The organism is Cupriavidus sp. SK-4 (assembly GCF_000611125.1).
Lineage (GTDB): Bacteria > Pseudomonadota > Gammaproteobacteria > Burkholderiales > Burkholderiaceae > Cupriavidus > Cupriavidus necator.
Genome location: NZ_JFJW01000111.1, coordinates 1 through 43,180 on the forward strand (window position 1 = coordinate 1; position 43,180 = coordinate 43,180).

Here is a 43,180-nt window from a genome sequence, read left to right on the forward strand (position 1 = left end):
AGACGGTCCTACTTCCGTATAAGGGGATGCCGTTACCCGGCTCTAACCATGGTGCGCCAGGATTGCCTTTGCGATTGCGTTGCCGCTCGCACAAGCGCCGGTCAGGAGTGCTTGGGACAGGTAGTCGCCACAGTAGTAAACGGATCTACTCTCCTTAGATTGCCAAGCGAGAAAGTCGACCACCTTCTGACAATATCCCGGGTAGAAAACCGGCAGCTTGTATGGAATCCACTGGTTGACAACAGCGTGCACCCGGCTATCGAAGCGGGGAATGCGCTGCCTGATTTCCGACCGGATAAGGGTGTCGAGCGAATTGGAGAGGTCTAGGCGATGTGCTTCCTCGGCTGCCTCGGGTGTCAGCTGACAGTAGAGTTGCGCGTGCGAACGTCCCGCTTCGGGAGCTGTCGGCAACTGTTGCCAGGTCGCGATGCGAGTCGTTGATTGACGGCCCGAGAACTCCAGCGCGGCGGGAATATCCCCATCCAGCGCGTAGTGGACGACCCCCAGCTTGTTATATCGCACCGCATCGAGCATTGAGCGCTCCGCGTCCAGTGGATCGACAATAAGATTGCCCGCGTGCGCGCCTTCCGTGGCGCAGACGACAACGTTCGCTCGCAACTCATGCTCTTGTCCTAGGCGCTGATAACGTACGATGCATTCGCCATCGGCGTGTCGTGCGATGGCATAGACCTTTGCGTCGCAAAGAACGGGCACCCGCCGGGCCAATTCCTGAGTCACCTGGCCCATGCCTTTTTCAAGGGTGTAGACGGTGTCTTTGCCTAGCAGATGCGGCATGGTACTCACGTAGAATGCCGCCGAAATCTCCTCCGGATTCCAGCTGCGCGTTCCGCGGAAGATGGGTTCGATGAGCAGCTTCAGTACGGCAGGTGTGATGGTTCGGCTGATGTAGTCCGCCAGCGTTTCGGCATCGCCTGCCAAGTATGAGGCTGCAGCGTCCGGGTCGGTGCGCGAGCGCAGGCGCGCGAGACTGACACCGGCCGCGATCATGCGCATCCGGCTACGCCAATCCAGACCGGGCGTCATGAGGATGCGCGGGCCAGGCATCAGCTCGACGCGGTAACGATCGCCGCCGACGGAGGTGTTCGCGCCGAGCTTGCGTAGCGGTACAAGCGCACGCGTCAGATCCAGTTCGGCGAGCAAGGAGTGAAACGCCTGGCCAAACGGATATATCAGGCGAGCGCCAGTATTGTATGAAATGGGGCCCTCGCTCCGTTGTGCCATTCGCCCGCCCACAGCCGACTGGCTTTCTAGGACCTGAACGGTGAAGCCGGCAGCCGAGAGCCTGTAGGCTGCAGTGAGTCCGGCAATACCGGCACCGACGACGGCGATGGAGACAGGTTTGTTCATTCGGGCTTCGCTACGGTGTTGGGTACGGCAATCTCGATCAGCGCAGGGCCGGTTGCATTCAGGACGCGCTTCAGAGCCGGCAGGAATTCCGAGGTCGTCTGCACGCGTTCCGCGAGGGCGCCGAAGGCCGTTGCATATGCGACGAAATCCGGGTTTCGCAAGTCGGTGCCGACAGGACGTCCGAACTGCCGGAGCTGGGCACTCCGGATGGCGCCGTATCCCTGGTTATTGATAACGATGACGATGATGCGCAGATTTTGCTGGACTGCAGTCGCCAGCTCTTCGCCATGCATGAGAACGCAGCCGTCGCCGGCTACGGCTACCACCAGACGATCCGGTTGCGCCATCGCTGCGCCAATGGCGGCCGGCAATCCATATCCCATGGCACCGCTTTTGGGTCCAAGCATGGTGCCGGCCTGACGGAACGCAAGGTAGCGATGTAACCAGATAGCGTAGGCACCGGCGCCAACGGTAAAAACTGTGTCATCGGGGAGGCGTTCCCGCAGCGCCGAAAAGACTTTGCGCAGATCCACAGGTCCTGGACAGCCGCCCTTCCTGATGAACGCATCGCGCGCTATGCGGAAGCCTTCTGGCCATTCGGCATCAGAGGCAAACGCTGACGTCGCAGAAAGGGCTTCGGAAAGCGCGTTGAGAAAGGGCCCCGGTGCAGCTTGAGTCGCCACATCGGCGCGATAGACCCGGTTGAGCTCGTCGGCGCCGGCATGTACGTGCACCAGGCGCTGGGTCGGCTGTGGGGGATCGAGCAAACGGAATCCGCCGAAGCCACCGGTCCCGAACGTATTGATCTCGCCGAGGCGAATGTTGATGGCAAGTATCAGGTCGGCTTGCGCTATCCGTTCTGCCAGCATCGGATTGAGACCGATACCGAGTTCGCCTGCATAGTGTGGGTCGGCGTTGTCGAAAAGATCCGCACGTCTGTAGCCAGCGACAACTGGCCAGTTGTGGCTCTGTGCCAATGCATGTAGGCGTAGTCGCGCAGCGTTGTTCCAACCGCTGCCGCCTACCAGCACCACCGGGCGACGGGCTTCGCGCAGAAGGGCTGCAACCGCAGCGACTTGCTCTGGCGCCGGAGCTGGCTCTGGCATGGATGGCGCAGGCAGGGGAGCACAGGTGGCATCCTCGCGCCAAACATTCTCGGTGACAACGAGGACCACCGGGCCGGGTCGACCGTTGCCTGCCTTGCACCATGCGCGCATCATCCCTTCTTGCAGTCTCGTGGCGGTGGTAACAGTGATGACGTCCTTCACGAGCGGGCGCAACGCCTGCTGCAAATCAAATCCTGACATCGGGTCCCGCTCGGCCTCCGCAACAGCCGGCTGCCCGACGACAAGAATCATCGCCGCGCCATCCGTATCGGCGGTATGCAGCGCCAAGGCTGTGTTCAGGGCGCCCGGAGCGCGACCAGCCATGCAGACGGAAGGCCGGTCGCCGAGCCGCGCATAGGCCTGCGCGGCGTAGGTCATGCCTGCTTCGTGGCGAAAGGTGACAAGGCTGATTTCGGGGTGCCGAGTGGCGAGGGCATCCAGTGGTTCGAGGATGCCCTCACCAGGGATCTGGAAGACGTGCCGGTGCCCATATTCCTGGATCAGGTCGGCAAGGATAGCGGCCCCGGAGCGGGCCGACTTGGCTTCATGGTTCATCACAATGGGTGCAACAGGTGGGCGGGGCTGCCGTAAGGCGGGGGGCCATCTACCCGCCTTGCCGTTGTGCCCTGGGCCCGGTTAGAAGACGTGGAAAATACCCGCCAGCAACATGAGCTGCCCGCTTGTGCTCGACGCGCCGCCGCTGCCGAACAGCAAGTAGGCGTTCTGTGCGTCCCCCGCTGCGCGTTGGTACGCAACGGCGGCCTGGAGAATCGTTCGCTTGGAGAGGAAATAATTGCTTACGGCGTTGACTTGGTGATATTTCGGCGCGAACCCGGTCGGTTGTACCTTCCCGGCCGTGTATGTGTACCCCAGGCCTAATTGCCAGGCAGGCGTCAAGCTGTAGGATCCATTGATGTCGATATTGTTAAAGCGCACATCACCGTCGGTCAGCCCGTCCGCGGCATCGCCGAGGTCTTTGTAGCGGCTCTGGGTAAATGACACGGCAAGCTTAAGCTTGTCGAGGTCGTACTGGCCAGCAAGCGCGGCAACCGACATGCTCGACGGGCTGATGCGATTGGGCTGCAGTGGCGACGTAGGTGAAACGGCTGGGAAAAGGATGGTATTCCAGTTGCCTTCCGGGACTGCACTTGCAGGATTGTCGATGTGCAGGTAAGCCGCCGCGGCGCGAAAGCGCCCGCCGGCGTACGTAACGCCAAAACTCATGGTCGAGTTGCGGTGACTGTCGCCTGCAACTTCGCCAAAGCTATACATGGCGCCGGCCTGGAAGCCTCCGAAGCTCGGCGTGACATACTTGACCGCATTGTTGATCCGAAACTGCCAGTTGGTGTTGTCATTGTCGCCGACGTGCGCCATGTAGCCGTTCCACTTGCCAGGAGGGGTGAACGGCGCGATCCACTCCGCCACCAGGTCATACTGGCGCCCCAGTGTCACCGTACCTGCGGAACTGTCAGACAGACCGACATACGCCTGGCGGCCAAAGAGCCTGCCGCCCTGTCGTGAGTTGCCTGTGCTCATGTCGAAGCCGCTCTCCAGCGTAAACAGGCCGCGCAATCCGGAGCCAAGATCTTCCTGACCTCTCAGGCCCCATCGCGATGGGCCGGTTGCCAATCCCGTCACGTGATTGCCACCGCTGTTGTTGACGTAACGCAACCCGCTATAGAGGAACCCATAAAGCGTGACGCTGCTCTGGGCGAGCGCGCTGCCTGCGCATCCGCTCAGAACGGCGGCAGCCAACGTCGCTTGCCCTACCTTGCGCACCTTGCTAGTGCTTTCTCCCCGCTTCGACTGCATTGACTCTCCCCTTTTCGTGTGCCACGTCGCGGTCCGGTGCCGGCGCAATGGAGCCGGGCTTGACAACACGGGCAGCACGAGGCTAGCGCAGACTAGGCCAGAGCAATTGTGTGTACAAGCGGGCCGGGCGGCTCTGAGCGGAATTCCTAGCAATCGGTATTCGATCGCCACAATTGGGAGCATTGACAGCGTACGTGGACGAGATCGGGGTCAGCATTTTCCCTTACTCGGATCGGCCCCGCGGCCGTTCGATGCCGACAAATTGAGGCGAAAGGGCTGAAACATTAAGTTGATCGGAAGTTGTCCGCCCTGGCGGAAAAAAACCGCGCGGGATCGATGCTACAAAGTTCCTGGCCGGCACGGCGTTGCTCGCCTTGTTCATACAGCCCCGATGTCCTTTCCCTGCCTTAGGATACCCATGCCACGTCACAAGAGATTCCTGCTGCATACCTTGTCCTGCGCCGCCGTTGCCGGTGCCGTGCTGGGTATCGTGCCCGCTGTCTATGCGGAAACCGTGATCGGGATTGCCAACCTTGGCCCGCACCCTTCCATCTCGCAAACCATTGCCGGATTCAAGGAGGAAATGGCGCGCGTCGGCTACGTGGAGGGTAAGAACACCACCTATGTCTACGGGGACGCAAACTTCACGCAGGCCTTAATGCCGCAGATGCTCACCCAGATTGCATCGAGGAAGCCTGCCCTGATCCTGACGCTGACGACTTCGGTTTCTCAGACGGCGCTATCCGCGGTGGCCGACCGCAAGCTCCCCATGGTGTTTGCCATGGTGACTGACCCGGTTGCCGCCGGATTGGTGGAAGGCTGGGACCATGGCAGCAGCCGCTTTGTCGGTGCTTCGGATTTGCAGGATTTTGACGCGGTGCTGGTCTTCGCCAAGAAGCTGTTTCCGAACGCCAGGTCATTTGGCACCCTATACAACCCTGGCGAAGCCAATGACGTGACCACTACCCGCAAACTCGAGGCGGCAGCCAGGAGGGCAGGGCTGACATTCAAGGCGATCAGTGTCGACACGGCCGCTGATATCCCTCAGCGGGCGGAGATGCTGCGCGGCACCGACTTCATGTACGCAACAGGCTCGAACCTGGTGCAGTCAGCCATGCCGGCGGTAGCGTCCGTGACCAACCGGCTGAAAGTCCCGATCCTGAGTTCGGAAACTGAGTTTGTAAAGAGCGGCATCGCCGCAGCCAACTATGCGGTTTCCCTTCGCTCAATCGGCATCAATGCGGCGACGTTGGCATCGCGCGTGCTCAAGGGCTCCGCGCCGGCAACGCTTCCTGTGCTGACACCCTCCCCGCAAGACTACGTTTCCACGATCAATACGACCAAGTTCAAGCAACTCGGGCTGACCATTCCGCCCTCGATGGAGTCATGTCAATGCTTTATCAACTAACTGCCAGGCGCGCCATCAACATGTCTCATTCATCTCCCAATGCCGCCTCCATGTTGCAGGTGGAACGCCTGCGCAAGACGTTCCACGCGGGTACACCCGACGAACGAATCGCGATCGATGGCGTTTCACTCGAATTGAAGCCTGGGGATTTCGTCGTCGTGGTGGGAGGAAACGGGGCTGGAAAATCGACGCTGCTCAGCATGCTCGCCGGCGAAGTCCTGCCTGAAGCGGGGAGCATCCGGGTCAATGGCGTGGACGTGACCGCGCTTGGCACGCATTTGCGTGCCAAGTACATCGCCAGAGTCTTTCAGGATCCGTCGATCGGTACTGCCGCGGCGCTCAATATTGAAGAGAACCTTGCTGTTGCCGCACTGCGCGGGCAGCGTAGATCCTTCGGTCGTGGCCTGACTTCTGCGCAGGCGCGCGAGTTTCAGGAGCGGCTTGGCAGCTTCGGCCTGGGCCTGGAGAATCGGATGAAAGCACAGGCCGGATTGCTCTCCGGCGGACAGCGCCAGGCGCTTTCGTTGCTGATGGCGGTGCTTCGTGAGCCTCAGTTGTTGCTGCTTGATGAACATACCGCGGCATTGGACCCACGCACCGCTGAAGCCGTGATGCGAGTGACTTCGCAAGTGGTTGACCAGGCTGGGCTGACTACGCTGATGGTCACGCACAACATGAACCATGCATTGCAGTATGGAAACCGGCTGATCATGATGCGGCATGGCGCCATTGTTGCCGACTTGTCCCTGGAGCAGAAACGGCGCATGACAGTTGAAAAACTGATTGCCGCTTTCGACGACGAAAACCCATCTCTTCGCATGGTGAGCGCATGAACCTGTTCGATACATTCCTCAACCTGGTGCCAATGGGCCTGATGCAAGGGCTTATCTACGCCCTGATCGCCATTGCAGTGATGATCCCGTTCCGGATCCTGAATTTCGCAGACATGACAGGTGAAGGGACCCTAGCCTTTGGTGCATGCGTGACTGCGAAATGCCTGAGCGTCGGCCTGGAGCCTGTGTCGTCGCTGCTCATCGGTGCCGCAGCGGGGTTCCTGGGAGGAAGCGCCACCGCGTACATTCATGAGAAGGTGAAGGTAAATACCTTGTTGTGTGGCATCCTGGTGCTGTCCATGCTGTATTCGATCGATATCCGGGTCATGGGTCAGCCTAACACCGCTTTGTTCACCTTCCCGAATCTCTTCCAATACCTGCCTGGCGACGACGGCACCCTGACAAGCCGAATTGCACTGCTTGCCGTAGTGGATATCGCGCTTATCGCCCTGATCTTCTGGTTTCTGGGAACGCAGCACGGGATGGCCATGCGCTCGCTTGGCTCCAGTGTGGCGATGGCCAAGGCGCAGGGCATCAATATCAAGGTTTATGTGCTCGTGGGGCTTGGGTTGGCAAATCTCATCGCGGCGCTTGGAGGCGGCTTGCTTGCGCAGAATCAGGGTTTCGCCGACGTCAATATGGGCTTCGGCACGCTGATCAACGGGCTGGCATCGCTGCTGCTCGGCGAGGCGATTATCGGGAACCGTACGATCCTGCGGCAGGTGGCAGCGCCGGTGCTGGGTTCGGTTGTGTACTTTCAGCTCATTTCGATCGTGCTCGCCTTTGGCTTCCAGCCGTCGGACCTGAAGATGGTAACGGCTGTCTTTGTACTGATCACACTTCTTATCCTTGCCAAGCGCAAGCCAGGAAAGTCGCGCAAGGCGATGCAGGAACGCCTTGCACGGGCAGCCTGATTCGAGGTGGATTAATTAGCGGTTCGATCTGCGGGGTGTCTCCGCCCGCAATTTTTTAGCCGTCCTCCGGGACGGCTTCTTTTCTGGGTTTGAACAGCGGGACAGCGCTTCCTTAGTGCGGCATCCCGTCCAATTGGCCGGTCAGGCGTGCAGCACGGCGGGATCGTCAGGTTGTGCGCGCACCGACTGCATGTGGGTCCGCATACCTTCCCAGCGCTGGTAGGCAGATTCCGAAGCGAGGCCCAACTGATCCAGCACCCGCCATACCGTATAGCCAATCAGATCGTCGAGCGTCTTAGGCAAGGCATAGAAGGCCGGCACCGGGGGCATGATGACCGCGCCCATCCCGGCTGCCGCCGTCATGTTTCGGAGGTGGGCCAGGGTCAGTGGCGTTTCCCTTGCGAGGAGCACCAGCGTCCGCCGTTCCTTCAGGGTTACGTCTGCGGCGCGGGTCAGCAGATTGTCATTGAAGCCGTGAGCGACCGCGGCCAGTGTTCGCATGGAGCAGGGCGCCACGACCATGCCCTGGTGGCGAAAGGAGCCGCTTGCCAGGCTGGCACCAATGTCACGGATGTCGTGGGCCACGTCGGCAAGCGATCGCGCTACGTGTCGGTCTATGCTGCATTCCTGCTGCAAGGTCAGCCAGCCCGATGCCGACACCACCAGATGCGTTTCGACATCGAACTGCCGCAAGGCCTCCAGCAGCCGGACACCGTAGATGGCGCCGGTGGCACCGCTGATGCCAACGACGATACGGGTGCGGTCCTTGGCCATCTCAGCGCACCTCCGAGGCAAAGCCGGGCAGATACTTACCAAGTTCGATTTCCATTTCGCCAGGAATGCGCTTTCGTTCAAACTCCGCTTCGCGTCCCCAGGGTTTGGTCGCATCAATGGCAAGGCGGCCCCAGTGATCCTTGTGCGGATCGCGGTAGAAGCCCGGGACATTGCTCAGCACCATGGTTCGGGTGTCCGCGCGTCCCCGCGTCACGAACGCCCAGATGACTTCGTCCAGGTTGTAGATGTCGACGTCCTCGTCAACCACCATGCAAAGCTTGTTGTAGTCGAGATGCGCACCCATTGCCGCGAGCAGCGCATGCTGCGCGTGCCCCTCGTACTGCGTCCTGAGCTTGATGACGGTGTTCATCACGGTGGGCTTGCACGACACATCGATGATGCCCGGTACCTGTCCCTTGATGGCGCGATAGACGCGCGCTGCGGTGGCAGCCTCGAGCGGCCGCAGGTCTTCGTCGGAGCCGCAGATCAGGCCCTGGAAGATTGCGCCTTTGCGCCATGAGACGTGGGTGACCTCGAACACGTGGTTGTCACCCACATCGACGTAATAGCCCATGAATTCGCCGAACGGACCTTCCGGGCGGCGCACGTTCGGAAGGATCCTGCCTTCAATCACGATGTCCGTGGCGGCGGGAACGGAAAGATCGATGGTCTGGCACCGGCGTGTGCGCAACGGGCCGCCTCGCATCGCAGCGGCAAGTGCCAGTTCGTTAGCCTGGGGAGGCAACGAGACGCAGGCGGACATGAACACTTCGGGAGGGGCTCCGATCAGAATGGCGGCTTCCAGTGCTTTGCCCTGGCGCTCGGCGGCGGCCTGATAGCGGGCGAGATCGTGCGAGCTTCCCAGCCGGATTCGAAGTTCGCCGTCGGAGATCACCATCGAGCGGTGGAATGACAGGTTAGGCACGCCTGTGTCAGGGTCACGCGCGAGAAAGACGCCGGAGGTGATATATGGCGCGCCGTCGCGCTCGTGGTAAGTCAGGATCGGCAGGTCGCTGAGCTTTCCGCTTTCGAGGCGCTCGGGCTGGGAATCCTCTTCCGCAAAGGTCTGGAGGGTTGCTGCGACTTCGATCTCCTCATCTAGCCGCTCACAGAAGGTGCGGGTGCCACAGCGGATCATCTCGCGCAGGCGTTCATGGTCGCTGTAGATATTCATGACAACCGGAAGTGCGGAGCCGCGCACGTTCTTGAAAAGCACGGCCTGGTTCGAGACACGTTGCAGTCGACGTGCGATAGCGGCCGCTTCGAAACGGGGCTCGACTTCGCGCTCCACAATTGCCAGGTCGCCGCGTGCTTGCAGGCGGCTCAGGTAGTGCCTCATGGTTTTCTCGGATAGTTCGGAAGGTAGTCTGACGTTACCTTAACGGGCGCCTTTTCCGCCTGTGCGAGAGCTCCGGGAACATAGGAAATCCGAACTCAATTCATTTGAGGTAACAAGGGCGGCCGCGGATGGCGTTACGATGAGCCGCCAAGCGGCGACATTGCGCCGGTCTTGCCGGGGGGGCGGAGGCATCGCTGGCGTTTGTGGCGTTGCAACGTTCCGGTCAATCGCGCCCGCAAAAAAACGCGTAGCGGCGCAATCCAGAATCTGCTTGAGGAAGACACGATGGCCAGTTTGAATCTTACGTTGCCGGAGCCGGGAAACAATGGCTTGTTCCGTACGCGCCTGGCTGGCCGTCATGCTCGTACCAGCGAGGCATTCAGCGCACTTCGCGATCAGCCGGGACACTTGTCTTCCGCTCCGCACGGAGAGGCTGGCCTGTACGGTGGCACCGTTCCGGTCTCTGACGATCCAGAAGAAGGGAAGTGGGAGCTGATCAGCATCCGGGACGAGATTCTCCTGGTGGTCTCGGACGGCCACCTGACCCGGCAGCATAGCGAGAGCGTGCTGCCCGAGGGGTATATCGAATTCCACTTCATGGTGGCCGGTCCGGTGAGCGTTGAGTTCTCGGAGACCGGAAGGATCGAAGTCGCTTCGCCGAATCTGACTGTGGTGTACCAGGGCGATGACATGCACTATGAAGTGTCTTGCGGTCCAGGCCTCTGGCGCTCTGTTGGCCTCTATATCAGCCGTGATTATTTCCACAGTTTCCTGAGGGCCTCCCTGGGCGTTGATGGCCCGCTTTGGCAGCAACTGCAGAAGCTGCGGAACGAACAAGTGTTCTGCCACCAAATGCCGGTCAATCCTCAGGTGCTGACAGCAGTCAAGCAACTGCTGGAGAATCCGTACGAAGGCTATCGGCGCCTGCTCTTCGCTCAAGCCAAGGCCTACGAGGTGATGTGCGCATCATTGGATCTGTGGCAGGCCTATCTCGAGAGCCATCACACCGCCGAGGTGTTCTCTTCCCGGGACCTGCGGCTGATTGAGAAGGCACGAGATCTTCTTGTCGGTGACCTTCGGCACATGATGACGATCCCAGAGCTGGCGCGCGCCGTAGGGACCAACACATCCAAGCTCAAGCGCGGCTTCAAGTTTCTTTACGGCATGACGGTGTTTGAATGCGGCCACCGGGCGCGCATGGACACGGCACTGGAGTTGCTAGGGAACGAACGCCTGAGTGTCAACGAGGTGGCGTTCGCAGTGGGCTACCAGCACCAGACCAGTTTCACGGCGTCATTCCGCGATTATTTTGGCTTCGCTCCCAAGGATGCCAGGCGGATGGCAGACTTGCGCAACGTGCGGGCCCGTTCTTCATCCGCGGGGGTTACCGCAGCAGAGGATTTGTAAGGCCGCGCCTCTGCGGAGATTGGGAATCTGCAGCATTTCCTAGTCGATTGGCATTCGTTCTGCGGGCGCGCCCTTGCGCGCCGTGGTCCTCGCATAGGATCGTCCCCATACCCGAGAGGCGGGTGCGATCAACGACGAGGAACGCATGGCAGTTATCAAAGTGAGGAACCCCCGCACCGGCGCGCAAGACTACGAATTTGTCGCCGCCGATGCAGATGCGGTAGGCAAGACCGTGGCGCGGGCACGCGACGCGCAGCGGGAGTGGTACGGCAAGGGACTCGAACACCGTATACAGGTCTTGTCGGCCTGGGCCACGGCCCTGGAAATCCGGGCAGATGCCATTACCAGTGCGCTGGCAGACGACACTGGCCGCACCAGGATCTCGCGGGAAGAGCTTGGTGCGGTCATCCACTTCATTCATGGATACTGTGAGGCGGCACCCGAAGTCCTCGCGCAGCCATTCCGCAAGTTCCGCAATAACAGCGATGTCGTGTTCAAGACGACCCTGGTGCCATATCCCGTGGTCGGCGTCATCAGCCCCTGGAATTTCCCGTTGGTGCTCTCGTTCATTGATGCCATTCCGGCATTGCTGGCGGGCGCAGCCGTCGTCATCAAGCCGAGTGAGGTGACGCCACGTTTCGTGGAACCCCTGCAGGCATCGATCGTCGACGTGCCCGGGCTGGACGGGGTAATCAGCCTTCTGCAGGGCGCGGCGGAAACCGGCCGCGCCTTGCTGTCGGAAGTCGATGCCATCGTGTTTACCGGCAGCGTGCCGACCGGACGCAAGATTGCCGTTGCCGCTGCGGAGCGCTTCATCCCGGCATTCCTGGAGCTCGGCGGCAAGGATCCGGCCGTGGTGCTGGCCGGTTCTGACCTCGCGCGCGCCGCCACCAGCATTCTACGCAGTGCGCTCTATAACACCGGTCAGGTGTGCTATGCCATCGAGCGGGTGTACGTCCACGAGTCGATCCACGATGCCTTCGTAGAGGAACTGGTCCGCCAGGTCCAGGGCATGCGCCGCAGCGCCGCCGCCGGCGATCGCGGCCACTATGGCCCTTTCATCCACGCAGCCCAGGGAGACATCGTCCGCGCCCAATTGCAGGACGCAGTTGTCAAAGGTGCGCGCGTGGTAACGGGTGGCGTGGTGGAGAACGTTGGCGGCGCGGTATGGCTCGACCCCACGATCGTGATTGACGTGGATCACTCGATGGATTTGATGACGCAGGAGACCTTCGGTCCGGTGGTACCGGTCATGCGCTTTGCCAGCGAAGACGAGGCGGAGCGACTTGCGAACGACACCATCTTTGGCTTGAGCGGTGCCGTGTTCGGCCCGGATACGCATACCGCCGGCGATTTCGCCACGCGCATGGAGGCCGGCGGGGTCAGCATCAACGACACGGAATTGCAGCGCGGCATGATGTTCGACGGCGAAAAAACTGCTTTCAAGTTCTCGGGCATGGGCGGTTCGCGCTATGGCGCCACGAGCATCCTGCGCTATGTCCGCAAACGCGCGCTGATCGCGAACGAGGGCGGAATCAAGCCGCTGGATGAGCTGTCTGAGATCGACTGATCTGCGGCCCCGCTTTCCGCCCGCGGCACCAGGCAGCGGGTGGGGGCGCCCAGAACCCGGACGTCTTTGTTCCTCAGAGGAAACGCCCATGTTGAAAACACACAAGACGGCACGCGCCGTGGCTGCGGGCCTGGCACTCGCGCTGAGCGCGCTGGCGGCGGCAGCCGCGGCGCAGGAACCGGCAGCCAAGAGCGTGCCACAAGGCAAGACCGTAATCGGCATTGCCAACTTTGGTCCGCATCCCGCGCTGGATCAGAGCGTTTCTGGCTTCAAGGAGGAAATGCGCAGGCACGGCTACGTGGAAGGAAAGAACACCACGTACGTCTACAGCGACGCGAATTTCACGCCTGCGATGATCCCCCAGATCCTCGGACAGATTGAGGCGAAGAAGCCGGCGGTCATCCTGACAGTCACAACCCCGGTTTCCCAGGCGGCGCTTTCGAGTATTACGAACAAGTCTCTGCCGATGGTGTTCTGTTTGATCAGCGATCCGGTGGCGGCCGGGCTCGTGCCGAACTGGCGGCAAGGCAGCGCTCGCTTCGTCGGCTCGGCCAGCGCAATGGACTACGATGCGGTGATGACGTTCGCCAAGCGTATGTTCCCCGGCGCCAAGCGGTTTGGCGTGCTGTATTCTCCCGGCGAGGCAAACGATGTGGTTGCGGTCAAAGCGATCGAAGCCGCGGCAGCGCGCCAGGGCCTGGTTTTGCGCAGTGTGAGCGTGGATGCCTCAATGGACGTGCCTCAGCGGACACAGATGCTGTCCGACGTCGATTTCGTCTATGCCATCGGCTCCAATCTCGTACAGTCATCGATGCCCGCCGTGGCTTCCGTTACCGACCGCTACAAGATTCCTATCCTGAGCGCGGAGACTGAGTTGATAAAGAAGAGCGGGGTCGTGGCAGTCGCATACTCGGCATCTTATGCGGCCCAGGGGGCGCAGGCGGCCCAACTTGCGGTGAAGATCCTGGACGGAAAACGGCCGTCTGAGCTCGCCCCCCTCAAACCGGGACCGGATGACTACACGACATTGATCAGCCGCAAGAAGCTTGCTCAGCTGGGCCGGCCCCTTCCTGCCAGCATGGCTTCGTGCAATTGCTTCGTTGACTGAAAATGGACGCATCTGATCCGGGACGGCGGTCACGCCCCGTACACGGCGTTGCGGTTGGCATCCTGATGCTCGACACCGGCTTTGAGCGGCTGCCTGGCGACGTCGGTCATGCCGCAACCTGGCCGTTCCCGGTCCAGTATGCGGTCGTGCGCGGCGCCGATGCCGCGGCGGCAGCCCGTGGCGACACAGAGGGGATGCTGGCTACCCTGGTCGCGGGCGCCAGGGAGCTGGTGGCAACTGGGGTCGATGCGATCGCCACCAGTTGTGGCTTCCTGGCACCGCTGCAATCCCGGCTGGCTGCAAGCTGCCCGGTTCCGGTCGCAACGTCCAGCCTGCTGCAGATTCCGATGGTGCGACAGCTGCTGCCGGCGGGACGCCGCGTCGGGATTCTCGCGGCGACGCGCGCGGGGCTCACCGACGAAGTCTTGCGTGCAATCGGCGTGCCGCCTGACCTGCCAGTCGAAGCGCTCGATGAAAGCAGTATGTTCCTTCGAGACCATCGCGAAAACCGGCTGCGGGTGGACGGACATGCGCATCGCCTGGAAGTTGTCGCGGCGGCACGGCGCCTGCTGCAACGGCACGCAGATGTCGGCGCGATCGTCTGCGAGTGTGCCAACTTCCCGCGGCATTCCAGGGCGATACGCGAGGCGACCGGATTGCCGGTTTTCGATACGGTCACACTGGTCAACTGGCTGCACGCGAGTGTGAAGCCTGCCTACTACGATTGAGGCCTTGCCTCCAACCCGGGGGATGTGGCGGCAGACTGATCCCGCCAGTCTGCCCCCGGGTTCTTACTGCGGCTGGTACCCAGCCGCCTTCACCAATAGTGCATTGGCCTTCCTGCTGGCTTCCGTGATGCGCGCCATGTCATCCGGCGTACCGGTGCTGGCGATGATGCCGGATTCCGCAACCCGGTCGCGAAAGGCCTTGGACGCGACGACCTTGTTTATCGCCGCGTTGTACTTTGTCACCAGCACGGGCGAGATGCCGGCCGGTGCGACGATGCCGATTGTCATGGCGTCACTCAGGCCGCCCACGCCTCGCTCGGCATAGGTGGGAACGTCAAAGCCAGCCAGTCGTTCGGGGCCATCGACGGCCAGCAGTTTGAGCTTACCCGCGCGAACATGAGGCAGTGCGGCGGCCATCGCACAGATGCCCGCGGGAATCTGCCCCGCCAGCAAGTCCTGAACCATTGGTGCATCGCCCCGGTAGGTGACGGCCTTGAGGTCTGCACCGAAGGCCTTGTTCAGCAGCGATACGGAGAACTCCGGCGCACTAGCTGGCGCCGGAACGCCGATGTTGCCCCGGCCGGGCTTTTCTCTTGCCCATTGTGAGAACGCCTTCAGGCTGTCCACGTTGGTTCCTACGATGTCAGGATTCACGACGAAGAAATTTGGCATCGTCCCTACCAGGCCAATCGGAATAAAGTCCTTCTCGGGATCAAAGCCCGGGTGGAGACTCGTAAGGGGGATCATGGCAGTGGTATGGCTGTTAGTCAGGAACAGTGTATTGCCATCAGGGCGGGCAGCTTTTAGGACCTGTGCCGCAATCTGACCTCCCGCACCGGGACGATTTTCCACAATGACCGCCCGCGCAAGCTCTGGCTGCATGCCCTTGGCCAGCAGTCGAGCCACGACATCAGTGACGCCGCCAGCCGGGAAGCCCACCAGGATCCTGACCGGCGCCTCCTGTGCCGCACCGCTTTGTGCCGCGAGAGCCACGGGCAATACCACAAGACAGCGTGCCAATGAAGCGATGAATGATTTCATGAGAGTTTATGTGGTGATGAACTACGTTAAGATTTCTCCGCTAATGGACCAGAGGCCACTTAGAGTCAAATGTCATAAGGATGGGGTCCTTATCCCCGTGCCGCTTGTCATGCTGCATATCCCATTTCGGCATCGCGTCGACGTGCGTCGTTGTCACGGGATTCGGCGCAGCCGAAGCCCGCACCACCAGGAACATCGATGCGCAGCACTTGGCCAGACGGAACCGTCTGCAAGCCTAACGACTTGAGCGTCTCGCCGGTGGTGAGGCCAACCCAACCCGGTGCACCGTCCATGCCGCCATTGCGACCTCTCGCAGGGTTGCGCACACGGTCAAAGAGACCGAAGAACTGGAATGATGAGCCGTCGCGGGTGGACACTTCCACGCGCTGACCCAGGCCACCTCGCCATTTGCCGGCGCCTCCCGATCCGGGCAGCAGTTCCTTTTTCCATATGACAATGGGAGCAACGCTTTCGCAGATTTCCACCGGTATGGAGCGGATGCCGCTTGGGAAGCAAGTTGCGGAGAGCCCGTCGCTGTTCGGACGCGCACCTGAGCCGCCAGAGTTGAAGAACAGGATTTCGAACCCCTGCTGTCGCTCGCTGGAGCTTTGTCCGCGCAACTGAAGGCCCCAGTTGCATGCTGCGCCCTCTGCCGGCACGCTGTCAGGCATCGCAGCGGAAAGCGCGCCCAGGACAACTTCCGGCAGGAATTGCCCGATGATATGTCGTGCGCAGACCGGGGCCGGGCGCTCTACATTGAGGATTGAGCCCACGGGGGCATTGACCTCGACGAGCGCAAGCGAGCCGGCATTGTTGGGAACGGAAGGCGCGACTGCCGCCCGTACGCCGAAGGAGGCATAGGCGCGTGTGTAATTCAGAACCAGATTGATGCCTCGCTGACTGGCGGCTGAAGTGCCATCGAAGGTCACTGAAACGCGGTCTGCGGAAATCGTGACCTGGCATTCGATATGCACTGGCGCATCGTAACCATCGAGCTTCATGCTGTGACGAAACGTACCATGCGGCAGTTTTTCGAGCGCTGCGCGCATTCCGGCGGCGGAGCGTTCGCAAACAAAGCTGCTTATCCTTTTCAGCCCCATTTCGCCCAGCTCGTCCAGCGTTGCCACCAGTCGCCTGCCGCTGCTCTCGTTGGCGGTGACGTAGGAGAGGATGTCGCCAATCACTGACTCAGGTTGGCGCACGTTGACTCGCACCATATCAAGAAGGTCTTCATTCAGCTGGCCTTTTCGCGCCAGCTTGAGCATTGGAATCTGAAGGCCTTCTTCATAGACGGATCTTGCATCCGGCCCCATACCAAGGCCGCCGATGTCGACCTGATGGCAGGTGCAGGCAAAGAAGCCGATGGGCCGGCCAGCCTGGAATACCGGCGACATCACCGTAATGTCGTGCAGATGCCCCGAGGCAAGCCACGGGTCATTGGTAATGAAATGGTCGCCTTCGTTCATTTCCGCGAGCGGGTACTTCTTCAGGAAGTGCACCGTGCACGCGGCAAGGGAGTTCACGTGCCCTGGTGTTCCGGTAACCGCCTGAACGACAAGGCGTCCCTGCAGATCGAAGAGTCCGGCCGCCAGGTCACCGGCTTCCCGTACCGTTGGCGAGAATGCGGTCCGCATCATGGTGCGTGCCTGCTCTTCAACCAGGGCATTGAGCCGGTCCCACAGGACTTGCAGGCGGATGCTAGCTGGCATTTCGGTGACGGCGACGGTGCTGCTTTGGGCGCCGGGATCCTGATCACGCAGGAGTTGGAGCTCTCCGGTTGTGCCAACTGCAAAGCTGAATCCCAGCGGAACCACGACTGTCGTTTCGTTTGTCGCCAGGAGAGCCGGCGCAGGTAGAGGATCGGCCTGCCCGAGTTCGGCAATGCGATGAACCGCGTAGCGCTTCCAGGTTCTCGCACCCTGGTCGAACGCATCGCGAAACGTCGGTGACGCTGCGCCCATCGACCGGGCGGCGGGTTGGTGGGCAGGCATCGGCGCGTGTAATGCTTGGGCGTCTGACGCTTCGACCCTGATGGTCCAACCCAGGATCTCGACCTGTCCCGCTTCGACCGTACGGCCATAGGATGCGTGGTAGGCCGCCTCAAAGGCTTCCCTCAGGAACTCGCCGTCACCGGCCTGGAACCGGCGCGACGGCAACTGGACACGAATCTCGTGGCCCTGGCCCTTGTAGCGCATCCAGGCCATGCGATGCTCTATCATGGGTTGCGTCGAGGCAGCGCGGCGAACCAGCTGACGCAGGTCTGCGATGAGGTCATCGGCGATGGCATTGGCAGCATTGGGGTCGAACTGCGCCGTGCAAAGCTGGACGCTGCGGGTGGCTTCGAACGAAACCGGCGCCCGGAGAAAGCCTAATGCGGAACCCACGCCCGCGCCGACAGGGACGATCACATGGTCCAGCCCCAGTTTGGCGGCTAGGCGAGCGCCATGGAGCGGAGCCATGCCGCCAATGGCGATCAGCGTGCGGCCATCCAGCCCTTTGCCGACTTCCACGGCGTGTTCGCGCACTGCATTGGCCATGTTCTCGTCGACAATCTCACACACGCTCCAGGCGGCGTCCTGGGCCGACATGCCGAGTGCATCGCCCAGTTGTTCATACGCGCGCTGGGCTGCGCCTGGATCGAGCTGCATCTTGCCGCCGCCGAATTCGTCCGGGTCGATTCTCCCCAGAAGCAGATGTGCGTCCGTGACCGTAGGTGCTGTGCCGCCTCGGCCATAGCAAGCAGGCCCGGGCACCGAACTGGCACTTTCTGGCCCCACCTGCAGCCGCCCAAGCGTGTCCCGGTGCGCAATGGAGCCGCCACCGGCGCCAATCTCAGCCAGTTCGATGACCGGAAAGCGCAGCGGAATGCCGCTTCCCGCCTTGAACCGCGCGATACGCGCGACTTCCATCGAGCGCGCAGTCTGGGGCACGCCATGATCGATAAAGCAGAGTTTCGCTGTCGTCCCGCCAATGTCGACGAGTAGCGCACGATCCAGCCTGAGCGTTCGCGCCACATGGGCGGCGAGAATAGCCCCGCCTGCTGGCCCCGATTCGAGTAAGCGTACCGGAAAGCGCCGTGCTACCTCGGCTTCACACAAGCCGCCATTGGACAACATCAGCATCAATGGCGCGGAGATGCCGAGGGCATCCATTTCGCGTTCGAGGCGCTCAAGGTATCCCGCCATGACGGGCTGGACATAGGCGTTTGCACAAACGGTGGCAAAGCGCTCGTACTCGCGGATTTCAGGTGCGACCTCACAGGACAGGGAAACGCGTATCCCCGGACGCCATGCGCGTAGCAGTTCCGCGGCCCGACGTTCATGCTCGGGATTGGCAAAGCTATGCAAGAACCCGATCGCGACAGCTTCCACCTTTGCTTCATCAAGGGTCGGAAACAGTTCTTGCAAGCCCTCCTCATCCAAGGGCACCAGGACCTTGCCATCCGACGCCAGGCGTTCCCGCACTGTCAGCCGCAGACAGCGTGGGACGAGTGGCTCTGGCTTTTCCACATGAAGGTCATAGTGGTCGTACCGGCTTTCGTTGCCCATTTCCAGGGTGTCGCGAAATCCCTCTGTCGTAAGGAACGCGATGCGTGCGCCGCGACGCTCGATGACTGCGTTGGTCGCCAAGGTAGTGCCGTGTACCAGTGTTTTGACGTCAGCCGGTTGAAGGCCAACTGCTGCGAGTATCTGGCGGGTGCCTTCCACAACTGCAACTTCTGGTGCGTGGGGTGTTGTCAGTATCTTCAGGAAGTGGTGACGCACGGCACCATCGTGAAGAACCTCAAGTGCGAAATCGGTGAACGTACCGCCAATGTCAATACCCAGCCTGACCATTTTCTGAAATACTCCTCGCCGTGATGTACGGAGGTTATTTCTCGATGGAGACGGGAGATATAGCCTCGGCGTACCGTTACGTGATCAATGCAATGCCTTGCCGCGCATTGTATGAACCGAGGTTTGCCGCAGGAGTATTGATTCGGCGGAACATTGAGGATTGCGGAACTAATGTACTGGGAGTGCCGTATCCGGCATGTCTACTCGGCCGCGAGCCATGGTGTCACGGCTGCTCTTCTCAGTGCCGGGTACCAGCCACCTACTGAAGATGCCAAAGGCTGAAGCGAGGCTTGGGAAGGTTTTTCATCGCTCGCCGCAGAGAGCTGCACGCTACTAGTGCCCCATAAGCGGGGCTGGAGCGCGCGAGTCCTTGCGACGAGCGGGCCTCCGGCTAAGATCAGCCATCGCATTTATGACGCTTAGCCAATCCTGCTCATTCAACCGTGACTCCGGACGCCTTTACGATGTCCTTCCACTTCAAATAGTCGCTTTGGACAAGCTGTGAGAACTCTGCCGCGGACATGGACTTCGCTTCCGCACCCTGTTCATTGATGTTGTGGATGACAGCTGGCTTGGCCATTGCCTTGTTCACTTCCGCACCAATGCGTTCCACAACGTTCTTCGGCGTCTTCGCAGGAGCAAAGAGCCCATACCAGGTGCTGACGTCAATCTGTTTGTACCCGCTCTCGGCAACCGTGGGGACTTCGGGCAAGGCGGTACTACGCGTTGCCGAGGTGACAGCGATGGCCCGCACCTTTCCCGATTTGATCTGCGCCAAGGCCGATGGGACCGAGGAGATCATCACATTCACGTTCCCGGCCATGGTGTCTACCAGCGCAGCATTGGAGCCCTTGTAGGGGACATGCAGGAGCTTGATGCCCGCGGCCTTGCCAATGATCTCCCCTGCAAGATGGGCCGTAGTGCCGTTGCCCGGTGATGCATATGTGATCGTGCCAGGCGACTTCCGAGCGGCGGCCACCAGGTCCGGGAATGAGTTGTAAGGGGAATCCTTTGGACTGACGATTACCAGGGGAATGTAGGCAACGTGAGCGATTGCCACGAGATCCTTGCGCGGGTCGTAGGTCACGGCCTTGTTCACCCATGGCGCGACCACGACATTGTCCTTCTGCCCCATCACAATGTCGTAGCCAGTGGGTGGGGCCTTGACCACACCGGCAATTCCGATGGTCCCGCCGGCGCCAGGCTTGTTATCCGGGACGAACGTCCACTTGGTACTCTGAGACACCTCGTTCGCAACAATGCGAGAAAGGATATCGGTGCCGCCACCGGGCGGGAACGGGATCACCAACCGGATTGGCCTGGCCGGCCATGTGGTTTCTGCATGGGATGCGGATGTTGCCACCATCAGCCCACACATTAGAACCGCTGCAGTCATTCCTTTCTTCATCCTTGTCTCCTGTTCTCGATATTTCCGAGCTAGCCTGAACGTCGCCAGACCTCCACGCTGGCGAATGCCCACGCTGGTATCGCTTGGCGGCAGGATCAATCCCCGCAGCCAGATGCCGGTTGGGCAAGACCGGGTTCGCAGCGCCTGGCCACGATGCCATCCACGTCGCCTGCGCCACAACCGGCGGACTCCAGCACCTCGCGGGTGTGCTCGCCAATGCGCGGTATCGGCATGCGAGGCTGCAGCCGTGCGCCATCCAAGGTGAACGGCAGCAGCGGAACTTCGGTAGTGGTGCCGTCATCGACCTGAAGCTTCGCCAGCCCGCCGCTCTCTTTGAGATGAGGGTCGTCGAAGAGCTCTTCAGGGCGGGTGATCTCAGCAAACGGTACGTTGCCAGCTTCGAAGGCGGCCGTCAGCATTTCGGGACGGAAGGCGCTCAGCGTTTCGGCAAGCGTGGGCAACAGCCAGTCCCTTGCCAATACCCTGTCGTTGTTGGACGCAAGGCGCTGGTCCTCGAGGAGATCGCTCCTGCCGATGATGCGGCAAAGCGTCCGCCACTGGGCGTCGCCCGTCGCGGCAATAAACATCTGATGGCCGCCTGCAAGCTGGAACACGTCGTAAACGGCCCAGGCACTGATCCGTGCGGGCATCGGGGCGGCGGGTTTTCCGGTCACGGCGTATTGCTGCATGTGCTGTGCAGACAGGAGGACGCAGTTCTCGAACAGGCCAGATTGAATCTCCTTGCCTGCTCCGGTGGTGTTGCGTTCGTACAAGGCAGCCAGGACGCCAATGGCGCCGAACATGCCGCCCATGATGTCATTGACCGAGCTGCCGGCGCGCAAGGGACGTCCGACCGGGCCTGTCATGTAGGCCAGCCCCGCCATCATCTGCACAACTTCGTCGAGAGCAAGACGCTTCTCGTATGGCCCGCTGAGAAATCCTTTGTGCGAGACATAGATCAACTTCGGGTTGCGCTTGCGAAGCGTTTCATAGTCCAGACCCAGGTCCTTCATGCGGCCGGGCTTGAAATTTTCAAGAAAGACATCGGCGGTGTCGATCAGCTTCAGCAGGGCTTCCATGTCCTTGCTTTCGCTAACCTCAACCGCGATGCTTTTCTTGTTCCGGTTGAAGGCCCGAAAAAAACCTGCGCCCGCGCCGAGCAACCGGCGAGTGCCGTCACCTTTCGGCGGCTCGACCTTGATGACCTCTGCTCCCAAGTCAGCAAGAATGAGTCCGCATGCCGGACCCATGACCATGTGGGTCATCTCAACGACACGGATTCCGCTTAGCGGCAGACGATGCGCTGCTGGAGTCTTTTCGCTACGCATTGAAGTGCTCCGTATGCGGCAGGGCTTGTGGAAATTGCGCCAGGCTGCACGCTCAAATTCCCTTAGATGATCTGGGATCAGAGCTTGCCTTCATGCCGCGCTTGCAGCAATTGCAGTCCGGCGATGGCTGCCATCGTCTTACGCGATGGCCCGGACGGGTAGAGTTACTGCTGCCACATTACTACGATGAATTGCCTGCAGGGAGAGGGCGCGTCAAATGTGCAAGAAACTTGCTCGCAGCGGAGGAAAGCTGGTCGGCGTGGCGAACGCAAATGACGAACTGCCGTGTCGCCCACGGGTCGGTCAACTTGACCGCGCAGATATCGTAGAGCGGCTGGTACTTCTGTATGGCTTCCGCAGGCAGAATGGCGAGACCAAGATTCAGGTGTATCAGGCGGCACGCCGCATCGAAAGTCGTGACGTTGGCCCGATACCGGATGGTTCGCCTGTGCTCATGGGCAACTCTGCGGGTCAGCGCATGTAGGGCGACGTTGGGTGCGAAGCCAACGTGCTCGTAGCCGAGGGTGTCTGCAAAAGATATCTCGCTCCGATCCGCCAGAGGGTGGCTGCGATGCACGACGACGCAGAAGTGATCCGCGCGGAATGGCATCATTTCGACTTCCCGTTCCGCGACGAAGTCACGACAGATGCCAATGTCGGCGCTACCCTCAGCAATGCCCCTGACGATTTCCGAGCTGGCCCGTTCCTCAAGAACGACGTGAATATTCTCGTGTGTCTGCAGAAAGGAGGCGATTTCCTCAGGCACGAACTCAACGATGGACGAAATATTCGCGAGAACCCGGACCAGGCCTCGGACCCCGGAGGAGAACTCACTCAGATCGGATTGCATTTGCTCAACGCCTAGCATCAGTTGCTTGGCATGGCGCAGAAGGATATCTCCCGCCGGCGTAGGGTTCACGCCACGCGAACTACGGATCAGTAGTTGCGTGCCGAGTCCGCGCTCCATATCGGCCACGCGCTTGCTCACGGCTGCCGTGGCCATGCCCTCTCGCTCGCTGGCACGTGCGATGCTGCCTTCCTCACAGACCGCGATGAAGAGCCGAAGAGAGGCGGGGTCCGGTTGCCACATTATTGGAGAATGCCTAGGGGTCAGGTTAGCGAAAGCCAACGGCCTTAAGGGGGGTGGCTGCTGGCAAAAGGATGTTTGCTGGCACTTTGTCGGCCTCACATGGGCGAGGCTCTTCCGTGGTCCGGCCAGTATATTCGTAATGGGCTAGGGGGAGCGAGCGCGCTGAATGACTTGCCGGCCAGCCTTCGCCTCGAAGGCATCGTTGCAGCACGAGGCAGGAACTGCTCCCCAATGCATCGCTGAACAAATTGCCCTCCCATATTTGGCCATTTGGTCATGCGAAGAACGGTCGGGTTGCGCACTCTTCCCATAGCCTCCTAATCCGCAAATTCTAACAAGGCGAAGGAGTTGGCGACTCCCAGCCGCTTGACCTTGCCGCGAGGAGGTGACACCCAGGCTCGCAATAGCGGCATCGCGGGCGCCGTGCCTGGTCAGAAACCGTAGTCTGGCCTTGGCGCAGTAGTTGATACTCTCCATCATCAGGTGATCTGTGGAAGCCATCGCCCCGGTTGTCGATAACGACGTCGGTGCGAACTGTTTCGACAGGGCGTATTAGCTTGCGCACGTACTTTGCGGGATGGCCTTGCAGGGCAAGGATGCACAGCTCCAGCCGGCCACGTACTCAATCCGCGGGGTAGGGACGATGTCGGCCTTCGGCATGAGGAATGCCGTCGACAAACACGCTGGTGCAGAGCAGGCCGCCGGCGCCGCCGATACTGCCGCAACCGGACACGTTGCACGGCAGCTTATGGTCAGCGTGCGGCGGTATCCGTCTGCTGGCGACGCGCTGACGTTAGAGGAGGAAGCGAAGCAAGTGAGGAGTAGCCGGACCGGCCTAAGATATGTCCGCTGAATGGTTCTCCTAATCCCGTGAACAGGTACTAGCGCTCCAGTCCTCCACCGTAATCCGGTGCAGCAGCCGGTCATGCCCGTCATATCCCCCCGTCGCGGCATGATTCACGCACCGATTATCCCAAACCATAAGCATCCCCTGCGACCACCGATGTCGGTACACGAACTCCGGCTGAGCCTGATGGTCGAACAGCGCCCGGAGGACTGGCGCCGCCTCTTCGTCGCTCATGCCATCGATGCCAATCGTGTAGCCCATGCTGACGAACAAGGCCGTGCGTCCCGTCTCCGGATGCTTGCGCGCAATAGGATGCAGTTGCGTCGCCAGCGCACTGTCCGAATAGCGGATCGCCATCGAGCGCCCCTTGTCCTTCTCACCATAGGCACCCTGCCGCGAATAGCCGCGGCGCGCAGAATGGATGCCTTGCTTGTCAGCCACCAGTGACTTGAGCTCAGTCGGCAATGCGTCCCAGGCGGCGTATTGGTCAGCGAACAGGGTGTCGCCGCCCACCGGTGGAATGACATTGCCGTACAGCACCGTGGCCGCCGGCGGCTGTGCCAGGAAGCTCCAGTCCGAATGCCAGGTCTCGGCAAAGATCGGCGTACGCTCCGCGGCATCGCGCCGGACTTGCGCGACATGAGGATGGCCGGGGATGGCGGTGAAGTAGGGATCGCTCCCCAGCGGGCCGATCGTCGCGGCGAAGCGCTCAATGTCTTCCACGGCGAGCTCCTGGTCCGGGAAGGCAATGACCTTGTGCGCAAGCCAGTGTTGGCGGATCTCAGCGACTTGCGCATCGGTCAGTGCCTGCCTCAGGTCTAGGCCTTTGATGAGCGCACCGCACGGTGCGTCCTGCGGCAAAACTTGCATTGCCATGGCGTCTCCTAGATGTGCGTAAGGGAGCGAGTGGGGCGCACCAGACGAACAGCGGCGCGCTCAGGCTGCCACGCCGACCGGGCGGTCGCCAGCGATGGTTGTGCGATGCAGCTCGCGGTCAAAGCCATCGTAGTCATTCATGGCCAGATGCTGCGTGCAACGGTTGTCCCACACGGCAAGCGCGCCGCGACTCCAGCGGAAGCGACAGGTGAATTCGGGGCGGGCGGCGTGGGCGTAGAGGTATTGCAGCAGCGGTGCACTTTCTTCTTCGGTCATGCCTTCGAAGCGCAGCGTGTAGGTACTGTTGACGTACAGCGCCTTCTTGCCCGTGACGGGATGCACCCGCACCACCGGATGCAGGATCTCGCTGTTGGCGCGGTCATCGGTCCGTACGTCCATTTTGTGAGCGGGGTCGCCATTGTTGACGACAGCACCGCCTGCTCCATAAGAGCGCACGGGGCTGTGTACCGCCCGGAGCTTGTCGAGCACCAGCTTGAGCCCGTCTGAGAGGGCATCGTAGGCTTGGTACATGCTGGCCCAGAGAGTGTCGCCACCGTAAGGCGGAATCACGCGCGCATACAGGGCGGAGCCCAGTGGTGGGACTTCCGCGTAGCTCATGTCCGTATGCCAGGCGCCGCCGAAGTTGCGCCGTGTCTTCTCGGTCTTGCCCTTCATTACCGGCAGGATTTCAGCGTGGCCTTCCAGTGCACGGACAAACGGTACTTCGAGGAGACTGCCGAAGCGGGCGCTGAATGCCTTGTGCTGCTCGGGCGTGAGCTGCTGGTCGCGAAAGAAGATGACCTGATGGTCATGGAGCGCCGAGCGGATCTCAGCAAAGGTCTGATCCGGCACCGGCTTGGACAGGTCTACTCCGGTGATCTCCGCACCGAGGGCGCCCGCGATAGGTTGGACATCGATAAAGCGATATTGCGACATGGCTTGTGTTCTCCTTGCTGATAGACGGTTCGCGGCTGCGAGGATTACTGGACAGTGATATGGGCGCTACGCACCAGCGCGCGCCACTTCTGCGTTTCCGCGTCGATAAAGACACCGAACGCCTCCGGCCCGGCACCGGAGATGACGCCGCCCATTTCATCGATCTTCTTGCGGACGTCGGGCATCTTCAGTACCGCTTCCAGTTCTGCATCCAGCCGGGCGATGACGGGCTTGGGCGTAGCGGCCGGCACCAGCACGCCAAACCAGCCAGCAATCTCATAGCCGCGCAGGCCGGCTTCCGCCATGGTGGGCACATCAGGCAGCAGCGGCGAACGCTGGGCCCCGGTGATGGCCAGCGCGCGCAGCTTGCCGGACTTCACCAGCTGCAGCGCCGACGGCATGTTGTCGAACATCACCGGAACATGGCCCGCCACGGTGTCGTTCAGCCCCGGCGCGCTGCCTTTGTAAGGAACGTGGGTCATGCGCACGCCGGCGGTGCTGGCAAACAGCTCGCCCGCCAGGTGCAGCGAGGTGCCGGCGCCCGGCGTTGCATAGGTCAGCGGCGTAGCCTGGCGCTTGCCGTACTGGATCAGGTCCTTCACGGATTGCACCGGCAGTGCCGTATTCACGACCAGCAGGTTGGGCACCGCCATCAGCATGGTCACCGGCGCAAGATCCTTGCCCGGCTTGTACGGCAGGTCGGGATAGAGCGAGGGATTGATGGCGATGGGGCCGATATTACCCATCACGATGGTGTAGCCATCGGCCGGCTGCTTGGTCACGTAGTCAGTGCCGACATTGCCGCCGGCGCCTGCCTTGTTCTCCACCACCACGGGTTGCCCGAGCCGTTCCCCCAACTTCTGGCCGACGATGCGCGCAAGCATGTCGGTGGATCCACCGGGCGGGTAAGGGACCACCCATTTGATCGGCTTGCTCGGCCAGGCATCGCTGGCCCAGGCGGCAGACCCGGGCATGATTGCAGCCGCGCAGGCCAGCGCGGCACTGAAAATGGGGCGCTTCATGTTGTCTCCTGTGGTGGAGCAGCGAGAATGCTTGCCGCCCACGCTTTCTTGGTTTATATTGTTCACCTAGTGAACGTATATTACACGTAGTGAACGAATGAAGAGTAATAGATCCATCCTCAGGTGTCTAGCCATCCTGCAAGCCTTCCGCCAGAACGGCCGTCCGACCCTGGCCGAGCTGTCACGTGCGGTGGACTTGCCCCACCCCACGGTGCTGCGATTCCTGCTGACGCTGGAGGAAGAGGGCTACGTAGCGCGCGAGGCCGGCCAGTGGCGCCTGACCACGCGCGTGTTCGAGATCGGATTTGCCGCGATGGAAAGCCTGGGTGTGACCGAGGCGGTGCAGGAGCACCTGCAGCAGCTGGCCGACGCGTATTCCGGCACGGCGAACCTGGGAGAGATCAACCCCGAAGGCGTCATCATCGTCGGACGCGCCATGGCCTCCGCCGAACGGCGCCGGCTGGTGGTCATGAACCTGCGGGTAGGCAGCGTGCTGCCGCACGGCAGCGCCCTGGCCATGGCGCTTTCGCTCCCGGTTGGCGAATGGAGCGAGCTGGAATATCCGGAAAGCAATCAGATGTCGATTGCCGTGCCGCTGCCTGCGGTGGGGTCCAGGCAGCTGTCGCTTGGGATCTCTACGTCAATGGGCGAGGCTACGCCTGCGCGGATCCGGGAGGAGATGGTGCCGGCGCTGCAGCGCGCTGCGGGGAATGTTAGCCGGATGATTGGGTTGGCGCCGGCTTGAGGGGGGTGTGTTCGCCGCTGAGAACGGCTTTCCTGCCGTTAGCATGAGGCCCTGATCAGGCGAGAGCCTCACCGATAGCCGGCACCAGCCGGGTCTTGTAGCATTTGTCGGTCACCTCCAGCTACCAGCGCTCGGATCCCTGCGGCGCTTTCCAAAGGTCGTTTCGCAAATTGGGGGTGATCGGCCCCCTGAGTGTGGCGCGCGCCGGCGGCAGTTGATGGTAAGTGGTTTGCCGGCCAGATAAGCGATGGGCTGGCTCCCCGCCCTAGGCAACCAGGGACAACGACGCTGCAGACCATTCGGAACGGCGCGATTCTTGACGGGAGCAGGGCCTCTGAGGCGCATGTCACAAACGGGAAGCTGAAAAGCCCTCCTCATGGCGCTTGTCCTGGCACCCAGCCGCGCAGAGCCAGCTTGCACACGTATTGATAGGAGCGAGCCTTATGCTCGCAAAAGTGAGCGTAAGCACCGCCGATGCTTGGAAGCAGAGGCAAACAGGCGACCGAGAGAATTCACACTTACATCCGTCCGCCGCCCGCCCGCCTGGCTGCCCGACCGCGAAGCGGTCTGAATCCACACATAATGAAAATCCTCCTTCTCATGTTCGCCTGGCCTGGACTGGAATCTCGCCGTACTCGAGATAGCGCCACAGGCCAATAGCCAATCGCCGTGCCAGTGCCACAATACCGATGCGCCGCATGCGCTTGCCACCTGGCGCAAAGCGCTCATTGAACCATTGGGTGAGCTGACTTGCAGGCTGGTAGCGTAACCAGCTCCACGCCAGTTCAATCATCAGCCAGCGGGCTCGTTTGTTGCCAGCCTTGCTGATGCCTTGCTCGACCTGGCTTTCGCCGCTGCTGTAGGGCGTTGGCGCCAAGCCCAGCGAGCTGGCGACTTCGCGCCGGTTGTGAAATTTCCGCCAGCCAAAGGCGGCGTAGCCCGGGCATCCGAGTAACCCGCGAAGATACTACGCAAGGAATGTCATCCGATTTGCGACCATAGGTAGCGGCAGGCTCGTTGGACGGACCTCTGTAATGCGGTAGCCAACCCGCGAATATCAGTGTGATCCACCGTCGAGAATTACTGCTACGTCGCCCTCAGGAAATTCAGATCAAATGCACTGACCAGAAACCGAACCAATCCGATTGACAACGGAAGTCATATCAGTATCTAATCAACCGGTATCTGGATTATCTAGAAATAGAAATCGTTCTCATGATAAGCCTCTGAGATGACCAGAGCGTTCCGCTTCCGCCGATGGAGCGACTTGCATCGCTGCCAGCGAAAGTCCGTTAGCTTGGCTGGAGCCGACGTTCGATTGGCCGAGTGATCGCGTGGACCAACTACGCTTCATGGCCGAAACCGGAAATCCATCAGGTCGCCGACGCCGCTGTCGCGTCGAACTTCCGCTCCCGACCCATTGCGATCAGGTGAACTTTCGGATCAGGTGGTGCAGGCGATCGCAAGCGGCTGGAATCTGCTGTTCAATCGCTGTCGCCACCCCGAGTAGCAGCCCCGATCGCTGCGTAGATGTGGAACAGTACCAGCCCGACAACGCCGCGGGCGCGAGCCCATAGGCGTAGGCTTCCCGCGCGATCGTCTTGTCGTCGACGTCGTCGGGGAGCCGCACCACCATAGCCAGTCCAGCCGGATAGGCCTCGAATTCCCGGGACTCGAGGCCTGCCAGCAGCGCTTGGCTTCGGGCCGCATAGATGCGCTTCATGCGCCGCAAGTGCCGCATGTAATGGCCGTCTCGCATGAACTCTGCCGTCGCCATCTGCACGGCCGGCGTGACGTGGTGGGTCACACGCCGCGCCCATCGCTACGCCCCACCTGATGCGGGTGGTACGAAATCGCCTGCTTGGCTGCTTTACTTGGACAGGTAGGGATGGGTGGGTTGAGATTCGCACAGGCCATGTTATCCAGCCAGGACGTCGTGCGTGTCCTGACAAGTTACTCACGTGGAGAACAGATGGGAGCACTTAGCGGAATTCGCGTATTGGAGTCTAGGTTCTTCTTGACAGAATCGAATATCGCCCTAAAAATGAACAATGAGTCATCGATCATAAAAATTTTTCGAGCTCGCCTGATGGTAGGTGGGAGAGGTGGGCTGATCTGCCAGCCTTAGAGTAGGCATACTTTGCCAATAAATGAATAATGACTCAGCAATCATTAAGATTGCGAGAACAAGTTGAATTGACCTCGGAGGAAGACCATGAACGAGTCGCTACAGCATTCACTTGGAGCCAGGCGCAGGCGGGCGCTGCACTGCCTTGCGGCGCTGTTTCTTGGCGCCAGTGGCACTTTCGCGTGGGGGCCTGCCCAGGGGGGAGAGTTTCCGGATCGCCCGATACAGTTCATCGTCCCTTGGCCGAGCGGCGCGGACGCCGTACTGCGCGCGCTGGCCGACACTGCCAGCCGATATCTCGGTCAGTCCATCGTTGTCATCAACAAGCCGGGCGTCAGCGGCACGCTGGGCCCGGCGGCCATGGCGAAAACGGCGAAGAACGACGGGTACACGATCGCACAGGTCCCGCTGTCCGTCTTCCGTATCCCGCATCTCCAGGCCACGAACTACGATCCGCTAACGGACTTCACTTACATCATCGGATTGTCGGGCTACACGTCGGGTGTGGTGGTACGCGCCGACTCACCGTGGAAGACATGGGCTGAGTTCATCGACTACGCGAAGAAGAACCCGGGCAAGGTGAGCTATGCAACGCCCGGTGTCAACACGACGATCGACATCACCATGAAGCAGATTGCCAGGAAGGAGGGGATCCGCTGGACCGGCGCGCCGTTCAAGGGGGCGGGCGATGCGACCGCGGCATTGTTGGGCGGCCATCTCACGGCGCTGGCCGGCACGACGTCCTGGGCGCCGATGGTCGACAGCGGAAAGTTCAGGCTGCTCGTTACCTGGGGCGAAAAGCGTACCGAGCGCTGGCCCAATGTTCCGACTCTCAAGGAACTCGGCTACGGCATCGTCGCAAATTCCCCATACGGAATCGCCGGCCCGAAAGGCATGAACGACAAGGTCGTCAAGGCTTTGCACGACGCTTTCAAGAAGGCGCTTGAAGACCCAGTCATGAAAAAGACGCTCCAGCAGTATGACGAGGAGCCCTTTTACCTCAGCACCGAGGCTTACAGGAAGTACGCAAATACCACCTTCCACCAGCAGAAGCGGATCGTCGAGGAATTGCATCTCGCGCAACCGTGACCGGATTGATGTAACGAGGAGACGTTCAGATGGATTTTCGAAGAGACCCAAATCGCGATGCCTTTCGGGAGGAGGTGAGGGCATTCCTGCGTGAGCGCCTGCCTGCGGCGCTGGTGGGGCGCAAGAACGGTGTGCGCTCAGAGCGTGCGGAACTGGTGCAATGGCAGCGCATCCTCAACGCTCACGGCTGGGGTGCGCCTTACTGGTCCAGCGAGCATGGGGGCACCGGCTGGACGGTGCAACAGCGCTTGGTGTTTGACGAGGAGTGTGCCGCGGCCGGTGCGCCAAGCCAGGACAATTTTGCGCAGAAGTTGGTGGGACCGGTGCTGAATCACTTTGCCACGCCCAGGCAAAAGGCGGAACACCTGCCGCCGATCTTCAGCGGCGAGCGCCTGTGGTGCCAGGGGTTCTCGGAGCCGGGTTCCGGCTCGGACCTGGCCTCGCTGCGCACCCAGGCCGTGCGCGACGGCGGCCACTATCTCGTGAACGGCCAGAAGATCTGGACCAGCTACGCGCACCAGGCGGACTGGATCTTCTTGCTGGTCCGGACCGATCCTTCGGTGAAGAAGCAGGCCGGGATCAGTTTCCTGCTCGTGGACATGAAGACGCCGGGCATCACGGTGCGGCCCATCATCAGCATCGACGGGCGGCATCACCTGAACGAGACCTTCTTCGACAATGTACGCGTGCCGATGAGCAACCTGGTGGGGGCCGAAGGGGAGGGCTGGAAGCTCACCAAGTTCCTCCTCAACAACGAGCATGCCTCAGCAGCCGATCTGCCGACGCTCCTGCGCATGCTGAACGGGCTCAAGAGCCTGGCACGCCGGGCGCCCGCCGGCACCGGATCCCTGCTCGAGCGGCACGAATTTGCGCTGCGCCTGGCGCGCCTGGAGGCGGAGGTGCGGGCGATCTCGGTGCTGGTGCAGCGGGTTGCCGCAATGGAAGCGGACCATAGCCCCGCCGCGCATGCGATGGGATCGATTCTGAAACTCCGTGGCACTGAATTGCAGCAGAAGCTGAGCGAGTTCCTGGTCGAGTCCCTCGGCGACCACGGCGCGGTTGCCTGCCCCGCGGCTGACGGACACTTTGGGGCGGAGCGGGAAACTTCAAGACAAGACCCGCTCGGCGACATCGCCAGCGAGATGTTCTACCGCCGGGCTGCGACCATCTATGGCGGCAGCAGCGAGATTCAACGCGGGATCATCGCCAAGATGATGTTCCAATTTTGATGCGGGCTTCCTGATCATGCACTTCAATTTGAACTCGGAACAGCGCTTGCTGCAGGACAGCGTGCGTCGCTTCATCGACAAGGACTACGGCTTCGAGCAGCGCACGGGGCAACTGCGCAGGGGCCGGGATGGTAGCACTGAACACTGGCATGTCTTTGCCGACAACGGCTGGCTCGCGGCGGCCTTGCCTGAAGAGCATGGCGGCCTCGGCGGCAGCGTGCTGGACACGGTCCTGATCACGCAGCAGTTCGGTCGCGGCTTGGTGATCGAACCCTATCTGGGCTGCGCCGTGCTCGCCGCGCAGACGCTGACGGCCGTCGCGACCGCGGCCCAGAAGGATCGCCTGCTGCCAGGATTGGCCGCCGGCTCCCGCTGCCTGGCGCTCGCCTATAGCGAGAGCGCATCGCGTGGTGATCCCGCCGTGGTGACGCTGACGGCCAAGCCGAACGCAGACGGCTATTTGCTGCAGGGTAGCAAGACGCTGGTGCTGGGCGCCTTGGGCGCGGACGGCATTATCGTTTCCGCAAGAATCGCCGACACAACCGGCAAGGCGGACGAGCGCATCACGCTATTCCTGGTGGACGCCGGCGCGCCTGGCCTGTCGATCAGGCCTTTGCCGCTGCACGACGGTAGTTGGGCCGGCGAACTCATGTTCGACCACGTGCAGGTGGGGGCAGAGGAGTTGCTGGGTGAAGCCGGCGCCGGCTTGCCGGCCTTGCAGCTTGGCCTTGCGCATGGGGTCGCCGCGCTCAGCGCGGAACTGGTGGGCGGCATGGAGAAAGCCATCGAGATTACCGCGGATTATCTGAAGCTCCGCAAGCAGTTCGGCGTGGCTATCGGCAGCTTTCAGGCACTGCAGCATCGCATGGCCGACATGGTGGCGGAGATGGAACTCGCCCGCTCGATGCTGTACGGACTGCTTGATTCGATCGAGAACGACGATCTGGTGGCGCGGCAGCACACCGTGTCGCAGGCCAAGGCCTTGATTGGACGTGGTGCAAGGTTCGTGTGCGGGCAGGCGATTCAGTTGCATGGAGGGATTGGCATGACCGAGGAATTTGCCGTCGGCCACTTCTTCAAGCACGCCATCGTGGCCGATTTGCTGTTCGGCAACAGCGATCAGCATGAGGCTGCCTGCGCGGCTGGGGTGCAGCGTTCCTTGAGGCCGGTTGGCTAACTGCCGCAATGCCACCGGTTGCTTCGACCCTTGTGAATGAATGATGGATCAGTAGTCATTTTTTGTGCTGGTGAAACGATAGAGTGAGGAGAAGAGATGAAATTCAGCGAGTATCAAACCATCAAGTTCGCGCGGCGCGGCCGTGTGCTGGAGGTGATCTTGAATCGCCCCGACCAGCTCAATGCCGTCAACTCGGAGCTGCATGAGGAGTTGGCGCAGGTCTTTGTCGACGCCGACCGCGACCCGGATTCGGATGTCCTCGTATTGACAGGCGAGGGCCGCGCGTTTTCCGCCGGCGGCGATATCGAAGGGATGCGCAAGAAGCTCGACGGCCCGAGCACCTTCCACAAGACCGCGCGCGAAGGCAAGCAGATCATCTTTTCCCTGCTCGATTGCGAGAAGCCGATCATCGCCAAGGTAAATGGCCATGCGATGGGACTGGGCGCCACCATCGCGTTGTTCTGCGATGTGATTTTCGCTGCCGATACCGCCAAGATCGCTGATCCGCATGTCCGCGTCGGCCTGGTGGCCGGCGACGGCGGGGCGGTGATCTGGCCGCAGCTGATCGGCTATGCGCGCGCCAAGGAATTTCTGATGACCGGAGATGTGCTCACCGCCACGGAAGCGGCGCGCATAGGCCTGATCAACCATGCGGTACCTGCGGCCGAACTCGATGAGCGGGTCAAGGAGTTTGCCGACAAGCTGGCCTCGGGTCCGACCAAAGCGATCCGCTGGAGCAAAGTGTCCGCGAATATCGGGCTCAAGCAACTGGCGCACTCGATCATGGACACCTCGCTCTCCTACGAGTGGCTGTCGAGCCTGTCGGCCGATCACCGGGAAGCGGTTAACGCCTTCTGCGACAAGCGCAAACCGGTCTTCACCGGCAAGTAATGTCACGGGTGGGCCTTGCCAGCCGGAGGGCCCACCTTACCGACGCAATGCAGGAAGCAGGCATGGGCGTAGAGAACAGGGACTACTCAATGGACTTTCAGGGCAAGACGGTGCTGGTCACGGGCGGAGCCAGCGGCATAGGCGAAGCCATAGCCAGGCTGTTCACGGAGCTGGGCGCCACGGTTTGCGTGGTGGATCTCAACGGGAGCGGCGCGGCGGCGCCAGAACACTATCTGGTGCAGGGGGACGTATCCTCAGAGGCCGATGTGCAACGCGTCGCGGCGGAAGCCTTCAACCGCATGGGCTCGATCGATGTGCTGGTGAACAACGCCGGCATGCTTGGCCCCCGAGAGGCCACGGCGAGCCAGGAGCTTGCGGCATGGCAGCGTGCGATCGATGTGAACCTGACCGGCACTTATCTCATGAGCAGGGCTGTCGGGCCGCGGATGGTGGAGCGTGGCGGCGGCGCCATCATCAATATCGCGTCGATCCTGGGCCTGGGCGGAAGCCCGCGCATCCATGCCTATGGCGCGTCGAAGGCCGGGGTGATCATGCTGACCCGCGCGCTGGCCTGCGAATGGGCCCGGGCAGGCGTGCGCGTAAACTGCGTGGCGCCTGGCTACACGCTCACCCGCGGAATCGACCGCCTGGCAGGTGCTGGCAAGTTCGATCCTGCGCCAATAGAGACCCGGACGCCGATGGGCCGGATGGGCAAGCCGATCGAGATTGCGCATGCCGTAGCCTATCTCGCTTCCGACTGGGCATCCTATGTGACCGGCGCCACGCTGGCGGTCGACGGCGGATGGACGGCGTTTGGCGCGGCCGGCGAGGCCGCCAGGAACTAGGACCGACTTGCATGTAAACGGCACCCGCGCGCATGGGTGTGTGCCAGCGATGATGATGGAGGCGAGGATGAACGATTGGAGCGGGCGCACCGCTGTCATTACCGGCGCCGGCAGTGGCATTGGCCGGGCTCTTGCGGCGGCCTGCGCCGCACGAGGCATGCGGCTGGTACTTGCCGACTTGCAGCGGCCAGCGCTCGAAGAGACGGCCGAGCTGGCGGGGCAGGCCGATGCCTTGCTATGCATCACGGATGTTTCCGATGCCCAGGCGGTGGAAGTATTGGCGCAGCGTACCTTTGAGGCAACCGGCGATGCGGCACTGTTGTTCAACAATGCCGGCGTCCTGGCAAGCGGACCCGCCTGGAAGCTTTCCCCACAGGACTGGACCTGGATTCTGGGCGTCAATCTGATGGGCGTCGTCCACGGGATTCGCTCGTTCGTGCCGAGAATGCGGGAGCAGGGACGTGCGGCGCGGGTGGTGAACACCGCTTCCGGGGCGGGACTGACAGCCGTACCTGGCGGGGGCGCCTATTGCGCCAGCAAGCATGCGGTGGTGGCCCTGTCTGAGTGCCTTTACCACGATCTGCGCATGCAGGCATGTCCCATCGGCGTATCGGTCGTATGTCCGTCCTACGTGAATACCGGCATTGCCGCGTCGGAACAATACCGGCCCGCGGCGTTGCATAACGACATACCCCTCAAGGGCCCGAGCGAGGACAGGCTGGATCGTACGTTCCGGCGCGCGAAGCTGGGTGCCAATGAGGTCGCCCAGATCGTCCTGCAGGGGATTGACGACGATGCGTTCTATATTCTCCCCCACCCGGAGATCATGGGGCGCGTCCAGGCCCGCTTTGGACAGATCGAATGCGGAGGGCCGCCGCAGGACATTGCCTAGGAAGGGCGGCGCCAGACGATTCCCGGGTCGGGCCAATTGCAGCGGCGCCAATTCGCCCCCGACGGAGTGACGTGGATGGAGAGTTCGAAGTCGCCGATTGTCATCTTGCGGTTTAATAGAGGGTTATGTGCAAACAATGAACCTCACGATGAACAAGAAGCCAGTGGAGTCTGCCGAGCAGCCAGTCGTGCCTCTAAAGGCAGTGGTCAGGCAGCGTAAGCGGCTGAGCAAGGAAGCCCGCTCCGAGGAGGTACGCAAGACCATCTTCGCGGCAGCCGCAGAGGTTGTCGGGGAGCGGGGCTATGCCGATGCGTCGATCAGCCGGATTACCGACGTGGCGGGCATTGCCCAAGGCACGTTCTACCTGTACTTCGAGTCGCGTCAGGCGCTATTCGATGAACTTCTGCCCACCATCGGGCAGGAAATGCTTGAGTACCTGCGCCAGGGTGTCGCTGGGGCCAAGGATGTGTTCGACGTCGAGGAGCGCGCTTTTCGGGCGCTGTTTGAGTACATAGACCGGAGGCCAGGCTTCAGCCGCATCCTGCGCGAAGCCGAATTCGTCGCGCCGGCGGCATATGAGAAGCACTACAAGCGGCTGTGCGAAAGGTACATGGATTCGCTGGAGCGCGGCGTCCAGTCAGGCCAGATCCGTCATTTCAGCCACAACGAGCTGGAGACGGTGGCCAATATGCTGATCGCCGCCCGCGCCTATCTGCTGTACGACGCCCGCCGAAAGATCCGGAATGGCGAGCCGGTGGAGTTGGAGGAGATCATCCAGACCTATATGAAGCTGGTTCGCAAGGGGCTTAGATAAGGGCTTGAGATTGCCCCCCGAAGGCAGGAGACCATGGAGGAGGAGAGGGGAAATGAAAACAGATGTGAGCGGCTGGAGTACGCGCCTGGATGAGGCGATGATTGAGCGCTACACAAAGTCCGGCCATTGGACCGGGGTCACGCTCAAGCATCTTGCACTTGAGCGGGCTCGCTCGGTGCACGATCGCGTGGCCGTTGTGGACGGCGAGGTTGCGCTCAGCTTCGGACAATTGTTCGAGCGGGGTGTCCGGCTGGCGCTGGCGCTTCGCCGCCGCGGTCTGCAGCCCGGCGAGGTGATCAGCTTCCAGCTGCCGAACTGGCACGAGACACTGGTCATCAATCTTGCTGCAGCGATCGGCGGCTTCGTCTGCAACCCGATCGTGCCGATCTACCGGGATGCGGAGGTCGGCTTCATCCTGAAGAACTCGCAAACGCGCGTGCTCTTCATTCCGGAAACGTTCCGAAGCATCAACTACGTAGAAATGGTCGAACGGCTGCGCCCCGGCCTGTGCGAACTCAGGGACGTTGTGCTGGTCAGGGCTGCCCGAGAAGGATATGCCAGCTTCGACAATTGGCTGGCTCAGGAGGACGCGGAGCTCTCCGCCGCGGCATCGAGCTTTCCGGATGTGGATCCCAATGCGGTAAAGCTGCTGCTCTACACGTCCGGGACCACTGGTGCCCCCAAGGGTGTGCTGCACAGCCATAACACCCTGCGTGCCGAGATCGACGCTGTCATCCGCCAGCGCTCGCTGTGCCCGGATGACGTGGTCTTCATGCCTTCGCCGGTAACGCATATCACGGGCTATCTGTACGCGCTTGAACTGCCGTTTGCCGCCAACCTGAAGGTGGTGCTGATGGAGCGATGGAACGTGGTCGACGGGGTCAAGCTCATTGCCCGGCACGGGGTCTCGTTCAGCGTTGGCGCGACTCCTTTTCTGCTGGAACTCGTGAGCGAGGTGGAGCGCCAGGCGCTCAAGCTGCCGCCCCTGCGCCAATACGGCTGCGGTGGTGCTCCGGTGCCGCCGGAAGCCATCGAGCGCGCGCGCTCCGTATTGCCGAACTGCACCACGTTTCGCGGCTATGGCAGCAGCGAGGCGCCCACCGTGTCGTCGGGCGTGGCTCAGGGAGATCCGCCGGAACTGGGTGCGACCACGGATGGCCGCATCCACAATCATGAGGTCAGGATCGTCGATGCCACCAGCGGCATCCCACTGGCGCACGGCCAGATAGGCGAGATCGTCACGCGCGGACCCGAGGTCATGATCGGCTACACCCATCCGGCGCAGACCGATGAGGCGTTCGATGCCGAGGGCTTCTTCCATACCGGTGACCTCGGCTTTGTCGACGATCGCGGCTATCTGACGGTTACTGGCCGCAAGAAGGACTTAATCATACGTGGCGGCGAGAACATCAGTCCCAAGGAAATCGAGGATGTCCTGCATCAGCATCCTGCGATCCAGGAGGCTGCGGTCGTTGCCATGCCACATGCCAGGTTGGGCGAGACACCTTGTGCCTGTGTCGTCGTCCGAGCAGGTGCTTCGCTCGATTTCCATGGCATGGTGGCCTTCCTGGAAGCAGCGAACCTGGCACGGCAGAAATTCCCCGAACAACTCATCATGCTGGACGAACTGCCACACAACGCAGCGGGAAAGGTGCTCAAGCATGTCTTGCGTGCACGTATCGAGAGCGACATCCACGCGGCCGCGGCGTACAGGGCTTTGCCCCGGTAGCCTCATGTTCGCATAGAAATGAATATTGATTCATAAGTCATATAAATTCGGCGGCCGCGCTCACGCCAGAGCGCAACCAACGCGGGAGAATAAGCACAAATGAAGTCACCTCTGGCACCTTTGGTAGATCCGACCAGCGCGGTACCCTATCGCCCCGTGTACTTTCCGGAGCGGCACACGCTGGTGGAATACCGTCCTGACGGCACCTTGATCCTGCGCTCGGCTAGCACGCCGGCCGCCATTGCGCAAAACGGCCTGGTCGACTTCCTGCCACAATGGGCCGAGCGCCGCGGCGGCACTCCGGCCTTCTGCGAACGCAAGGTCCTGGGCGCATGGCGCTCGATATCGTGGGCAGAGCTCTGGCAGCAGGTGCAAGCCGTGGCTGCGGCGCTGCTCGAACTCGGCCTGGGGCAGCAGCGCCCGCTGATGCTGCTCTCGGGCAATTCCATCGAACAGGTCATACTGCTGCTGGCTGCCGAGTATGTCGGCGTGCCGGCCGCGGCGGTGTCGCCAGCTTATTCGACCGTCAGCCGCGATTTTGCCCGCCTGAAGGGCGTCGCCGAATTGGTGCCGCCAGCCGCCGTATTTGTACAGGCCGCCGCGCCTTTCGCGCGCGCCCTTGCGGCGCTGGAGCAACCTGAAGTGCCGGTGATTGCCGTGGATGGCGCCTCCGCCGGTCAAATCGCCTGGGACGATCTCATTGCCACCGAATTGACGCCCGAGCGCCGTGCCGCGCTGGCCGCAGCCCACGCCGCCATCCGGCCGCAGGACATCGTGCGTGTGCTGTTCACCTCGGGGTCAACCGGGAGCCCGAAGGGCGTGGCCACGTCCTACCGCAACCTCAAGGCCGTGGCAGCCTACTTCGTCGACAACTTCGAGGCCCTGCTGGGGCGCCAGCCGGTCTTCCTGGACTGGCTGCCCTGGCACCACGGCCTGGGGGGGATCGTCAACCTGGGCCGCTCGGTGGTGCTCGGCGCCACCCACTATATCGACGACGGCAGGCCCGTGCCCGGTCTGTTCGAGCGCACGGTGCGCAATCTGCGCGAAATCTCGCCCACCGTCTTCTCCAGTGTGCCGTCGGCGCTGGGCATGCTAGCCGACGCGCTGGAGCGCGACCCAGTGCTCGCCCGCAGCCTGTTTGCCGAGCTGATCAACTTCGGCTACGGCGGCGCCAGCCTGCCGCGCGATGTACTGCAGCGTATCCAGCGGGTGGCCGTGCAGACCGTGGGCAAGCGCATCGTGTTCTGCTCCGGCCTGGCGTCGACAGAAACCACCGCCATGGGCGTGTACTGCAGTTGGGCCACCGACGATGTTGGCAATATCGGCGTGCCGATGCCCGGCGCCGAGGTCAAACTGGTCCCGCTCGACGGCGGCGATGGCCGCTACGAGATTCGCATGCGTGGCGAGTTCCTCTTTTCCGGTTACCTCAAGCGCCCGGACCTGACTGCTGTCGCATTCGACGAGGAAGGCTATTTCCGCCTAGGCGACGCGGTGTACTTGGTCGATCCACTCCGTCCAGCGAAGGGCCTGCGCTTTGCCGGGCGCGTGGGCGAGGACTTCAAGCTGGCCAACGGCACCTGGGTGCGCACCGGCGCGGTCCGTCTAGGACTGCTCGACCAGTGCGCCCCTTTGCTCACCGATGCAGTGATCTGCGGCCACGACCATGAGTATCTTGCGGCGCTGGCCTGGCCAAACATGGCGGCCTGTCGGCAGTTGGCGCCGGAGCTGGTCGGACTAGAGGCCGAGGCGCTGGTGGCACACCCGCTCGTGGTGGCCGCGTTGCGCGAGCGCCTGCGCGCCCCGGGCGCAACGGGCGCCAGCCTTAGTGTGCGGCGCCTGCTGCTGATGGCCGACCCGCCCTCAGGCGATGCCAACGAAATTGCCGACAAGGGTTATGTCAACCAGGCCGCTACCCGCGCGCGCCGCGCCCACTTGGTCGAGGAACTCTTTCAGGCCCAACCCGCAGCCCATATTGCCTGCGCGCACTAAGAACTGGCCAAGAGAGCGCTAACGCGTGTCACTACCGCAAACATTATCGGGAGCCCTGGGGGAAATGGGCTCACGGCATACATCGTCCGACGATTGAAGGAAGCACTTCCATGTATCTCAAAGCCATTCTTGCCACCGCCACACTCGCCTGCAGCACGCTGAGCATCGCAGACAACTATCCGAGCCGGCCGATCACTTTCGTGATACCGTCCGCGCCGGGTGGCAGCATAGATTCCTTGACCCGAAGCCTGGCCGAAGACATGAGCAAGCGCATGGGGCAAGCCATCATCGTCGAAAACAAAGCGGGAGCGGCCGGCATGCTTGCGGCGCAAACCGTGGCCAGGGCGAAACCAGACGGATACACGGTGCTCGTGACGCATTCGGCGCCGCTCACCAACGCGCCTTTCCTTTACGCCAAGATGCCCTACGAGGCGCGCCGTGATTTCGCATTGGTGACGCAGCTCTGGGTCGGGCCACATGTCCTGGCAGTGAGCAAGGACGTGCCGGCCAAGAACATTAAGGAGTTCCTCGCATGGGCGGCGCAGAACAAGGGCAAGGTCAGCTATGGCTCCTACGGCATCGGCAGCTTCCCACATCTGGCGGGTGCCTATATGAGCCAGTCCAGGGGGCTGGACATGACCCACATTGCCTACAAGGCTGAAGCGCCGATGGTCCAGGATCTCGTTGGCGGACAAGTGGCGTGGGCCGCCGCGACCCTGGGAACCCTGGCGCCGCACCTGGCAAGTGGGCGCGTGCGGGCGCTAGCGGTGCTCGGCGATCACCGGAACAAGGACCTGCCGAATGTGCCTACCATGGCCGAAGCGGGCCTGGCCGATCCTGAGTACAAGTCGCGTGGCTGGGGCGGGATGCTGGTTCCGGCCGGCACTCCGGCTCCGGTGCTTGCACGGTTGGAAAAGGAGGCGCGTGCGGCCATCCAGTCCTTGCCAATGAAGGCGCGCCTTCAGTTCTTCGCGATGGAGCCGATCGGCAACTCCGCTGCGGAGTTCCGCCGGGATTACGATGCCTCTTTGCCTGTCATCGAGCGCGCGATCAAGATATCGGGGGCGAAGGTCGATTGATATGGCACGCGTTGTGCTCTGTTCCTCAGAGCCGGATGCGTTCGGCATCGGTGAGCGAGCGGGTCCGCCGCACCTATACGTATTGGCTGAAGTGTGCGCGCTTCCCCGAATCCCGGGCGCTGTACCCGCGCGGTGTGTGGGCTCGTGCTTTTCCGCCGTGGCGTCACGCCGAGCCTGGTGCGCAAGGGCAGCATGGGCACGCCACGGGCCGGTCGAGTTGCCATACCGACCAGTCGCAGCGCAGGGCCGCCTGGGGTGATCAAAGTAGAAACCAGCAATGAGACGTCCACTAGGTCGCAGCCCAGCCCATACAATTTCTCGTGCTCGGTGAACGCCATTACCTCTGCTAGGCTCGCCTGCAGCGGAAAACCCGGCCAGCCTTGCGGCTGCCCCGCCCGGCCCGCCATTGAATGGCATTGTGAAGACGCTGGACGAGGCCGTCTGAAACGGAATCCGCCAGATTGTTCGAGATGCTACGCCCGGTCGCGGTTGTTTCGGCGACGGGTCTAGTGTTGCCGTCCCTCGTGTCTGTGGCGATAAGAGGATTCGCAATCGTCCCGATGGTTCTTCCTCAGCACTAGACATCGGCAGACAAAGCTTCAGTAACAGCATTGGTCTCGCCCAACTGGCGGCTTCCGGCTGCACTCCGGCCGCTGGACCAGGCACCACCTCATCGGCAGCTTTTGAGAGTACAGCTGTCATTCATGCCTTCGGGTCGGTCGGCAGATCATCCGCCAAACCCCCCATTCGTGCCTTCCCCGTTGCAGCCGGTTCGCAATGTCCAGTATCGTGCACAGGCGAATTGTGCGTGATCGACCTGTTGCGGCCGTCCGAGAAACCCGAAACCGGACGTTCTTCCCACGATGCGTAAGCCTTAAACAATCAGCTGCTGCCAAGGACGTGTTTCGTCGGCCTGCCCGATTAGTCTCTCTGCTTCGTGAGTTGCTCGCGGATCTCGGATAATTCCTTTTTCCGCTCGGCGGTCGTCTTCGGGTACTGCAATTTCAGCTCACCGAGGGTGTCGAGGATGATCTGCGACACGATCAGCCGTGCGTCCTCCTTGTCGTCGGCGGGTACTACGTACCAGGGCGCGAGTTCCGTGCTAGTCGCGCTCAGACATTTCTCGTACGCCGTCATGTATTTCGTCCAGAATTTTCGCTCCTCGACGTCGGCCATGCTGAATTTCCAGTTCTTATTGGGATCGTCAATGCGCGCGAGAAAGCGCTTACGCTGTTCCTCCTTCGAAAGATGCAGGAAGAACTTCACGACACGCGTGCCGTTACGGTAAAGATGGGCTTCCAAATCAGCGATCGAACGGTAGCGGCCATGCCAGAGGGATTCGCCAGAACCCGACACAAGCGATAGACCCTCGCCGCGAAGGATCTCGGGATGCACGCGAAGGATCAACACCTCCTCATAGTAAGAGCGGTTGAAAATGCCGATGCGGCCGCGTTCCGGCAGGTCGTGGGTGGTGCGCCAGAGGAAATCGTGCTGAAGTTCGTTTGCGCTCGGATGCTTGAAGCTGAACACCTGGCATCCCTGCGGGTTGACGCCCGACATGACGTGTTTGATGACGCCGTCCTTGCCCGCCGCATCCATTGCCTGGAAGATGAGGAGAACAGAGTAGCGGTTGTCCGCATAGAGCAAACTTTGTAGCTTGCTGAGCCTCTCGATGTGCTCGGCTAGCAGAGTACGATACTGGTCCCTCGACCCGTGGAGGGGAGTCACGCGCGTCGGCCATTTCGTAAGCAAAACCGTGTCGCCCTCGCGCACTCGGAAATCGTCGGAATTGAAATTCATGGTCGTTCTCCCAGCGGGACGA

The 43,180-nt window shown here is 61.7% G+C and carries 33 protein-coding genes and 1 pseudogene; 18 read left to right on the top strand and 16 right to left on the bottom strand.

Annotated features, from left to right (window positions below):
- Window positions 1-42 precede the first annotated feature (42 nt).
- The 3 genes from CF68_RS24050 to CF68_RS24060 form a co-directional block, all read right to left on the bottom strand.
- On the bottom strand, window positions 43-1,368 hold the full coding sequence (locus CF68_RS24050) for an NAD(P)/FAD-dependent oxidoreductase (protein WP_051591659.1): 1,326 nt from the start codon (window positions 1,366-1,368) through the stop codon (window positions 43-45).
- Window positions 1,365-3,029, bottom strand: a complete 1,665-nt coding sequence (locus tag CF68_RS24055) for a thiamine pyrophosphate-dependent enzyme (protein WP_051591660.1) — start codon at window positions 3,027-3,029, stop codon at window positions 1,365-1,367. The genes CF68_RS24050 and CF68_RS24055 overlap by 4 nt, the downstream gene beginning before the upstream one ends.
- Window positions 3,030-3,110: 81 nt before the next feature.
- The gene (locus tag CF68_RS24060; protein ID WP_035823658.1) at window positions 3,111-4,286 is read right to left on the bottom strand and encodes a porin; all 1,176 of its coding nucleotides are present in this window, start codon (window positions 4,284-4,286) and stop codon (window positions 3,111-3,113) included.
- A 418-nt stretch (window positions 4,287-4,704) separates the two neighbouring features.
- Between CF68_RS24060 and CF68_RS24065 the strand changes: the two genes are divergently transcribed.
- The 3 genes from CF68_RS24065 to CF68_RS24075 are packed head-to-tail and all read left to right on the top strand — an operon-like array spanning window position 4,705 to window position 7,441.
- A complete protein-coding gene (locus CF68_RS24065; protein ID WP_035823659.1) occupies window positions 4,705-5,694 on the top strand; it encodes an ABC transporter substrate-binding protein in 990 nt (329 codons plus the stop codon).
- A gap of 50 nt (window positions 5,695-5,744) precedes the next feature.
- Entirely contained in the window at window positions 5,745-6,527 is a 783-nt protein-coding gene (locus CF68_RS24070) for an ABC transporter ATP-binding protein (protein WP_035823660.1), read from the top strand.
- Window positions 6,524-7,441, top strand: coding sequence for an ABC transporter permease (locus tag CF68_RS24075; RefSeq protein ID WP_035823661.1), 918 nt, complete (start codon window positions 6,524-6,526; stop codon window positions 7,439-7,441). Before CF68_RS24070 ends, CF68_RS24075 begins: the two co-directional genes overlap by 4 nt.
- 141 nt (window positions 7,442-7,582) lie before the next feature.
- Here CF68_RS24075 and CF68_RS24080 read toward each other — a convergent pair whose 3' ends face one another.
- Together CF68_RS24080 and CF68_RS24085 are read right to left on the bottom strand one after the other, a co-directional pair.
- Window positions 7,583-8,215, bottom strand: coding sequence for a UbiX family flavin prenyltransferase (locus CF68_RS24080; protein WP_035823663.1), 633 nt, complete (start codon window positions 8,213-8,215; stop codon window positions 7,583-7,585).
- A gap of 1 nt (window position 8,216) precedes the next feature.
- On the bottom strand, window positions 8,217-9,554 hold the full coding sequence (locus CF68_RS24085) for a UbiD family decarboxylase (RefSeq protein WP_035823665.1): 1,338 nt from the start codon (window positions 9,552-9,554) through the stop codon (window positions 8,217-8,219).
- A gap of 285 nt (window positions 9,555-9,839) precedes the next feature.
- Between CF68_RS24085 and CF68_RS24090 the strand changes: the two genes are divergently transcribed.
- The 4 genes from CF68_RS24090 (at window position 9,840) to CF68_RS24105 (ending at window position 14,367) form a co-directional block, all read left to right on the top strand.
- Window positions 9,840-10,961: an AraC family transcriptional regulator gene (locus CF68_RS24090; RefSeq protein ID WP_035823667.1), complete on the top strand. Its 1,122-nt coding sequence runs from the start codon at window positions 9,840-9,842 to the stop codon at window positions 10,959-10,961.
- 145 nt (window positions 10,962-11,106) lie between these two features.
- Window positions 11,107-12,531 (top strand): aldehyde dehydrogenase family protein, encoded by a 1,425-nt coding sequence (locus CF68_RS24095; protein WP_035823669.1) that lies wholly within the window; start codon window positions 11,107-11,109, stop codon window positions 12,529-12,531.
- A gap of 88 nt (window positions 12,532-12,619) precedes the next feature.
- A complete protein-coding gene (locus tag CF68_RS24100; RefSeq protein ID WP_035823671.1) occupies window positions 12,620-13,639 on the top strand; it encodes an ABC transporter substrate-binding protein in 1,020 nt (339 codons plus the stop codon).
- A gap of 2 nt (window positions 13,640-13,641) precedes the next feature.
- Complete coding sequence (locus CF68_RS24105) at window positions 13,642-14,367, top strand: aspartate/glutamate racemase family protein (protein ID WP_035823673.1); 726 nt, start codon at window positions 13,642-13,644, stop codon at window positions 14,365-14,367.
- A gap of 63 nt (window positions 14,368-14,430) precedes the next feature.
- On the opposite strand, the gene CF68_RS24110 is transcribed toward CF68_RS24105, so the two are convergent.
- The 8 genes from CF68_RS24110 to CF68_RS24155 all read right to left on the bottom strand — a co-directional run bounded on the left by CF68_RS24110 (window position 14,431) and on the right by CF68_RS24155 (window position 26,751).
- On the bottom strand, window positions 14,431-15,408 hold the full coding sequence (locus CF68_RS24110) for a Bug family tripartite tricarboxylate transporter substrate binding protein (RefSeq protein WP_035823675.1): 978 nt from the start codon (window positions 15,406-15,408) through the stop codon (window positions 14,431-14,433).
- A 107-nt stretch (window positions 15,409-15,515) separates the two neighbouring features.
- Entirely contained in the window at window positions 15,516-19,244 is a 3,729-nt protein-coding gene (locus CF68_RS36455) for a hydantoinase B/oxoprolinase family protein (RefSeq protein WP_084187408.1), read from the bottom strand.
- 433 nt (window positions 19,245-19,677) lie between these two features.
- Window positions 19,678-20,652, bottom strand: a complete 975-nt coding sequence (locus CF68_RS24125) for a tripartite tricarboxylate transporter substrate binding protein (RefSeq protein WP_035823678.1) — start codon at window positions 20,650-20,652, stop codon at window positions 19,678-19,680.
- Window positions 20,653-20,747: 95 nt separating this feature from the next.
- Window positions 20,748-21,980, bottom strand: a complete 1,233-nt coding sequence (locus CF68_RS24130; protein WP_035823681.1) for a CaiB/BaiF CoA-transferase family protein — start codon at window positions 21,978-21,980, stop codon at window positions 20,748-20,750.
- A gap of 181 nt (window positions 21,981-22,161) precedes the next feature.
- Entirely contained in the window at window positions 22,162-23,070 is a 909-nt protein-coding gene (locus CF68_RS24135; protein ID WP_035823683.1) for a LysR family transcriptional regulator, read from the bottom strand.
- A gap of 862 nt (window positions 23,071-23,932) precedes the next feature.
- Window positions 23,933-24,793, bottom strand: coding sequence for a TauD/TfdA family dioxygenase (locus CF68_RS24145; RefSeq protein ID WP_035823687.1), 861 nt, complete (start codon window positions 24,791-24,793; stop codon window positions 23,933-23,935).
- Between the two features lie 60 nt (window positions 24,794-24,853).
- Window positions 24,854-25,729, bottom strand: coding sequence for a TauD/TfdA family dioxygenase (locus tag CF68_RS24150; RefSeq protein ID WP_035823689.1), 876 nt, complete (start codon window positions 25,727-25,729; stop codon window positions 24,854-24,856).
- Between the two features lie 44 nt (window positions 25,730-25,773).
- On the bottom strand, window positions 25,774-26,751 hold the full coding sequence (locus tag CF68_RS24155) for a tripartite tricarboxylate transporter substrate binding protein (protein WP_035823691.1): 978 nt from the start codon (window positions 26,749-26,751) through the stop codon (window positions 25,774-25,776).
- A gap of 97 nt (window positions 26,752-26,848) precedes the next feature.
- Between CF68_RS24155 and CF68_RS24160 the strand changes: the two genes are divergently transcribed.
- Window positions 26,849-27,496, top strand: a complete 648-nt coding sequence (locus CF68_RS24160; RefSeq protein WP_035823693.1) for an IclR family transcriptional regulator — start codon at window positions 26,849-26,851, stop codon at window positions 27,494-27,496.
- A gap of 598 nt (window positions 27,497-28,094) precedes the next feature.
- Here CF68_RS24160 and CF68_RS36460 read toward each other — a convergent pair.
- Window positions 28,095-28,424 (bottom strand): annotated as a pseudogene (locus CF68_RS36460) (transposase); the annotation flags it as partial.
- 498 nt (window positions 28,425-28,922) lie between these two features.
- The gene (locus tag CF68_RS24165) at window positions 28,923-29,303 is read right to left on the bottom strand and encodes a hypothetical protein (RefSeq protein ID WP_035823695.1); all 381 of its coding nucleotides are present in this window, start codon (window positions 29,301-29,303) and stop codon (window positions 28,923-28,925) included.
- Between the two features lie 408 nt (window positions 29,304-29,711).
- Between CF68_RS24165 and CF68_RS24170 the strand changes: the two genes are divergently transcribed.
- The 10 genes from CF68_RS24170 to CF68_RS24215 all read left to right on the top strand — a co-directional run bounded on the left by CF68_RS24170 (window position 29,712) and on the right by CF68_RS24215 (window position 41,358).
- Entirely contained in the window at window positions 29,712-30,713 is a 1,002-nt protein-coding gene (locus CF68_RS24170) for a tripartite tricarboxylate transporter substrate binding protein (RefSeq protein ID WP_035823696.1), read from the top strand.
- A 29-nt stretch (window positions 30,714-30,742) separates the two neighbouring features.
- Complete coding sequence (locus CF68_RS24175) at window positions 30,743-31,942, top strand: acyl-CoA dehydrogenase (protein WP_035823698.1); 1,200 nt, start codon at window positions 30,743-30,745, stop codon at window positions 31,940-31,942.
- A 16-nt stretch (window positions 31,943-31,958) separates the two neighbouring features.
- Window positions 31,959-33,119: an acyl-CoA dehydrogenase family protein gene (locus CF68_RS24180; protein WP_035823701.1), complete on the top strand. Its 1,161-nt coding sequence runs from the start codon at window positions 31,959-31,961 to the stop codon at window positions 33,117-33,119.
- A gap of 96 nt (window positions 33,120-33,215) precedes the next feature.
- Window positions 33,216-34,010, top strand: coding sequence for an enoyl-CoA hydratase/isomerase family protein (locus CF68_RS24185; protein ID WP_035823703.1), 795 nt, complete (start codon window positions 33,216-33,218; stop codon window positions 34,008-34,010).
- Window positions 34,011-34,072: 62 nt separating this feature from the next.
- Complete coding sequence (locus tag CF68_RS24190; protein ID WP_235205873.1) at window positions 34,073-34,855, top strand: SDR family NAD(P)-dependent oxidoreductase; 783 nt, start codon at window positions 34,073-34,075, stop codon at window positions 34,853-34,855.
- A 67-nt stretch (window positions 34,856-34,922) separates the two neighbouring features.
- On the top strand, window positions 34,923-35,747 hold the full coding sequence (locus CF68_RS24195; protein ID WP_035823718.1) for an SDR family NAD(P)-dependent oxidoreductase: 825 nt from the start codon (window positions 34,923-34,925) through the stop codon (window positions 35,745-35,747).
- 136 nt (window positions 35,748-35,883) lie between these two features.
- On the top strand, window positions 35,884-36,561 hold the full coding sequence (locus tag CF68_RS24200; protein WP_051591662.1) for a TetR/AcrR family transcriptional regulator: 678 nt from the start codon (window positions 35,884-35,886) through the stop codon (window positions 36,559-36,561).
- A 52-nt stretch (window positions 36,562-36,613) separates the two neighbouring features.
- A complete protein-coding gene (locus tag CF68_RS24205; protein ID WP_035823705.1) occupies window positions 36,614-38,290 on the top strand; it encodes an AMP-binding protein in 1,677 nt (558 codons plus the stop codon).
- Between the two features lie 99 nt (window positions 38,291-38,389).
- Window positions 38,390-40,279, top strand: a complete 1,890-nt coding sequence (locus CF68_RS24210; RefSeq protein WP_035823706.1) for a feruloyl-CoA synthase — start codon at window positions 38,390-38,392, stop codon at window positions 40,277-40,279.
- A gap of 110 nt (window positions 40,280-40,389) precedes the next feature.
- A complete protein-coding gene (locus CF68_RS24215) occupies window positions 40,390-41,358 on the top strand; it encodes a tripartite tricarboxylate transporter substrate binding protein (protein WP_035823708.1) in 969 nt (322 codons plus the stop codon).
- 921 nt (window positions 41,359-42,279) lie between these two features.
- Here CF68_RS24215 and CF68_RS24220 read toward each other — a convergent pair.
- Window positions 42,280-43,158: an ADP-polyphosphate phosphotransferase gene (locus tag CF68_RS24220; RefSeq protein ID WP_035823710.1), complete on the bottom strand. Its 879-nt coding sequence runs from the start codon at window positions 43,156-43,158 to the stop codon at window positions 42,280-42,282.
- Window positions 43,159-43,180 lie beyond the last annotated feature (22 nt).

Excerpts from the sequence above, each read along its gene's own strand:
- CF68_RS24090 (WP_035823667.1), top strand. The coding sequence starts at position 9,840 with ATGGCCAGTTTGAATCTTACGTTGCCGGAGCCGGGAAACAATGGCTTG.
- CF68_RS24050 (WP_051591659.1), bottom strand. The coding sequence starts at position 1,368 with ATGAACAAACCTGTCTCCATCGCCGTCGTCGGTGCCGGTATTGCCGGA.
- CF68_RS24075 (WP_035823661.1), top strand. The coding sequence starts at position 6,524 with ATGAACCTGTTCGATACATTCCTCAACCTGGTGCCAATGGGCCTGATG.
- CF68_RS24100 (WP_035823671.1), top strand. The coding sequence starts at position 12,620 with ATGTTGAAAACACACAAGACGGCACGCGCCGTGGCTGCGGGCCTGGCA.
- CF68_RS24145 (WP_035823687.1), bottom strand. The coding sequence starts at position 24,793 with ATGGCAATGCAAGTTTTGCCGCAGGACGCACCGTGCGGTGCGCTCATC.
- CF68_RS24155 (WP_035823691.1), bottom strand. The coding sequence starts at position 26,751 with ATGAAGCGCCCCATTTTCAGTGCCGCGCTGGCCTGCGCGGCTGCAATC.
- CF68_RS36455 (WP_084187408.1), bottom strand. The coding sequence starts at position 19,244 with ATGGTCAGGCTGGGTATTGACATTGGCGGTACGTTCACCGATTTCGCA.
- CF68_RS24070 (WP_035823660.1), top strand. The coding sequence starts at position 5,745 with ATGTTGCAGGTGGAACGCCTGCGCAAGACGTTCCACGCGGGTACACCC.
- CF68_RS24215 (WP_035823708.1), top strand. The coding sequence starts at position 40,390 with ATGTATCTCAAAGCCATTCTTGCCACCGCCACACTCGCCTGCAGCACG.
- CF68_RS24085 (WP_035823665.1), bottom strand. The coding sequence starts at position 9,554 with ATGAGGCACTACCTGAGCCGCCTGCAAGCACGCGGCGACCTGGCAATT.
- CF68_RS24060 (WP_035823658.1), bottom strand. The coding sequence starts at position 4,286 with ATGCAGTCGAAGCGGGGAGAAAGCACTAGCAAGGTGCGCAAGGTAGGG.
- CF68_RS24095 (WP_035823669.1), top strand. The coding sequence starts at position 11,107 with ATGGCAGTTATCAAAGTGAGGAACCCCCGCACCGGCGCGCAAGACTAC.
- CF68_RS24125 (WP_035823678.1), bottom strand. The coding sequence starts at position 20,652 with ATGAAGAAAGGAATGACTGCAGCGGTTCTAATGTGTGGGCTGATGGTG.
- CF68_RS24170 (WP_035823696.1), top strand. The coding sequence starts at position 29,712 with ATGAACGAGTCGCTACAGCATTCACTTGGAGCCAGGCGCAGGCGGGCG.
- CF68_RS24175 (WP_035823698.1), top strand. The coding sequence starts at position 30,743 with ATGGATTTTCGAAGAGACCCAAATCGCGATGCCTTTCGGGAGGAGGTG.
- CF68_RS24180 (WP_035823701.1), top strand. The coding sequence starts at position 31,959 with ATGCACTTCAATTTGAACTCGGAACAGCGCTTGCTGCAGGACAGCGTG.
- CF68_RS24105 (WP_035823673.1), top strand. The coding sequence starts at position 13,642 with ATGGACGCATCTGATCCGGGACGGCGGTCACGCCCCGTACACGGCGTT.
- CF68_RS24220 (WP_035823710.1), bottom strand. The coding sequence starts at position 43,158 with ATGAATTTCAATTCCGACGATTTCCGAGTGCGCGAGGGCGACACGGTT.
- CF68_RS24195 (WP_035823718.1), top strand. The coding sequence starts at position 34,923 with ATGAACGATTGGAGCGGGCGCACCGCTGTCATTACCGGCGCCGGCAGT.
- CF68_RS24055 (WP_051591660.1), bottom strand. The coding sequence starts at position 3,029 with ATGAACCATGAAGCCAAGTCGGCCCGCTCCGGGGCCGCTATCCTTGCC.
- CF68_RS24210 (WP_035823706.1), top strand. The coding sequence starts at position 38,390 with ATGAAGTCACCTCTGGCACCTTTGGTAGATCCGACCAGCGCGGTACCC.
- CF68_RS24190 (WP_235205873.1), top strand. The coding sequence starts at position 34,073 with ATGGGCGTAGAGAACAGGGACTACTCAATGGACTTTCAGGGCAAGACG.
- CF68_RS24110 (WP_035823675.1), bottom strand. The coding sequence starts at position 15,408 with ATGAAATCATTCATCGCTTCATTGGCACGCTGTCTTGTGGTATTGCCC.
- CF68_RS24200 (WP_051591662.1), top strand. The coding sequence starts at position 35,884 with ATGAACCTCACGATGAACAAGAAGCCAGTGGAGTCTGCCGAGCAGCCA.
- CF68_RS24150 (WP_035823689.1), bottom strand. The coding sequence starts at position 25,729 with ATGTCGCAATATCGCTTTATCGATGTCCAACCTATCGCGGGCGCCCTC.
- CF68_RS24160 (WP_035823693.1), top strand. The coding sequence starts at position 26,849 with ATGAAGAGTAATAGATCCATCCTCAGGTGTCTAGCCATCCTGCAAGCC.
- CF68_RS24135 (WP_035823683.1), bottom strand. The coding sequence starts at position 23,070 with ATGTGGCAACCGGACCCCGCCTCTCTTCGGCTCTTCATCGCGGTCTGT.
- CF68_RS24130 (WP_035823681.1), bottom strand. The coding sequence starts at position 21,980 with ATGCGTAGCGAAAAGACTCCAGCAGCGCATCGTCTGCCGCTAAGCGGA.
- CF68_RS24185 (WP_035823703.1), top strand. The coding sequence starts at position 33,216 with ATGAAATTCAGCGAGTATCAAACCATCAAGTTCGCGCGGCGCGGCCGT.
- CF68_RS24205 (WP_035823705.1), top strand. The coding sequence starts at position 36,614 with ATGAAAACAGATGTGAGCGGCTGGAGTACGCGCCTGGATGAGGCGATG.
- CF68_RS24080 (WP_035823663.1), bottom strand. The coding sequence starts at position 8,215 with ATGGCCAAGGACCGCACCCGTATCGTCGTTGGCATCAGCGGTGCCACC.
- CF68_RS24065 (WP_035823659.1), top strand. The coding sequence starts at position 4,705 with ATGCCACGTCACAAGAGATTCCTGCTGCATACCTTGTCCTGCGCCGCC.